At 59.0% G+C, this 57,671-nt stretch carries 42 protein-coding genes and 1 tRNA gene (2 of these 43 only partly in view); 17 read left to right on the top strand and 26 right to left on the bottom strand.

Annotated elements, in window-relative coordinates:
* On the top strand, positions 1-594 hold the 3' portion of the coding sequence (locus AC1D1L_RS21575) for a queuosine precursor transporter (RefSeq protein WP_477343464.1). It extends 87 nt beyond the left edge of the window; the window shows 594 of its 681 coding nt (coding positions 88-681); the start codon falls outside the window, past its left edge; the stop codon is at positions 592-594.
* A gap of 4 nt (positions 595-598) precedes the next feature.
* A complete protein-coding gene (locus tag AC1D1L_RS21570) occupies positions 599-1,273 on the top strand; it encodes a polyamine aminopropyltransferase (protein ID WP_477343463.1) in 675 nt (224 codons plus the stop codon).
* A gap of 11 nt (positions 1,274-1,284) precedes the next feature.
* Here the strand turns inward: AC1D1L_RS21570 and AC1D1L_RS21565 are convergent, their stop codons facing one another.
* The 4 genes from AC1D1L_RS21565 to AC1D1L_RS21550 all read right to left on the bottom strand — a co-directional run bounded on the left by AC1D1L_RS21565 (position 1,285) and on the right by AC1D1L_RS21550 (position 5,956).
* Positions 1,285-2,310, bottom strand: coding sequence for an esterase-like activity of phytase family protein (locus AC1D1L_RS21565; protein WP_477343462.1), 1,026 nt, complete (start codon positions 2,308-2,310; stop codon positions 1,285-1,287).
* A complete protein-coding gene (cobT, locus tag AC1D1L_RS21560) occupies positions 2,307-4,205 on the bottom strand; it encodes a cobaltochelatase subunit CobT (RefSeq protein WP_477263107.1) in 1,899 nt (632 codons plus the stop codon). Before cobT ends, AC1D1L_RS21565 begins: the two co-directional genes overlap by 4 nt.
* 11 nt (positions 4,206-4,216) lie before the next feature.
* The gene (gene cobS / locus AC1D1L_RS21555; RefSeq protein WP_112393311.1) at positions 4,217-5,203 is read right to left on the bottom strand and encodes a cobaltochelatase subunit CobS; all 987 of its coding nucleotides are present in this window, start codon (positions 5,201-5,203) and stop codon (positions 4,217-4,219) included.
* Positions 5,204-5,326: 123 nt separating this feature from the next.
* On the bottom strand, positions 5,327-5,956 hold the full coding sequence (locus tag AC1D1L_RS21550) for a J domain-containing protein (RefSeq protein ID WP_112562202.1): 630 nt from the start codon (positions 5,954-5,956) through the stop codon (positions 5,327-5,329).
* 168 nt (positions 5,957-6,124) lie between these two features.
* On the opposite strand from AC1D1L_RS21550, the gene AC1D1L_RS21545 reads away from it, so the two are divergent.
* Positions 6,125-6,427, top strand: a complete 303-nt coding sequence (locus tag AC1D1L_RS21545; RefSeq protein WP_112562201.1) for a BolA family protein — start codon at positions 6,125-6,127, stop codon at positions 6,425-6,427.
* A 3-nt stretch (positions 6,428-6,430) separates the two neighbouring features.
* Here AC1D1L_RS21545 and AC1D1L_RS21540 read toward each other — a convergent pair whose 3' ends face one another.
* Entirely contained in the window at positions 6,431-7,237 is an 807-nt protein-coding gene (locus AC1D1L_RS21540) for an alpha/beta hydrolase (RefSeq protein ID WP_477343460.1), read from the bottom strand.
* Between the two features lie 290 nt (positions 7,238-7,527).
* Here AC1D1L_RS21540 and AC1D1L_RS21535 point away from each other — a divergent pair, with 290 nt between their 5' ends.
* The 3 genes from AC1D1L_RS21535 to AC1D1L_RS21525 are packed head-to-tail and all read left to right on the top strand — an operon-like array spanning position 7,528 to position 12,363.
* The gene (locus AC1D1L_RS21535) at positions 7,528-9,477 is read left to right on the top strand and encodes a PrkA family serine protein kinase (protein WP_112562200.1); all 1,950 of its coding nucleotides are present in this window, start codon (positions 7,528-7,530) and stop codon (positions 9,475-9,477) included.
* 19 nt (positions 9,478-9,496) lie between these two features.
* Complete coding sequence (locus tag AC1D1L_RS21530; RefSeq protein ID WP_112562199.1) at positions 9,497-10,807, top strand: YeaH/YhbH family protein; 1,311 nt, start codon at positions 9,497-9,499, stop codon at positions 10,805-10,807.
* A gap of 11 nt (positions 10,808-10,818) precedes the next feature.
* Positions 10,819-12,363: a SpoVR family protein gene (locus AC1D1L_RS21525; protein ID WP_112562198.1), complete on the top strand. Its 1,545-nt coding sequence runs from the start codon at positions 10,819-10,821 to the stop codon at positions 12,361-12,363.
* Between the two features lie 15 nt (positions 12,364-12,378).
* Here AC1D1L_RS21525 and AC1D1L_RS21520 read toward each other — a convergent pair whose 3' ends face one another.
* From AC1D1L_RS21520 to AC1D1L_RS21510, 3 genes are read right to left on the bottom strand one after another with little or no spacing between them, the layout of a single operon-like run.
* The gene (locus tag AC1D1L_RS21520; protein ID WP_192258323.1) at positions 12,379-13,272 is read right to left on the bottom strand and encodes an HlyC/CorC family transporter; all 894 of its coding nucleotides are present in this window, start codon (positions 13,270-13,272) and stop codon (positions 12,379-12,381) included.
* Between the two features lies 1 nt (position 13,273).
* Entirely contained in the window at positions 13,274-14,404 is a 1,131-nt protein-coding gene (gene aroB / locus AC1D1L_RS21515) for a 3-dehydroquinate synthase (RefSeq protein WP_352585352.1), read from the bottom strand.
* A complete protein-coding gene (locus AC1D1L_RS21510) occupies positions 14,401-15,012 on the bottom strand; it encodes a shikimate kinase (protein ID WP_477343459.1) in 612 nt (203 codons plus the stop codon). The genes aroB and AC1D1L_RS21510 overlap by 4 nt, the downstream gene beginning before the upstream one ends.
* A 215-nt stretch (positions 15,013-15,227) precedes the next feature.
* On the opposite strand from AC1D1L_RS21510, the gene AC1D1L_RS21505 reads away from it, so the two are divergent.
* From AC1D1L_RS21505 to AC1D1L_RS21485, 5 genes are all read left to right on the top strand, one after another.
* Positions 15,228-15,380 carry a histidine kinase gene (locus AC1D1L_RS21505; protein ID WP_112562194.1) on the top strand — a complete coding sequence of 51 codons (153 nt, stop codon included), beginning with the start codon at positions 15,228-15,230 and terminating at the stop codon, positions 15,378-15,380.
* Between the two features lie 24 nt (positions 15,381-15,404).
* Positions 15,405-16,316 carry a site-specific tyrosine recombinase XerD gene (locus AC1D1L_RS21500; RefSeq protein ID WP_477343458.1) on the top strand — a complete coding sequence of 304 codons (912 nt, stop codon included), beginning with the start codon at positions 15,405-15,407 and terminating at the stop codon, positions 16,314-16,316.
* 98 nt (positions 16,317-16,414) lie between these two features.
* Positions 16,415-17,365: an acetyl-CoA carboxylase carboxyltransferase subunit alpha gene (locus AC1D1L_RS21495; RefSeq protein ID WP_192258328.1), complete on the top strand. Its 951-nt coding sequence runs from the start codon at positions 16,415-16,417 to the stop codon at positions 17,363-17,365.
* Positions 17,366-17,601: 236 nt separating this feature from the next.
* Positions 17,602-18,897: a L,D-transpeptidase family protein gene (locus AC1D1L_RS21490; protein ID WP_477343457.1), complete on the top strand. Its 1,296-nt coding sequence runs from the start codon at positions 17,602-17,604 to the stop codon at positions 18,895-18,897.
* A 9-nt stretch (positions 18,898-18,906) separates the two neighbouring features.
* Entirely contained in the window at positions 18,907-19,131 is a 225-nt protein-coding gene (locus AC1D1L_RS21485; protein WP_477343456.1) for a sulfurtransferase TusA family protein, read from the top strand.
* A gap of 13 nt (positions 19,132-19,144) precedes the next feature.
* Here AC1D1L_RS21485 and AC1D1L_RS21480 read toward each other — a convergent pair whose 3' ends face one another.
* Both AC1D1L_RS21480 and AC1D1L_RS21475 read right to left on the bottom strand, forming a co-directional pair.
* Positions 19,145-20,263 (bottom strand): CobW family GTP-binding protein, encoded by a 1,119-nt coding sequence (locus tag AC1D1L_RS21480; RefSeq protein WP_477343455.1) that lies wholly within the window; start codon positions 20,261-20,263, stop codon positions 19,145-19,147.
* A 4-nt stretch (positions 20,264-20,267) separates the two neighbouring features.
* Positions 20,268-21,449 carry a D-alanyl-D-alanine carboxypeptidase family protein gene (locus tag AC1D1L_RS21475; protein WP_352585339.1) on the bottom strand — a complete coding sequence of 394 codons (1,182 nt, stop codon included), beginning with the start codon at positions 21,447-21,449 and terminating at the stop codon, positions 20,268-20,270.
* A 217-nt stretch (positions 21,450-21,666) separates the two neighbouring features.
* Between AC1D1L_RS21475 and AC1D1L_RS21470 the strand changes: the two genes are divergently transcribed.
* Together AC1D1L_RS21470 and AC1D1L_RS21465 are read left to right on the top strand one after the other, a co-directional pair.
* A complete protein-coding gene (locus AC1D1L_RS21470) occupies positions 21,667-22,830 on the top strand; it encodes a M20 aminoacylase family protein (RefSeq protein WP_477343454.1) in 1,164 nt (387 codons plus the stop codon).
* Between the two features lie 106 nt (positions 22,831-22,936).
* A tRNA-Arg gene (locus tag AC1D1L_RS21465) sits at positions 22,937-23,013 on the top strand.
* Positions 23,014-23,254: 241 nt separating this feature from the next.
* Here the strand turns inward: AC1D1L_RS21465 and AC1D1L_RS21460 are convergent.
* The 4 genes from AC1D1L_RS21460 to AC1D1L_RS21445 all read right to left on the bottom strand — a co-directional run bounded on the left by AC1D1L_RS21460 (position 23,255) and on the right by AC1D1L_RS21445 (position 26,667).
* Entirely contained in the window at positions 23,255-24,946 is a 1,692-nt protein-coding gene (locus tag AC1D1L_RS21460) for a recombinase family protein (protein WP_477343453.1), read from the bottom strand.
* Entirely contained in the window at positions 24,943-25,437 is a 495-nt protein-coding gene (locus tag AC1D1L_RS21455) for a DUF2924 domain-containing protein (protein ID WP_477343452.1), read from the bottom strand. The genes AC1D1L_RS21460 and AC1D1L_RS21455 overlap by 4 nt, the downstream gene beginning before the upstream one ends.
* A gap of 4 nt (positions 25,438-25,441) precedes the next feature.
* Complete coding sequence (locus AC1D1L_RS21450; protein ID WP_477343451.1) at positions 25,442-25,810, bottom strand: DUF3489 domain-containing protein; 369 nt, start codon at positions 25,808-25,810, stop codon at positions 25,442-25,444.
* A 278-nt stretch (positions 25,811-26,088) separates the two neighbouring features.
* Entirely contained in the window at positions 26,089-26,667 is a 579-nt protein-coding gene (locus AC1D1L_RS21445) for a poly-gamma-glutamate hydrolase family protein (RefSeq protein ID WP_477343450.1), read from the bottom strand.
* A gap of 135 nt (positions 26,668-26,802) precedes the next feature.
* Here AC1D1L_RS21445 and AC1D1L_RS21440 point away from each other — a divergent pair, with 135 nt between their 5' ends.
* From AC1D1L_RS21440 to AC1D1L_RS21425, 4 genes are all read left to right on the top strand, one after another.
* Positions 26,803-30,537 carry an AAA family ATPase gene (locus tag AC1D1L_RS21440; RefSeq protein WP_477343448.1) on the top strand — a complete coding sequence of 1,245 codons (3,735 nt, stop codon included), beginning with the start codon at positions 26,803-26,805 and terminating at the stop codon, positions 30,535-30,537.
* 207 nt (positions 30,538-30,744) lie between these two features.
* Positions 30,745-34,767, top strand: coding sequence for an NACHT domain-containing protein (locus AC1D1L_RS21435; RefSeq protein ID WP_477343447.1), 4,023 nt, complete (start codon positions 30,745-30,747; stop codon positions 34,765-34,767).
* Positions 34,768-34,886: 119 nt separating this feature from the next.
* Entirely contained in the window at positions 34,887-38,675 is a 3,789-nt protein-coding gene (locus AC1D1L_RS21430) for a hypothetical protein (RefSeq protein ID WP_477343446.1), read from the top strand.
* A 12-nt stretch (positions 38,676-38,687) separates the two neighbouring features.
* Positions 38,688-39,875: a hypothetical protein gene (locus AC1D1L_RS21425; RefSeq protein ID WP_477343445.1), complete on the top strand. Its 1,188-nt coding sequence runs from the start codon at positions 38,688-38,690 to the stop codon at positions 39,873-39,875.
* A gap of 377 nt (positions 39,876-40,252) precedes the next feature.
* Here the strand turns inward: AC1D1L_RS21425 and AC1D1L_RS21420 are convergent, their stop codons facing one another.
* The 12 genes from AC1D1L_RS21420 to AC1D1L_RS21365 all read right to left on the bottom strand — a co-directional run.
* The gene (locus AC1D1L_RS21420) at positions 40,253-42,685 is read right to left on the bottom strand and encodes a hypothetical protein (RefSeq protein WP_477343444.1); all 2,433 of its coding nucleotides are present in this window, start codon (positions 42,683-42,685) and stop codon (positions 40,253-40,255) included.
* Positions 42,675-44,075 carry a hypothetical protein gene (locus AC1D1L_RS21415; protein ID WP_477343443.1) on the bottom strand — a complete coding sequence of 467 codons (1,401 nt, stop codon included), beginning with the start codon at positions 44,073-44,075 and terminating at the stop codon, positions 42,675-42,677. The genes AC1D1L_RS21420 and AC1D1L_RS21415 overlap by 11 nt, the downstream gene beginning before the upstream one ends.
* Positions 44,076-45,083: 1,008 nt before the next feature.
* Positions 45,084-46,394: a hypothetical protein gene (locus tag AC1D1L_RS21410; protein ID WP_477343442.1), complete on the bottom strand. Its 1,311-nt coding sequence runs from the start codon at positions 46,392-46,394 to the stop codon at positions 45,084-45,086.
* Positions 46,384-48,012 carry a CHAT domain-containing protein gene (locus tag AC1D1L_RS21405; protein ID WP_477343441.1) on the bottom strand — a complete coding sequence of 543 codons (1,629 nt, stop codon included), beginning with the start codon at positions 48,010-48,012 and terminating at the stop codon, positions 46,384-46,386. The genes AC1D1L_RS21410 and AC1D1L_RS21405 overlap by 11 nt, the downstream gene beginning before the upstream one ends.
* An 18-nt stretch (positions 48,013-48,030) precedes the next feature.
* Positions 48,031-50,751, bottom strand: a complete 2,721-nt coding sequence (locus AC1D1L_RS21400; protein WP_477343440.1) for a PAS domain-containing protein — start codon at positions 50,749-50,751, stop codon at positions 48,031-48,033.
* 145 nt (positions 50,752-50,896) lie between these two features.
* Positions 50,897-51,691: a M15 family metallopeptidase gene (locus AC1D1L_RS21395; RefSeq protein ID WP_477343439.1), complete on the bottom strand. Its 795-nt coding sequence runs from the start codon at positions 51,689-51,691 to the stop codon at positions 50,897-50,899.
* Positions 51,692-51,733: 42 nt separating this feature from the next.
* Positions 51,734-52,933, bottom strand: a complete 1,200-nt coding sequence (locus tag AC1D1L_RS21390) for an N-acetylmuramidase domain-containing protein (RefSeq protein ID WP_477343438.1) — start codon at positions 52,931-52,933, stop codon at positions 51,734-51,736.
* A gap of 15 nt (positions 52,934-52,948) precedes the next feature.
* Positions 52,949-53,737, bottom strand: coding sequence for a hypothetical protein (locus tag AC1D1L_RS21385; protein WP_477343437.1), 789 nt, complete (start codon positions 53,735-53,737; stop codon positions 52,949-52,951).
* Positions 53,738-53,799: 62 nt separating this feature from the next.
* Entirely contained in the window at positions 53,800-55,050 is a 1,251-nt protein-coding gene (locus AC1D1L_RS21380) for a PASTA domain-containing protein (RefSeq protein WP_477343436.1), read from the bottom strand.
* A 135-nt stretch (positions 55,051-55,185) separates the two neighbouring features.
* Positions 55,186-55,809 (bottom strand): glycoside hydrolase family 25 protein, encoded by a 624-nt coding sequence (locus AC1D1L_RS21375; RefSeq protein ID WP_477343435.1) that lies wholly within the window; start codon positions 55,807-55,809, stop codon positions 55,186-55,188.
* 707 nt (positions 55,810-56,516) lie between these two features.
* Positions 56,517-57,173 carry an acyl-homoserine-lactone synthase gene (locus tag AC1D1L_RS21370; RefSeq protein ID WP_477343433.1) on the bottom strand — a complete coding sequence of 219 codons (657 nt, stop codon included), beginning with the start codon at positions 57,171-57,173 and terminating at the stop codon, positions 56,517-56,519.
* 82 nt (positions 57,174-57,255) lie between these two features.
* Positions 57,256-57,671 carry the 3' portion of a LuxR family transcriptional regulator gene (locus tag AC1D1L_RS21365; protein WP_477343432.1) on the bottom strand. It continues 307 nt past the right edge of the window, so the window shows 416 of its 723 coding nt (coding positions 308-723); the start codon falls outside the window, past its right edge; its stop codon occupies positions 57,256-57,258.

Below are 57,671 nucleotides of genomic sequence, written 5' to 3'. Positions count from 1 at the left end.
CAGGGCCATGTCGGCGGCCTGTCGCTGGCCGACATCCTGACCTGGGGCGCCTTCACCTACCCCTTCTCCTTCCTGGTCACCGACCTTGCCAACCGCCGCTACGGCCCGACCCTGGCGCGTCGCATCGTTTTTGTCGGCTTCATGACCGCGGTGATCTGCTCGATCCTTGTCCCGCCCTTCCTGTTTCGCCACGGCCTGATCGAATTCGAGACCGCAGCCGACCGGCTGGTGCGCATTGCGACGGCTTCGGGTGCGGCGTTCCTTTGCGCGCAATTGCTCGACGTCACGGTGTTCAATCGGCTGCGCCGGCAGAGCTGGTGGCGCGCGCCGATCGTCGGCACGCTGGTCGGCTCGGTGTTTGACACGCTGGTGTTCTTCAGCGTCGCCTTTTCCGCCCTCTTCGCCTTCGCCGGCCCGAACGACAGCTTTGCGCTGGAGACGGCGCCGCTGATGGGCGTGCTGCCGGTCGAGACCATGCGCTGGGTCTCCTGGGCGCTCGGCGATCTCTCGGTGAAGCTGATCATCGCCGTGGTGGCGCTGATCCCCTACCGGCTGCTCGCCGCCCGCTGGAGCCAGCCGGCCTTGGCCGCTTGAGGCCATGATTCCCTGGGTCCAGCTCGATTCGGCCAAAACACCGGATGGCGGGCAGGAACTGCGGTTAAAGCAGCGCGGCAGCGAGTTCTCGATCATGCTCGGCACCAACGAGCTGATGAACAGCCGCCTCAGCGGTTCCGAGGAAGAGCTGGCAAAACTGTCCTGCGACAGGATTGCCGGACACAGCCGACCGAAAATCCTGATCGGCGGCCTCGGCATGGGCTTTACGCTGCGCGCAGCGCTTGCCGAACTTGGCGCAGACGCAGGCATCACCGTCGCCGAGCTTGTCCCGGAGGTCATTGCGTGGGCGCGCGGCCCGATGGCTGCGCTTTTTGCCGGCTGTCTCGACGATCCCCGTGTGAGCGTCCGCGAGGCCGATGTCGGACACATCATAAGATCCGACAAGGCGGCCTGGGACGCCGTCCTGCTCGACGTCGACAATGGTCCCGAAGGCATCGTCTACGAGGGCAATGACGCCCTTTACGGCGCCGCCGGCCTCGGCGCGGCGCGTGCCGCATTGAAGCCCGGCGGTGTGCTGGCGGTGTGGTCGCAAGGGCCGGACAGCGGCTTCACGCGCAGGCTCAAGCAAGCGGGTTTTGTCGTGGACGAGGTAAAGACGCGCGCCAATGGCAAGCGCGGGGCGCGCCACGTCATCTGGATCGCAACCAACCCGCGATAAGCCTGCTGCTCTCAATCCTTGTGCAGGATGAATTCCAGATAGAGGTTGCGCTGCAGGATCGAATGGTTGTCGTCCGAGATCAGCGACACCATCACCGCGCCGTCGTCGCGGGTCCAGACGTCGAGCCCTTCCATATTGTCGATCTGGTAGCCCATATCGGCTTCCATCAGCACCGGTCCGTCGGCGACAGCGCCCTTCTCGACGCTTTCGCCATAGATGCGTCTGAGCCGCATCTTTACCCCGCCGGCCATCGAAAAACTGCGCTCTAAGAGCAGCAGGTCGCCATCCGGCAGGAAGGCGCCGTCGGTGATGTCGAAATCGCCATTGCGCTTGACCGTGAAGACGCCCTTGTGCGGCCCTTCGATGATGGCGGCATAGATGTTGCCTGCCTTGTCGAGGCTCTTTTCCGAGACCACGACCAGCCCGCCCTCGTGCTGGCCGTAAGGATTGGCGTGGGTGACGGTCTCGAAGCCGCGGTTCTGCCTGAGTTCCCGGGCCGGAACCAGGAAGTTCAGCTGCTTGAACGGCGCCTTCATATTGTCGGGGTCGATCTTGAACTGGGCGACGCGCTGGTCGCGCTCGAAGCCGACGGTAGCGATGCCATCCTTGACCGCCAGGCCTTCGGCGTCGACCTGCCATTTCTTGTCGATCGGCCGGCCCGAGGCATCGACCATCTGCTGCATGCGGAAATTCTGGATGCCGGACGGCCGCTTGTCGGCGTCGTGGGCTATGGTGCCGAAAAACCAGAAGCCTGTATCGGCGACGCCGATGAAATCGCCGCCAGGTTTGAGGAAGCGAAACGCCGACAGCGCGCCGAAATCGCGCGTCGTCGAGGTCATCTCAAGACCGCCGACGAACTCCAGCGGACCGAACTGTTTGTCGGCGCTGCCTATATGGAAGGCGCTGATCGGGCGTGCCGAGACTTGGACCGGCTCGACCGCGCTTGGCCCGGCGGCGATGGCTGGCGCCAAAGCCACGCCAAACAAGGCAGTGGCGGCGAAAAACGTCTGCCTGAAGCCACCGCGCAAAGAGATCATCCGGCGCGCCGATAGCCGCCGCGGCGCGTGTCGCGCGCGTTTTCCTCGGCAAACAGCGAGGCCAGCTGCTCGGTCATGGCGCCGGCCAGTTCCTCGGCATCGACAATGGTGACGGCGCGCCGGTAATAGCGGGTGACGTCATGACCGATGCCGATTGCCAGAAGCTCCACCGGCGAGCGTGTCTCGATCAGCTCGATGACGGCGCGCAAATGGCGCTCGAGATAGTTGCCCGGGTTGACCGACAGCGTCGAATCGTCGACCGGCGCGCCGTCCGAGATCATCATCAGGATCTTGCGCTGTTCGGGCCGGGCGATCAGCCGGTTGTGCGCCCACAGCAGCGCCTCGCCGTCGATGTTTTCCTTGAGCAGGCCTTCGCGCATCATCAGGCCGAGATTGCGGCGCGCCCGCCGCCATGGATGATCGGCAGACTTGTAGATGATGTGGCGCAGATCGTTGAGCCGGCCGGGATTCGGCGGCTTGCCGTCCTTCAGCCACTTCTCGCGCGCCTGGCCGCCCTTCCACGCCCTTGTGGTGAAGCCGAGAATCTCCACCGAGACGCCGCAGCGCTCGAGCGTGCGCGCCAAAATGTCGGCGCAGGTGGCGGCCACCGTGATCGGCCGGCCGCGCATCGAGCCCGAATTGTCGAGCACCAGCGTCACCACCGTGTCGCGGAATTTGGTATCGCGCTCCTGCTTGAACGACAGCGGCTGCATCGGGTCGATGACGACACGCACCAGCCGGGCTGGGTCGAGATAGCCTTCCTCGAGGTCGAAATCCCAGGAGCGGTTCTGCTGCGCCATCAGGCGCCGTTGCAGCCGGTTGGCGAGCCGGCCGACGACGCCGGAGAGATTGGCCAGCTGCTTGTCGAGGAAGGCACGCAGCCGGTCGAGTTCTTCCTCCTCGCACAATTCCTCGGCGCCCACCGTCTCGTCGAAGGCGGTGGTAAAGACCTTGTAGTCGATTTCCTTCGGCAGATTGGTGAAGGGATTGTCGTTGCGGCGCGCTTCGCCCGGCGTTTCGGCGTCCGCGTCATCATCGTCGGACAAATCGTCGGCGGTGGCGTCTGATGCCTCCGTCTCGGAGGACTGTTCGTCGTCGGCCGACGCTTCAGCATCCTCGGACTGCGACTGCTCGGAGCCGGAATCGTCTTCGCCGCCCTCCTCGCTTTGCTCCTCGCCTTGCGGCTGGTTCTCGTCATTGTCCTCGGAGTCTTCGGTCTCCTGGTCGTCGCCGAGTTCCTCGGCCATCTCCATGGACGCAAGCATGTCGCGCACGACGCGGGCGAAGGCCTGCTGGTCGCCGAGCTTGGCTGACAGACCGTCGAGGTCGGCCTTGGCCTTCTCCTCGACCCAGGGGCGCCAGAGTTCGACCAGCCGCTCACCGCTCTTCGGGATCGGGCGGCCGGTCAGCTTCTCGCGCACCATGAGCGCAAGCGCCTCCTCGATCGGCGCGTCGGCCTTGTCCTTGACGTCGACAAGATTGGCCTTGGCGTATTTGTCCTCCAGCATCGAGCCGATATTGTCGGCGACGCCCTGCATGGCGCGGCTGCCGATCGCCTCGACACGCGCCTGCTCGACGGCGTCATAGATCGACCTCGCCAGCTTGCCTTCCGGCGCCAGCTTGGTGTGGATGCGCTGATCGTGGCAGGCCCGCTTCAACGCCATGGAATCGCCAAGCCCGCGGGTGATCGCGATATCCTCTTTCGAGGCTTTCTTCGGCAATTCAGGCAGGCGGGCACGACTGCCGGCAAGGGCGGGCCGGTCCTTGGCGAAGCCGACCTCAAGCTCCTTGTCGCCGGCAATGGCGCGCATGCAGACGGTGACAGCGCGCTTGAAGCTGTCGGCTTCAGAGCCCGTTTTCGACTTGTTGCGCGTGTTGTCGCCCGGACCCGCCATCGAGGCTCTGCTTAGCCCAGCACCACGTTGGCGGCGCTCTCGGGCAGATCCTCGCCGAAGGCGCGCTGGTAGAACTCGGCCACCACCGAACGCTCCAGCTCGTCGCACTTGTTGAGGAAGGTCAGCCGGAACGCCATGCCGATATTGCCGAAGATCTCGGCATTTTCGGCCCAGGTGATCACGGTCCGCGGGCTCATCACGGTCGACAGGTCGCCGTTGATGAAGGCCGAGCGCGTCATGTCAGCGACGCGTACCATCTTGTTGACGATGTCCTTGCCCTTGCCGTCGCGATAGTGCTTGGCCTTGGCCAGCACGATGTTCACCTCATTGTCGTGCGGCAGATAGTTCAGCGTGGTGACGATCGACCAGCGGTCCATCTGCGCCTGATTGATCTGCTGCGTGCCGTGATAGAGGCCGGTGGTGTCGCCAAGGCCAACCGTGTTGGCGGTCGAAAACAACCGGAAGGCCGGATGCGGACGGATGACGCGGCTCTGGTCGAGCAGCGTCAGGCGGCCCGACGATTCCAGCACGCGCTGGATGACGAACATCACGTCGGGACGGCCGGCATCATACTCGTCGAAGCACAGCGCGACATTGTGCTGGTAGGCCCAGGGCAAGATGCCGTCGCGGAATTCGGTGATCTGCAAGCCGTCCTTGACGACGATGGCGTCCTTGCCGACGAGGTCGATACGGCTGACATGGCTGTCGAGGTTGACGCGCACGCAAGGCCAATTGAGGCGGGCGGCGACCTGTTCGATATGGGTCGACTTGCCGGTGCCGTGATAGCCAGACACCATGACGCGGCGGTTGTAGGCAAAGCCGGCAAGGATCGCCAGTGTCGTCGCCTTGTCGAACAGATAGTCCGGATCGATGTCCGGCACATGCTCTGATGTTACCGAATAGGCCGGCACCACCATCTTGGACTCGAAGCCGAATTTTTCCTTCACCGACACCGTCGTGTCCGGCAAATTGGCGATGTCGCGATCGACCTTGTTCATCTCTATCCACGTCTCCACGGGCGAAAAGCCTGATTTCGCCGGCAATCGATTTTGTCCGGGGGCGGTCTTAGAGCCTTTTCCACCCTTATGAAAGTTGGAAAACGACACGAACCGTTGGGTCGCTCAGCACAAACCCGCCTGCTTGAGCACGCGATAGGCCTGCAGCACATCGCGGAACCGGTCTTCCGAACCTCTGTCGCCGCCATTCGCATCCGGATGGTGGCGCTTCACAAGTTCCTTATAGCGCGCCTTGATGTCCTTGCCAGTCGCCTTTGTATCAAGGCCAAGCGTTTCCAGCGCCTTGGCCTCAAGCGGCTTGGCCTTGCGTTCGCGCGCCTCGCGCGGGTCTTTCGGGCCTTTGAACAGGTCGAACGGGTCGCGCATGCGGTTGTAATAGCCGGCGCGGCCGGAGCGCATCTGCGCCATATCGGGGGAGGAGCGTGTCGAAGCGCCGGCGAGGCCCATCTTCCATGTCGGCCGGTGGCCGGTCATCGCCTCCTTCTGGAAGCGGGCGATCTCGGTATCCGGCACGCCGGAGAAGTAATTGAAACCCTTGTTGTATTCGCGCACGTGGTCGAAGCAGAACTGAAAATACTCGCCCTCCTTCATGCGACCGACCGGCGCGCGATGGGTGCCGGCCTCCTTGCAGCCGTCCCACTGGCAGATTGGCGAGCGCGACTTCAGCTCCGCGTCCTTTTCGGGACGGATCCGAATCTTCTCGAAATATTTGGGGTACGATTTCATCTCACCCATTTATGGGCTGTTCGCACGTGCGAAACAAGAATTGACATTTTCGCCATGATCGCCCTAACCGCTGAATCGCGGCATAAAGCAGGGCGAATGGTGATTTTTGAGGCGGCCCGGCGAGATCGATCCCGATTTCCCGATCACGCCTTGCAGATATGGTGAAGGGAAACGGCGATGTCCATACAGACGACCATGGAAGACAAGCTGAACAAGGCGTTTTCGCCGGAGCGGCTGGTTATCGTCAATGAAAGTCATCTCCATGCCGGCCACCATCACCACGGCTCCGACCATCACGGCGCCTATGACGGCACCGGCGAGACGCATTTCCGTGTCCGCATCGTCTCGCCCGTCTTTGCCGGCATGAGCCGCATCGACCGCCACCGCGCCGTCAACGAACTGCTGGCGGCGGAGCTGAAGGCCGGCGTCCATGCGCTGGCCATCGAACCGGCAGCCCCAGGCGAAAAGACCAGGTGGTAGACGTCAGGCGACCGTCGATTTCAAGAACGCCAGCGTTGCGGCCGTCAACGCATCGCCGTCCTCGCCAAAGTCATGGTTGATCGACATATGCGTGTATGCGCTACCGTCGAACAGCGTCACCGCCGTGCCGGTGGCGCGCAGGCGCTTGGCAAAGGCCGTCGATTGCTCTTCGCGGCCATCGGCGCGCGAATAGGCGATGAAGGTCGGCGGATGCTTGCGCCCGTCGACATAGCTCGCCGGCGACAGAGCCGCCCATTGTGCCGGGTCGGAGAAGACACGCGCATAGGCCCGAACCATGCCGCCATTCCTGGATAGCGCGGCAAGATCATAGGCCCTGGTGTCGTCGAGGATCAGCGCGGCGACGCCGGCCAGTCCGCCGCGCATGCCGGTCAGCGCGATCAGATGGCAGCCGGCCGAATGGCCCATGCCGACGATGCGGTCCGGATCGCCGCCATGCCGGGCGATGTTGGCGCGCACATAGGCGTAGGCCTTTTCCACATCGCCGGCCTCGGCTGCGACATCGGCTTCCGGCAGCATGCGATAGTCGATGGAGACGAAGCAGAAGCCGTTGGCGAGCAGGAAGGCCGGCTTGGCGCCGACCTGGCTGCGCTTGCCGAACCGCCAGGCGCCGCCATGGACGAAAAACACCACCGGCAGGTTCTTCGCGCCGGCCGGCGCGTAAATGTCGAGCTTGGCCGGTCCATAGTCGAACGTCTGCGGTTGCGGCTGGCGCTGCGGCTTAGCTGCCGTTCCACCGGCAGCCAGCATCGCTGCGATGGATGCCGCGATGAAGCTGCGTCGATCGATCATCGTCATCTCCGGCCAAGTTTAGGCGACAGCGCGCGGACGCTCGCCACGCACCTCATCTACGAACCAAAAATGACAACTTTCGGTGCGAAAACAAATCCTCTCCTTGACGCTCCGCCAGCAATCACCACGTATCTTATTAGGCGAGCATTTTCGGCCGAATCGGGCATCCCCGAAGGCCGATGTCGGAGTGCGGTGCACTGTCCCTTCAGGAGAAGGGAACCACACTGCTTTCCGGCAGTTGATGGAGCGATGAGCCGATTGGCTGCCGGTCGGCTCCGAGGCGAAGCATCATGCGCGAGAATCAATCAGACGTCTTCGACCTGTTTTCGGAGATTTATTCCAACGCGGCCCAGGAAGAGATCAGTCTCCAGCAATATCTGCTTGCCTGCCGCGAGGACAAATCCATGTATGCCTCGGCGCCAGAGCGTATGGTCGAGGCCATCGGCGAACCGAACCTGATCGACACCAGCAAGGACGAGCGGCTCGGGCGCATTTTCTCCAACCGCACCGTCAAGGTCTATCCCTCCTTTTCCGATTTCTACGGAATGGAGGATACGATCGAGCGCATCGCCGGATATTTCCGCTACGCCTCGCAGGGGCTCGAGGAGCGCAAGCAGATCCTCTATCTCCTCGGTCCGGTCGGCGGCGGCAAATCCTCGCTGGCTGAACGGCTGAAGAAGCTGATGGAGGAGCGCCCGATCTACACGCTGAAGGTCGGCAACAAGATCAGCCCCGTCTTCGAATCGCCGCTCGGCCTTTTCCATCCCGACCGCATGGGCGATCTGCTGGAGGATAAATACGGCATCGCCCGCCGCCGCCTGAACGGACTGATTTCGCCCTGGGCGGCCAAGCGCCTCGACGAACTGTCGGGCGACATCTCCAAATTCAGCGTCGTCAAGCTGATGCCGTCGCGGCTGCGGCAGGTCGCCATCGCCAAGACCGAGCCCGGCGACGAGAACAATCAGGACGTCTCGGCGCTGGTCGGCAAGGTCGACATCAGGCAGTTGGAGAATTTCAGCCAATCGGATCCTGACGCCTATTCATACAGCGGCGGCCTCAACCGGACCACGCAAGGGCTGCTCGAATTCGTCGAGATGTTCAAGGCGCCCATCAAGGTGCTGCACCCATTGCTGACGGCAACCCAGGAAGGCAGCTACAACGGCACCGAGAATTTCGGCGCCTTCCCCTATCAGGGCATCGTCGTTGCCCATTCCAACGAATCGGAATGGCAGCAGTTCAAGAACAACAAGAACAACGAGGCCTTCCTCGACCGCATCCTCGTGGTCAAGGTTCCCTATTGCCTGCGCATCACCGAGGAAAGGCAAATCTACGAGAAGCTGCTGCGCGAAAGCGAACTGGCAAGCAGCCCCTGCGCCCCGGAAGTGCTGGACATTCTCAGCCGCTTCACCGTCTCGACCCGTCTTGCCGAACACGAGAACTCGTCGCTGTACACCAAGATGCGCGCCTATGACGGCGAGAACCTCAAGGAGGTCGATCCGAAAGCCAAGTCGGTCCAGGAATATCGCGACGCCGCCGGCGTCGACGAGGGCATGACCGGGGTCAGCACGCGCTTCGCCTTCAAGATCCTGTCGCAGACGTTCAATTACGACACCAAGGAGGTGGCGGCCGACCCCGTGCACCTGATGTACATCCTCGAGGAGGCGATCAAGCGCGAGCAATTCCCGAAGCAAACGGAAGCCGCCTATCTCGAATTCATCAAGTCGGAACTCGCGGCCCGCTATGCCGAGTTCATCGGTCACGAGATCCAGAAAGCCTATCTGGAATCCTACAGCGAGTACGGTCAGAACCTCTTCGACCGCTATATCGCCTATGCCGATGCCTGGATCGAGGATCAGGACTACAAGGACCCCGACACCGGGCAGATTCTCAACCGTGAGGTCCTGGACAAGGAGTTGTCGCAGGTCGAGAAGCCGGCCGGCATCGCCAATCCCAAGGACTTCCGCAACGAAGTGGTCAAATTCACCTTGCGCGCCCGGGCGCGCAACCATGGCCGCAATCCGTCCTGGACGAGCTACGAAAAGCTTCGCGAGGTCATCGAGAAGCGCATGTTCGGCCAGGTCGAGGACCTGCTGCCGGTGATCAGCTTCGGCTCCAAGCAGGACAGCGTCACGGAGAAGCGGCACAACGAATTCGTGCAGCGGATGGTGGAACGCGGCTATACCCAGCGGCAGGTGCGCCGGTTGGTCGACTGGTACATGCGCGTGAACAAAGCGGGTTGAGCAAAGCCGGGACGGTTCCATGCCGATCTTCATCGACCGCCGCCTGAACCCGAAGGACAAAAGCCTTGGGAATCGCCAGCGCTTCCTCAGGCGCGCCCGCGAAGAGCTCAAGCGCAGCATCCGCGACAAGGTCCGCGCCGGCGGCATCGCCGAGCTCGATCGCGAGCACGCCGTGCCGATTCCGCGCAAGGGCACCGGTGAACCGACCTTCGGCGACGACAAGGACAGCGGCCGGCGCCAGCACATCCTGCCCGGCAACCGGACGTTCAGCCCTGGCGATCTTATCGACAAGCCTGGCGGCGGTGGAGGCTACGGCTCGGCTCCGGGGACCACGGAATCCGAGGACGACTTCCGCTTCGTGCTGTCGCGCGAGGAAGTGCTCGACCTCTTCTTCGAGGACCTCGAGCTGCCGGATCTGGTCAAGCTCAGCCTCAAGCAGATACTCAGCTTCAAGCCGAGGCGGGCGGGCTTCGCGGCAAGCGGCGCGCCGACCAACATCAATGTCGGGCGCACGATGCGCAACAGCCACGGGCGCCGCATCGCGCTCAGGCGTCCAAAGCAGGCCGACGTGGACGCCATCGCCCAGCAGATCGCCGAGCTGGAATCCAGGCCGCCGGGGGCAAAGACAGGCGAACGCATCGAGGCTCTGCGCGAAGAGCTCGATCGGCTGGAGCGCCGGCGCAGGCGGATCGCCTATGTCGATCCGGTCGACATTCGCTTCAATCGCTTCGACCCTCAGCCGCGGCCGAATGCCAGCGCCGTCATGTTCTGCCTGATGGACGTCTCCGGATCGATGGGCGAGCGCGAGAAGGATCTGGCCAAACGCTTCTTCGTGCTGCTGCATCTGTTCCTGACGCGGCGTTATGAGCGGACGGAACTCGTTTTCATTCGCCACACCCATGAAGCCCAGGAAGTGGACGAGCACACCTTCTTTCACCACACCCAGAGCGGCGGCACCGTCGTTTCCACGGCGCTCGAGGAGATGCATCGCATCATCGAAGAGCGCTATCCGGCGTCCGAATGGAACATCTACGCCGCCCAGGCCTCCGACGGCGACAATTTCGCCACCGACTCCGAGCGCTGCATAGAACTGCTCGACCGCAAGCTCATGCGGCTTTGCCAGTATTTCGCCTATGTGGAGATCATCGACGAACGGGAAAGCCACATTTTCGGCTCGACCGAGAACGGCACGTCGCTTTGGCGCGCCTACAACGCCGTCGACGGCAAATGGCCGAACTTCCAGATGAGGCGCATTGCCGCGCCGGCCGACATATACCCGGTCTTCCGCGAGCTGTTTGCCAGGCAGCCCGACCTGCGCAAGAGCGCTTGAGCGCTTCGGCAATGGTCAGCCAGGCGCGCAAGTCCGAACTGCTGTTTTCCGGGTCCGACTGGGATTTCAACAAACTGTCCCGGGTCTATGACGAGATCGAAGCGATCGGCCGCGAAGAGCTTCGCCTCGACATCTATCCGGTGCAGATGGAGATCATTTCCTCGCAGCAGATGCTCGACGCCTATTCGTCGATCGGCATGCCGCTGATGTACCGGCACTGGTCGTTCGGCAAACGTTTTCTCCACGACGAGCTTCTCTACCGCAAGGGCGCGCGGGGTTTGGCCTACGAGATCGTCATCAACTCCAACCCCTGCATCGTCTACCTCATGGAAGAAAACACCATGGCCCTACAGGCCTTGGTGACCGCGCATGCCGCGCTCGGGCACAACCATTTCTTCAAGAACAATCATCTCTTCCGGCAATGGACGGATGCCGGCGGCATCCTGAGCTATCTGGACTTCGCCAAGAGCTACATAGCCCGGTGCGAGGAACGGCATGGCATGGCCGCCGTGGAGGCGATCCTGGATTCCGCGCATGCGCTGATGGAGCAAGGTGTGTTCCGTTACCGCCGGCCGCCGAAACTGTCGTCGGAGCAACAGCGCGAGGGACTGCGCGAACGTCTCGAATACGAGGAGCGCTCCTTCAACGATCTGTGGCGGACACTGCCGCCCTCGCAGGGCAAGAGCAAGCCGGAAGCAGGGGACGAAATCCTTGCCGAGCGGAAGAAATCGCTCAATCTGCCGGAGGAAAACCTGCTCTATTTCCTCGAGAAGAACAGCCTCGTCCTCGAGCCCTGGCAGCGCGAGATCGTCAGGATCGTGCGTGTCGTCGCGCAATATTTCTACCCGCAGCGGCAAACCCAGGTGATGAACGAAGGCTGCGCCACCTTCGTGCATTACACGCTCATGAACACGCTGTTCGATCGCGGCCGCATCAACGAAGGCGCCATGCTGGAGATCCTGCGCAACCACTCCAACGTCATCTTCCAGCCGGCCTATGACGACCCGCGCTTTTCCGGCATCAATCCCTATGCGCTGGGTCTCGACATGATGCAGGACATCCAGCGCATCTCGACCGCGCCGACCGCCGAGGACCGCGACTGGTTTCCCGACATCGCCGGCCGCGGCGACTGGCGCGACACCTTGCTCGACGCCTGGGCAAACCACCGCGACGAATCCTTCATCCGCCAATATCTAAGCCCGACGCTGATCCGCAAATGGCGGCTCTTCGTGCTCGCCGACGGTGCCGACGAGCCACACTATGAGGTGGCCTCGATCCACAATGAGCGCGGCTATGCCAGGATACGGTCGGCGCTCGCGCAAAGCTACGATATCGGCGCCAGCCGTCCCGACATCCAGGTCGTCGACGTCGATCTGCTGGGCGACCGGCATCTGCGGCTGCAGCACAATGTCAAGAACGGCATCATGCTCGACGGCAAGAGCCGTGACGCGACGCTTCGCCATATCCGAAGCCTCTGGGGTTATGATGTCAGCTTGGCTGCGATCGATGCTGAAACCGGCGCGACGCTAAGCCAGCGCTCGACCAGGGAATTGTGATATCCACGGCCGAATTTAGCTAACTTCCCCCGCGGGCCGGATCCTGATCTTGGCGATCCGGTTCTTGTCGCGCTTCATCACCACGAAGCGCTTGCCGTGGAAGGTAAAAGCCTGCTTTTCCTCGGGGATCGACTGCGTCTCGTGGATGACCAGCCCGGCAATGGTGGTGGCTTCCTCATCCGGCAGGTTCCAGTCGAGCGCCCGGTTGAGATCCCTGATCGGCACCGTGCCGTCGACGACGACGGAGCCGTCGGCCTCCTGCTTCACACCCTGGATGTCGACATCGTGCTCGTCGGCGATCTCGCCGACGATCTCCTCGATGATGTCCTCCAGTGTCACCAGACCTTCGACCTCGCCATACTCGTCGACGACGATGGCAAAATGCGCCTTGGCGCGCAGGAAGGCGTTGAGCTGTTCCTGCAAGGTCGTGGTGTCGGGCACGAACCATGGCTTGGACGCGATCTTCATCACGTCGATCTTGGTAAAGTCGTTGCCGACCTCGTTCAGCGATCTCAGCAGGTCCTTGGCGTGCAGCACACCGACAATGTTGTCGAGCGAGCCCTTCCACAGCGGCATGCGGGTGTGCGGGCTCTGCAGGATCTCGCGCACCACCGCTTCCGGCGCATTGTCGGCATTGACCGAGCGCATATTGGTGCGGTGGACCATGATGTCGGAGACTTCGAGCTCGTCAAGGTCGAACAGGCCGCCGACACGGTCGCGGTCCTCGCGCACCATCTGGCCGTCACGGCGGAAGTCGTCGACCGCACCGCGCAACTCATCCTGGGTGGAGCGCTGCGGCTCAATGCGTGACAGCTCATAGCCGAACATGGCAAGCAGGCGCGTGCGCACGGCAATGAAAAACAGGATGAGGATTGCGAGGACGGCGACAACGATCCAGCCGGTGTCCATCTCAGCCGGCTTTCCCGTTCGCCGGATGGTTTTCCCTGAGGAACGACAGCACTTCGGACGCCGGCACATCCTTGGCAATAAAAGCCTGGCCGATGCCGCGCGTCAGGATGAAGGTCAGCGCGCCGCGCGACACTTTCTTGTCCTGGGTGATGAAGCCAAGCAGCGCCTCGGCGTCGGGCAGTTCGCCAGGGATGTCGGACATCCGCCAGGGCAGCCCGACGGCGCGCAGATGCGCCTCCACCCTTGCCGCGTCGTCCGGGCTTGCCAGGTTGAGCCGCGCGGAGAACCGGTGCGCCAGCGCCATGCCGATGGCGACGCCTTCGCCATGGACAAGACGAGCGCCGTCATACTGTGTGGCCCCCTCCAGCGCATGGCCGAATGTATGGCCGAGATTGAGCAGCGCGCGGTCGCCGGTTTCGAACTCGTCGCGGGCAACGACATCGGCCTTGGCGCGGCAGGCTTCGGCAATCGCCTCGGCCCGCTCCGCACCGCCGGCGAATACCTTTGTCCAGTTCTCTTCCAGCCAGGCGAAAAACGCTGGCCGGTCGATCAGCCCGTATTTGGCGAGCTCGGCATAGCCGGCGCGGAATTCGCGGATCGGCAGCGTGTCGAGCACCTCGGTGTCGGCCAGCACCAGCTTCGGCTGGTGGAAGACGCCAACCAGATTCTTGCCGCGCGGACTGTTGATGCCGGTCTTGCCGCCGACCGAGGAATCGACCTGCGCCAAGAGCGACGTCGGAATCTGCACGAAATTCATGCCGCGCCGCACGATCCCGGAGGCAAAGCCGGTGAGGTCGCCGATGACCCCGCCGCCGAGCGCGATGACGACATCGCCACGCTCCAGTCTGGCGGCCAGCACGCCGTCGACCACCTCTTCGAGATGGGCAAAGCTCTTGGTCTTTTCGCCGGCCGGCAGAGTGATGACAGCAGGTTGGATGCCGCCTGTTTCCAGACCGGCCTTCAGTGCGTCGAGATGTGTCGCCGCGACATTTTCGTCGGTGACCACCGCCGCCCTCGTGCCGGGCAGGCGGCGCGATATCTCGGCGCCGGCGCGCGCCAGAAGGCCGGGGCCGATCAGGATGTCATAGGCGCGCTCGCCAAGGCCAACCTCGACAGTGACCGGCTCGCTCATGGCCTCACCTCGTCCGGCGCCGTGGTGGCCGGAATGCCGAAATGCCCGCACAATGCGTCGACGACCTCGGTCGCAATGACCTCCTTGCGGTCGTCGCGTGTCGCCACGGTGACGTCGGAGGTCGCATAGACCGGATAGCGTTCGCCCATCAATCGCTCGAGCACGGCGCGCGGATCGGGGTTTTTGAGCAAAGGCCGGTTCTGCTTCTTGGAGACGCGCTCCATCAGCAAATCGAGCTCGGCCTTCAGCCACACCGAGACACCATGCGACGCGATCGCATCGCGCGTCTGCGCATTCATGAAGGCGCCGCCGCCGGTCGACAGCACCTGCGGGCCGTTTTCCAGGAGGCGCAGGATGACGCGCTGCTCGAGCGCCCGGAATTCGGTCTCGCCATAGCGCTCGAACAGCTCCGGCACGGTCATGCGCGACACGCTTTCGATCTCCTGGTCGCTGTCGGTGAACGGCAGCGACAGCAAGGCCGCCACCTTGCGGCCGATCGCTGTCTTGCCGGCGCCCATCAGGCCGACAAAGACAATCGAGCGGTTGCCCAGCCTGTCGAGCAGCGCGCCATGGCTCTCGCCAGGAGGATTTGCTGGTAACGCGTTCATGAGACCATGCTGTTTGTAAGCCGTCTTTGCCGGCGTATCGACATCAAAAGCCGGTTTGCGTCAAGCATCGCGCCCTGAGCAGGTCTCGGAAAGTGCAGTGGTTTTCCCGCATGTACCTGCGTTAGACAAAACCCTTCGTCCTTGAATTGGCCGGATTGGCGTCCCATAAGGGCACAGGGTTTGGAATCGCAGAACAAGAAGACGGGCGAAAATTGATGCCGACACTGTTCCGCTTTGTCGTGACACTGATGATTCTTGCCGGCATTGCCTATGGTATGATGGTGGCGCTGGCGATGTTCGTCGAGCCGAAAAAGGCGGAAATCACCGTGCGCATTCCGCCGGAAAAGCTGAACCCCAAGAAAAACTGACCCGAAGAAACTGACCGCAGGGACATGAACAGCGCGGCTCGCATCGAAGCCTTTCTCGAAATGATGAGCGCCGAACGCGGTGCCGCCGAAAATACGCTGTCCTCCTATCGTCGCGATCTCGAAGACGCCTCGCAGCAGATTGGCGGCGGGCTTGCCGGTGCTGCTGCGGCCGACATCCGCGCCTATCTCGACGACATCGCCGCGCGTGGCTTTGCGCCGACGTCGCAGGCGCGCAAACTGTCGGCGATCCGCCAATTCTTCAAGTTTCTCTACGCCGAGGGTCTGCGCGGCGACGACCCGACCGGCACGCTGGACAGTCCGAAAAAGGGCCGGCCGCTGCCCAAGACGATGAGCGAGGCCGATACCGGCCGGCTGCTCGACCGCGCGGCCATCGAAGCAGGTGATGGCGTCAATGGCGACCGGCTGGCGGCGCTGCGCCTCCACGCGCTGGTGGAGGTGCTCTATGCCACCGGCCTGCGCGTCTCCGAACTGGTCGGCCTGCCGGTGACCGTCGCCCAGCGCGACGACCGCTTCTTCATGGTGCGCGGCAAGGGCGACAAGGAGCGCATGGTGCCGCTGTCGGCCAAGGCGCGCACGGCGATGCGGGCATGGCTCACGGCCCGCAAAACGGTGCCGGCTTTCGCCGACAGCCCGTTCCTGTTTCCGGCCGCCGGTGACAGCGGCTATCTCTCCCGGCAGGTCTTTGCCCGCGACCTCAAGGGCCTTGCCGCGCGGGCCGGCATAGCGGCGGCGAAAATGTCGCCGCATGTGCTGCGCCATGCTTTTGCCAGCCATCTCTTGCAGAACGGCGCCGATCTCAGGGCGGTGCAGCAGTTGCTCGGCCATGCCGATATCTCGACCACGCAGATTTACACCCATGTGCTGGAAGAGCGGCTGGTGCGGCTGGTCAACGATCATCATCCGCTTGCCGACTAGGTCTCATATCGCTATGTGAGGGCACGTTCCACCGCGCGGCGCCCCGCTTTTCAGGGTTCCGTCAGTCTTTGCCTTCCGACGCATCGGTCCGCTCAAGAATGTACAATTACCTCGATTTCGAAAAGCCGGTGCAGGACCTTGAACTCAAGATCCTCGAGCTGAAGAAGCTTGCCGAGAATGGCGAGGCGGTCGATGTCGGCGACGAAATCAGCCGGCTTGAGAAGCGCGTGCGCGACGCGCTGCGCGATATCTACAAGGCGCTGACGCCGTGGCAGAAGGTGCAGGTGGCGCGTCACACCGACAGGCCGCATTGCGTCGACTACATCAAGGGCCTGTTCAGCGATTTCACGCCGCTCGCCGGCGACCGCAATTTCGGCGAGGACCAGGCGATCATCGGCGGCTTCGCCCGCTTCCGCGGCGAACCGGTGGCCGTCATCGGCCAGGAAAAAGGCTCGGACACGGCGAGCCGGCTCAAGCACAATTTCGGTTCGGTCCGCCCTGAAGGCTACCGCAAGGCGGTGCGGCTGATGGAGCTTGCCGACCGCTTCAAGATCCCGCTTCTGACGCTGGTCGACACCGCCGGCGCCTATCCCGGTGTCGGCGCCGAGGAACGCGGCCAGGCCGAAGCCATCGCCCGTTCGACCTCGGCCTGTCTTGGCCTCAAAGTGCCGTCGATCTCGGTCGTCATCGGCGAAGGCGGCTCTGGCGGCGCCATCGCCATCGCCACCGCCAACCGCGTCTACATGCTGGAACACGCCATCTATTCGGTGATCTCGCCGGAGGGTGCGGCCTCGATCCTGTGGCGCGACACCACGCGTTCGAAGGATGCGGCGACCAACATGAAGATCACCGCCCAGGATCTTCTGGAAATGAAGATCATCGACGCCATCATCCCCGAGCCGCTTGGCGGCGCCCAGCGCGCGCCCGAAACGGTGATCGCAGCCACCGGCGACCTCATCGCCAAGACGATGAAGGATTTTGCAGGCGCCAACACCGATTTTCGCGAGCAGCGCCGCGAAAAATACCTGGCGATGGGCCGCAGCCTCTGATTTCAGGCCGGCCGGGCGCCGCAATGTGGCGTCGGCGAGCAATTTCGCCACAAAATTGCCGCCGCATTCGGTTCAATGAAAAGTCCGTGACATCGAGCGAATTGCCGTGGGGGCAGCCGTCCGGAGCTTGCGGTAAGGAATTTTCAAGGTTAACGGGCTTAGTGTCCGTGAAGGTTTAGTGTGTTGGCCTGCGGCTGCGAAGCCCCACGCCCCGGGAAAAAGACATAGCCGTAACCATGTTTGCCAAGCTTGCCCGCACCGGAATCCTGATCGCCGCCCTTGGCGTCGCCGGCTGCAACGATTCCTCGATGAAGGATTTCGCGCCGGAGGCCAACAAGCCGCTGCCGGACAAGATCCTCGCCGACATGAAGGCCAAGGGCATGGTCCGCACCTCGTCGGTGATGGCCCGCATCTTCAAGGAAGAAGGCAAGCTCGAGATCTGGAAGGCCAAGACCACCGGCCGCTATGAGATGGTCGCCAGCTACGACATTTGCAAATGGTCGGGCAAGCTCGGACCGAAATACACCGAGGGCGACCGCCAGGCGCCGGAAGGTTTCTACACGGTTCGCCCGTCGCAAATGAACCCGCGCTCGAACTATCACCTGTCGTTCAACATAGGCTATCCCAACGCCTATGACCGTGCCAATGGCCGCACCGGCGCCAATCTGATGGTGCATGGCGCTTGCTCGTCGTCGGGCTGCTATTCGATGACCGACCCGCAGATCGAACAGATCTACGCTTTCGGCCGTGATGCCTTCCAGGGCGGCCAGACCGAGTTCCAGATCCAGGCCTTTCCGTTCCGCATGACCGCCGCCAACATGGCGCGCTATCGCAACGACCCGAACTACGAGTTCTGGAAGATGCTGAAGGTCGGCTACGACAACTTCGAGATCACCAAGGTGCCGCCGAAGGTCGACGTCTGCGAGAAGCGCTATGTCTTCAACCAGGTGGCGCCTGAGGGCACGACCTTCGATCCGACCGGCGCCTGCCCTCCGACCACGCAGCCGGATTCGCTGAAGAGCGCCTACAACGCCTATCAAAGCAGCTATGACGCGGCCTTCACCGGCGCGGTCAAGGCCAGCGTGCCGGCGCCCAAGCCGACCATTGCCGGCATCAAGGAAGCCAGCATCGTTTCCGACTGGTCGAAGCGGCGCGCCCGCGGCGAACGCGTGCCGATCGATCCGCCGTCGCTCAATTCCGACGGAACGGTGACCGAGACGGCGCGCATGGGCCGCATCGATTCGCCCGCCGGCCGCAAGATGGCCGCGCTCGACGCCGAGAAGGAAGCCAAGCGCAAGGCCGAGGAACAGCGGGTTGCTGCCATCGAGGCAGCGAAAGCCGCCAAGGCCCAGGCACTGGCTGAAAAGGAAGCGGCCAAGGCCCAGGCGTTGGCCGAAAAGGAAGCAGCCAAGCAGGCCGCCCAGCAGCCGGTCGCCACCGCCAGCGTCGAGGCAGCCCCGGCCGAGCCGCAGGCCGATGAAAGCCGGCTGTCAAAGATCAAGAACAAGCTGCTCGGCATGTTCGGCGGCTGAGGTTTCACCTTGGCCGCGATCTATGATCTCAAGGGGCTGAACTGCCCCTTGCCCGTTCTCAAGGCGAAAAAACGCCTGGCGGCGATGCAGCCGGGCAGCCGGCTGTGGCTGGAGACCACCGACCCGCTGGCGGTTATCGACATCCCCGCCTTTTGTGCCGACGCCGGCCACCAGCTGGTTGAAACCGCAGCGGTATCCGGCGGTCATCGTTTTCTGGTCGAGCGCGGCACGTAGCGCATTAACGGCTCTAGCCCCCGGCAATCGCCAGCGGATTGCTCTCCAGCGCCGCACGATCCGGCGTGTCGATCGACGGCCGGTTGGTGAAGGCGGCGAACAGTCGGCGCACATAGTCTTCCGGCATGTCGAGCGTGATCAGCACCAGCCTGGTGCCGCGCTGGCCGTCCGGCCAGGCCGGCAGCCGCGCCGGCGGATGCAGGATCTTCTGCACGCCGTGGATGACTAGCGGCCGCGACGGGTCTTCTGCAAGCTCGATGACGCCCTTCATGCGCAAGAGCTTATCGCCATGCGCGGAACGCAACAGGTCGAGGAACATCTCGATCGCCGAAAACGGCACCGGCCCGTTATGGACCAGCGAGTAGGAGCGCACACGGGAATCGTGGCGATGCTCGGCGTGATCATGATCGCCGTGCCCATGGTGATGGTGACCGCCATGATCATGGTGATGTTCATGCGCGGCTTGTTCGCCGAGCCAGCGCTGGACATCGGCGGATTTTGTCGCCGGATTGTAGAGGCCGCAATCGAACAGCGCCGCGACGCCGGTTTGGCTGTCACCGGCCTCCAGCACTTTGGCGCCCGGATTGAGCTGATGGAGCCGCACCCGCAAAGCCTCGACATCGGCGGGATCGCCGGCCAGATCGACCTTGGTCAGCACGATACGGTCGGCCACCGCCACCTGCTTGACCGCCTCGACATGGCCATCGAGCGTCGCATTGCCGTTGACCGCGTCGACAAGCGTGATGACGCCATCGAGCCGGAACGCCTGGACAAGCGCCGGATGCGCCATGATCGACTGCAGCACCGGCGCCGGATCGGCGAGCCCGGTGGTCTCGACGACGACACGGGCTAGCTTTGCGATGCGGCCAGTCTGCAGCCGGTCGACGAGGTCGGCCAGCGTGTCGACCAGTTCGCCACGCACCGTGCAGCACAGGCAGCCATCGGACAGCTGGATGATGCCGTCCGAGGCCTGCTCGACCAAGAGATGGTCGATCGCAACCTCGCCGAATTCGTTGATGATGACGGCGGTGTCGACGAGCGCCGGGTCTTTGAGCAGCCGGTTGAGCAACGTCGTCTTGCCGGCGCCGAGGAAGCCGGTGAGCACAGTGACGGGTATCGGAAAACTGGCCATCGGCCTAGTTCGCGGCCTTGACCGGCTGGTCGCCTTGCACTGCGCTTGCCGAACCCACCACGACCGGTTCCGAGCCCTTTGGCGCCGGGACGTCGGGCCGCCAATTCGGCAGCGGCACATCGGCGAATTCCTGGCCGCCCTGGTCGAGCATTGCCTTCGGCGCCGGCCCGGTGGCGCCGCCAAGGCCGACGGCAACCAGCGTCGGCACATGGTCGAGCTTCTCCCGATAGGGCGATTTCGGTGCGGCCGTGGCGTTTTTTGCGGCGACCGGCGGTGCTGCCTCGGACTGTTCTTCGGGGGCCTTCTTCTTGCAGATCTCGTCATGCATGTCGTTGGGCGACATGGTGTCGCCATAGGAAGGCATGGCCGCAACCGTGAGCCAGTTCGGGTCGGACATGGCAAAGCCCTGATCGAGCAGCCTGGCGGCGGTCTCGGCGCGGCTGATCGCCGATTTTTCGCCAAGCACGACGGCGACCAGCGTGCGGCCGTTGCGCGTCGCAGAGCCGATCATGTTGAAGCCCGAGGGACAGACGAACCCGGTTTTCATGCCGTCGGCGCCCGGGTAGCGGCCGATCAAGAGATTGTAGTTGGAGATCGCCTTCTTGCCGACGGCAAGGCCTTCGATCGAGAACCAGGGCGCGTATTGCGGGAATTCCTTGCGGATCGCCATCACCAGCAAGGCAAGGTCACGCGCCGTCGTATACTGGTCCGGCGAAAACAACCCGTTCGGGTTGACGAAATGCGTCCCGGTCATGCCGAGCCGCGCGGCTTCAGCGTTCATGCGGATGGCGAAGCCGGCCTGCGAGCCGCCTATATTCTCGCCGACGGCCATGGCGATGTCATTGGCCGATTTGACCAGCATCATCTTCAGCGCATTGTCGAGCCGCATCACCGAGCCCGGCTTGAAGCCCATCTTGCTTGGCGGTTCGCCGGCGGAATGCTTGGTCACCTTGATCGGCGAATCGAGCTGGACCTCGCCGGCGGCAATCGCCCGGAAGGTGACATAGGCGGTCATCAGCTTGCTCAGTGAAGCCGGATACCAGCGGCTGAAGGCGTCCTGATGCTGTAAAACCTTGCCGCTGTTCAGGTCGAACAGGACAATCGGATTGGCCGAAGCCGGCCCGGCCAGCATCGGCAGCGCCAAGGCGCCCGTTAGCAGTAATTTGAGGATATGGCTGTGCCGCATCATGGAATCCGAAATCGCCTCTTGCCGTAGTCGCCCCTGGCTCCGTAAGATTTCGTTACGCGATGGCCAGCATGATGAGATCCGGCCCTCAATTTCCGGATCACGTTGTTTGCGGTGCTATTTACCCTATGTGACGCCAAGATGGCAAAGTGCCTGTCAATCACAATTGCAAAGCAGCAGGCCATACCGTCTGCTCCAACAGCGAGATGGAACCAATATGCCGATTCTCAACCGCGCCGCCGAGATGCAGGATGAAGTTGCCGGCTGGCGACGTCATCTGCACCAGACGCCAGAACTGAATTTCGATGTCTTCAAGACCGCCGCCTTCGTCACCGAGAAGCTGAAGGAGTTCGGCTGCGACGACGTAGTGACGGGCCTCGGCAAGACCGGCGTCGTCGGCATCATCCATGGCCGCAAGGGCGATGGCGCGACCATAGGCCTGCGCGCCGACATGGACGCGCTGCCGATCAATGAGATCACCGGCAAGCCCTATGCCTCGACCGTTCCCGGCAAAATGCACGCCTGCGGCCATGACGGCCACACCGCAATGCTTTTGGGAGCCGCCAAATACCTGACCGAAACGCGCAATTTCGCCGGCTCGGTGGCGGTCATCTTCCAGCCGGCCGAAGAAGGCGGCGGCGGCGGCAACGAGATGGTCAAGGACGGCATGATGGAGCGTTTCGACATTTCCAGGGTGTTCGGCATGCACAACATGCCGGGCCTGCCGGTCGGCCAGTTCGCCATCCGGCCAGGCCCGATCATGGCGGCGACGGCCGAATTCACCATCACCGTCAAGGGCCGCGGCGGCCATGCGGCGATGCCGCACGGCACGATCGACCCGATCGTCATCACCAGCCAGCTTGTCGGCGCCCTGCAGACGGTTGCCTCGCGCAGCACCGATCCGGTCGAGGCGGTGGTGGTGTCGGTGACCAAATTCCACGCCGGCGACGCCTATAACGTCATTCCCGAGACCGCCGAAATCGCCGGCACGGTACGCACGCTGAAAAAGGAGATCGCCAAGAAGTCGGAGGAGCGCATCCGCGCCATTTGCGACGGCATCGCCACCGCCTTCGGGGCGACGATCACTGTCGACTATGACGCCAACTACCCCGTGACCTTCAACAATCCGGAAGAAACCGTCTTTGCCAGCGATGTCGCGGCGAGTGTCGCCGGCGACACCCAGGTCCACCGCGCCATCCAGCCGGTGATGGGGGGCGAGGATTTCTCCTACATGCTGGAAGCCCGGCCCGGCGCCTTCATCTTCATCGGCAATGGCGAGACCGCCGGCCTCCACCACCCGGCCTACGACTTCAACGACGAAGTCATCCCGCACGGCATGAGCTACTGGGTGAAACTGGCCGAAACAGCGCTCGCCGCCTGACCTATGCCGCCGAAAGGCCGGTCGATTGCCTTCGGCCGGCCTCTTGATTTGCCTTCGGCGAGCCTCTTGGCGAAACGGTCCGAAGCGGCTATGTGTCTGGCCGCGTGGTCCCGTAGCTCAGTAGGATAGAGCGGCAGATTCCTAATCTGTAGGTCACAGGTTCGATTCCTGTCGGGATCACCATTCAGTCACTGTAGATATAGCCCATATCGGCCGGCTCGAAATTCGGTCGACTTATCCGAGGGTTAGCCACAGCAGCCTCAGCACAGTAGGGCTGATCCGCGCAACCCGTCTCTGTTTCCGCCGAGCTTTCAAGGCCCGTCTTTGTGACCGGCCTTGCGTGCCCTATTGTTTTCGTAGTCGATGCAGAGAGATCGCCTATGTGCCCCGCTCTGGATGGAAAAGCAGAGCGGACCGTCAGTGACTAAAAGCCTAGAACGGACTGCTGCAGGTTCCAATCAACTGGCAGATCGGTGAGTCGAGCGAGTCGCCGAGCGGTTAGACTGACAGGTTGATTGCCCGCCAGAATGTCGTCCACGATCGCCGGAGACAGGAAGGCCAGCGGCAAGGCCTTGCTGAGGTCAGCACGATGGATGCCGGTAACTTTCGAGAGTTCAGAGATGCTACGAGCCGATCCATTCGTCAGTGCTGACAACATCGAGTGTGACCTTGCCAGCAGGTTGACGAGGCTCGGGTCAGGAGCCTTGTCGCGCTTTGGTTGATCCCCAATAATCAGGCGTGCTTCATTTCCACGCCTCTGAATCTGACATGCGACGGTGACCTTATGAGTCTCCACAGCGATGACAGGTTTCTGGCGGTCTTTTGTGTCAAAATCGGCGCCCACCGATAGTGAGATCGCCCTCGCCAAAGCAGCAGGATTAATTTCGAGCTCAATCGTCTGGGACGAAAGCGTTATCCTGACGACCGCACTTTTGACGATCGATCTACGCTTTGCCTTACGTCCTGGCGAGTCGCTCAAGAGCCCGTCCGCCTCGTTCAACCCGCTCGCGATCGCCTCCTTAGAGGCGTGTCGCTCGATCCATTCGGCCAACAGCGATTTGCCTTTGAGCAAAGCGATTAGCTGCTGGTCGACGAAAGCTTCCAATTCGTCAGCCGGAACTCGCCAGCCAGTATCGTCCTTGCGCCTTGCGACCTTCAGCCGGTTGGAGATGTAGTAGCGGTAGCGTTTGCCGTGATTGTTCGCATAGGCAGGACTCAGCCGATCGCCGGTCTCGTCAAAGACGAGGCCTGTAAGCAGATGCAGATCCGCGGCATTCGATCGCGATCGGCGTTTCGGCCCTTGCTCCTTCAACAGCGCCTGAACCGACGCAAACAATTCCGCGTCTACAATCGGCTGGTGAGCGCCTTCGTAGCATGCGTCCTTGTGACGGGCCTGACCGATGTAAACGGGGTTTGAAAGCAGGTGATAGAGCCTCCCGCGGCTCACCGGAGCTCTAAGGGGGTTGGCCTCGCCCACAGCTTGGCTTTGATTGAGCTCATCGGCCAGCGCTAGGACCGACTTCAATTCCAGATAGCGCTGGAATATCGACCGGACGATTGTCGCTGCCGCTCCATCGACCACCAACTTCTTAGCAACGGCACGGTAACCGAGCGGAATGGTGCCACCCATCCATATTCCTTTCTTCCTGGATGCAGCGATCTTGTCGCGGATACGCTCTGCGGTCACTTCCCGCTCGAACTGAGCGAACGAGAGGAGCACGTTGAGCGTCAGCCTGCCCATCGACGTCGTTGTGTTGAACTGCTGTGTAACAGAAACAAAGGACACGCTGTGGGCATCGAAGGTCTCAACGATCTTGGAAAAGTCCATCAGCGAGCGCGTAAGCCTGTCGATCTTGTACACGACCACCACATCGATTCGCCTGTCACGAATGTCTTGAAGCAGGCGTTTTAGCGCTGGCCTCTCCATCGTACCGCCTGAGATGCCGCCATCGTCGTAGAAGTCGGGGACGAGCTTCCAACCCAGACCGATCTGCGAGGCAATGAAGGCCACGCAAGCTTCACGCTGCGCATCAAGTGAGTTGAATTCCTGCTCAAGGCCCTCTTCGGTGGATTTACGCGTGTAGACCGCGCAGCGCAGTTTTTGCTGATAGCTCATAGTCCGAAGAACCTTGGACCGGACCAGTGGGCGCCGGTGATCTCGCGGGCGATGGCCGAGAGCGAGCGGTAGAGCTTCCCCTCGAATAGAAAGCCTTCTGCCAGGACGTCGACAACGTTGGCCTTGCCATTCCAATCGCGAATTAGCCGAGCACCCTTCGATAGGGATTGACGCGGCTTCAACGCCGAGCCGGCATACCTGGCAGCCCCATGCATCTCATTTGACGTCTCTGACGCCGAGCCTAACTCCATTCCCAATCCATTGACGCCGGCCTGTCGGATTGCCTGGGCTAGTTTCCTCTTTGTCTCGACCGAAAAGCCTCCAAGTCTCTTCGCCTGCAGATGCCAGGCTGCTGCTCTGACCAGGAGTTCGCGCCGCACGCCACTCGGCGGCGGGCATCCATACGTCTTGTTCCATCGAGTCGCGAGTTCGTCGCGAGAGAGGTCGCCGAGCTCGGCGACCTCCTGTTCGAGTTTTACATCGATGGCCATGGCTTCAATCAGCCTTGGCCTTGTTGTCGAGCCGATAGCGCCGGACACCGTCCTTGCCAACTTCGCTGATAAGTGGCAGGCTAAGCTTCTTCCTCACTGTTCCAGACAGAAACCCGCGCACCGAATGAGGCTGCCAGCCGGTCGCCTCCACCAAGGCCTCGATCGCAGCACCCTTGGCCAACCGAAGCTTCTTCAGGACCATCTCAGTCTTGGTTTCCGCAGGTTTGGAGTTCTTCGACTTGTTCGCAAGTTCCGCATCAGTGGCAGGCACCTTCTGAAGACGCCTCCGAGGCGTTACAACGGCTTGGAGCGAAAGGTTCTTAGGCTCCACAATTCCAGCGTTTTCGCCTTGGTCAGTATCAGTAGCGCGCATTGCTTTTCTCCATCAATACCGGCATCGGACCATCCGGTGCCTGTACTGACTTGAGCCCGCACTGGCCGGGCCTGGAGCCGAGGCGATTTCATTCCCCGGTCTAGACAGCAACGCTTGCCGTCCCAACGAAGTCCAGCGAAACTAGGAATTTCTTCTGTGACCGCTTTGCGTCTACCGGTCGTAGAAGCAATTTTTTCCCTCGCCGGAAGCTGACATTGCGAAAGCCGGCGGCAGTGGAGTCCACTTCGAAACGAGCAACGAGATCGGGGACTTGATCCCTACAGCGCGGAGCGAGCCGCGTGCACGAATCCGCTGTAGGCGCCGCCATCATCTTTCAACGCTTGTCGAAGTCCGGCGTTGATCTCGAGCTGCACGCCTGCACAGGTAATTCCACGATTGCAGATATTTTGTTGCTCCATGCCGCCGTACTGGCCTTCCGTCACAACATTGCTGTCGAAACCCGCAGCGCGCAAAGATTTATGAACACGGCCCCGCAATTCAACATCTCGTCCTCCGACTTGCAAGGATGGTGCATCTCCCGCGAGCCCATGAACGCTGAGCACCTTTTCGCAAGGCCCGATCAGTGTCAGTGCCCGCGGCTCGTTGAACCGGTGTGAGGTGATGTGCAGGACCCTATTGCCGGTCTTTTTGATCCCTTTGAATGCGTAGAAATTGTGATCCGGACCTGCAATGGAGTCTGCAAGCTCTGCCGTGAGGAATTCGATTCCGCCGCCATGCGGAGCCACAATAGCGATCACGCTTCCGGCGACGGGTCGGACGGTGACGCGGTAGTCGATACCTTCTTCTTCATTCTGACAGAGTTCTTCGTAGCTGGCGTACTTGTCCTCATGCGCCATTGCTCTCTCCTGAAGTAGCTTACCTTTTCGCCGAGGGGATAGTAACGTTGGGGGGCAGCACTGTTCATAGTACTCCCCATATAGCGCCTAGGCTCCGAAAAGGGTAAGTCTGAATCCCTAGGGGAGCGAGCAACAATGACTACCCATCTATCGGCACGACTTACTTGGCACGATTCAGGTTGGAACGGCCGCATCTGTCAGGCCCCGGCGCTCAATGCTGGATGTATGGAGCATGAGCACGTCCGCGAGGGGCGCGACCTCACCTTCGAGGGGCCGAACCCAGGCTGCGCGCTCGCGCAGCTAAAAGCGGACACCGGATATCTCCCACCGTGTTCGCGCGATACGAACGCCTTTGGAGGCGAGACGTACATGCTCGGCCATAGAGATCCGGTCCCGGGACGCGGGCTGCCCTCAGTAGATGAGGAACTTCCGCCGTTTTCACTCTGCCCGACGCCGTATCGCTGGATGCTGGAAAGCAGCTTTCGCGACATCTCCGAGGACGAGAACCTGATGATCCGCGGACCGTCTTCGACGCCTGGCACATGGGTTAGGGAGGATGACCGCCAGCGCGCGTTGCTCGAACGGTTCTGGGGCAAGCTGAAACGCAAAGTTTCCCTAGTGTTTTTCTACTGCAATCGGGGCAACGCGGTGGACGACGAGGCGAACAGGTTGATCGTCGGCGTCTCTCGCATTGGCGATGTAGCCGAGCCCGTCTACTTCGGGCGTAGTCCCAAGCTGCCCGGCCGCTTCCCCGTGTGGTCACGCCGGATCAGTCATCTCTGGCCGAAGCAGGGGGTGCGTATCCCATACCAGGAGTACATCGCGGCAGGTCTCAACGTGGAGGCGATCACCTGCCGGCCTCCGCGCGACCTGTCGTTGCCGTTTTCCTACGTGGCCGAGCACCTAAGCGACGGGCAAGCTGTCTCAGCCCTTCTCGCGATAATTTCGGTGGTGGAACGCCTCCGTGCGGACCAAGCCGCCGGTTGCGGCGTGAGCGGCGACTGGGCCGGTACGCTTGAATGGCTGAATGGCGCGCTGGATGAGGTTTGGGCAGGGCGCGGCGGCTATCCCGGACTTGGCGCCCTGTTGCGTCACCTGGGCTATGAGCGTGGTGTGGCATATCATGCGACTGTGCTGCGCCGGATTGAGCGCGACGGAAGTGATCCGTGGGAGCATCTTAGGAGTATTTTGGAGGGCCGCGCCGTCCCAGAGCCGGAGCACGCCGAAGGTCTGGCGCGGGCCGCCGCCGAATGGCAGAAACAGAAGCTGTCTCGCCAACTCCTCGACCTGCTCATCCGGTTCGAACTCACCTCGGACCAGTTCTCCGGTATAGCCAACGCTGCCGCGCGAAAGGAGCGCGGGATCGAGGCGAGCAACGAAGCCATCATAGAAAATCCTTACCGCCTATACGAGCAGGATTGCGGGACTGATGTCAGCACCCCGATTGGGCTCGAGGTAATCGACCAAGGCATGCTGCCGGAAGGCGAAGCCGCGCGATTCCGGGCCGAGTCTCCCATTGCGCGCAACGACCGCCGCCGAGTCCGCGCAGTGATGCGGGCGGTGCTCCGAGACGCCGCCGACGGGGGCGACTCTATCCTTCCTTTCGAAAGCCTCATCACGCGCACTGCCGCATATTTCCCTGAGACCCGACGTTGCGCACCCGACCCGGCGGTCGCCTGGGGTTTAGAGGACCGCAAATTTCACGAACAAATTATCTGGTTCAAGGCCATTGAGGCGCCGCAAACTTGGCGCCGCGACGAGATGACGCCAGACTCCGAGACCGCCCTCTCCGACGAACTCGCCGAATTGGAGGAAGATCTTGGTGCGGCCAAGCCTGATCCAGACGTCGTCCCCGAAGTGCGCATCGCCGCGCTGAAGAGCGTACGGCGATGCGAGCTAGAGATCGCCGACTTGGTCAAGAAACAGGTTGGGCTCCTTTCCGATCTCCCGAAGGAGGAACCCAGTTGGAAAACAATCTTGACGAGACCAGCCGAAAAGGGCGGTTTCGGTGAGCCCGCAACGGAACGCGAGGGAGAAGCTCTCGACGAGAAAGTCGCCGCGCTCGAGACCCTCTACCGCAACCGGCTAAGCGTTCTCACTGGCGGCGCTGGCACCGGTAAGACGTCGGTCCTACGGGCATTTCTGCGCACGCTACGCGAGATCGAGGGACCACGGGCCACGTTGTTGGCCGCCCCGACCGGCAAGGCCCGAGTCCGCCTGCAGACCGCGTCCGAGCGCCCGGCATCGACGATCCACCAGGTGCTGTCGGACACCGGGATGCTGGGGAACAACTGGCGCATACTCGAAAAGCCGGCGAAAGGACAATTGTCATATACGACTGTTGTCATCGACGAGAGTTCGATGCCTTCCGTCGAACTGCTTGCGGCGCTGTTCCGCGCTATCAAAATAGGCGCTGTCATGCGCCTCATTTTTGTCGGCGACCCCTTTCAACTGCCCCCAATCGGCCCTGGACGTCCGTTCCTCGACATCATTCGCTGGCTGCGACGAGAACGCCCGGGAAGCATAGCCGAGCTGAGGACGTGCATGCGGGTCCACCAGGTTGACGGTATGGAGGTTGTTAGCTCAGGCCTCCAGCTGGCGGATGGCTACCGGGACGAAAGCGGACCTGGAGATGACGAGATCATTGCACGCGCTGCGCGCTGCGGGACGCTCGGTGACCTGACGCTTGTCACATGGAACGACCACGAAGACCTAATGGCGAAGCTCGACCGAGCTCTTGCAATGCTCGGCATTGCTCCCGGCGATGGCGCCGGCTTCGATCGATCGCTCGGGATCGCGGAAAAGGATTGGAAGAGTGCGGAGGCATGGCAGATCCTCACCCCGACTCGCATCCATGCGTTCGGGGCCGCGGAGATCAACCGGGTCGTCCAAGACCGCTACCGTAGCGGTGAGATAGCCAATGCGACTGACGCGCGCACTGTATGGCCCCGTCCGATGGGGGAGCAGGGCATCGTAATCCACGATAAGGTGATGCAGGTCGTAAACAGGCCGAAATGGCTTCCGAAAGGCACGAAGGGCCTAGGTTTCGTCGCCAACGGCGAGATCGGAATCGTGACCCAAACATGGAAGAAGCAGGAGATCGATCGAACTGACAAGGCATACGTCGTATTCTCGACGCAGCCGAAAGCCGAGTACCGCTACCTAAAGCCGGAGGTAGAGGAATGTCTTGAGCTCGCATACGCTCTTACCGTTCACAAATCGCAGGGCAGCGACTTCGGGGCCACCGTTCTTGTCCTCCCCCGCAAGGCTGCCACCCTCTCACGCGAGTTGCTATACACTGCGCTCACACGCTTTCGCGAGCAGATGATCGTACTTGTTGAGACGGACACTGCAATCCTCGATCGTTTGCGTAACCCTGCGTATTCGGAAACGGCTCGGCGCAGCACATACATGTTCGATCTCTTGATCGGCGAAACTGCGAGTGACCTGACGTTGCCCGATCGCTATAGGCCAGAAGGGTTGATTCACCGGGCCCAGGACGGCACGCCCATGCGATCAAAGAGTGAGGTGATTGTCTACGAGGTCTTGAAGGGCATGGGTTTGGAGCCGCTTTATGAGCAGCGCCTGTACTCTCCCGCAAGCGCGACTGATTACTGCCTGCCTGATTTCACAATCCAATCCGGTGGGCGCACCTGGTATTGGGAACACCTGGGCATGCTGGACCGGCGCAAATACCGTGAAGACTGGGAACGGAAGCAGGCCTGGTACGCACGGCACGGCTATGCAGATCGCGTTTTGACCTCTCGCGACCATCCCGGCGCGCCGGGAGGAGTTCTTTACGCCGACGAGATTCGCGCTCTCGCAGGTGAGAAGATTCTCGATGGAATGGCTCATAGAGCCGCTGAGTAGAGGCGCTACAAGCATGCGCCCCCTGTGCCCACGAAATGATGAAGCGTTAACGTTTCCGAACCTGTTGGGTCTATTGCCGTCAAAGTCCGATCGGATGTCAGATCGTGACCGTTCGGAGCCGCACCCTCCGGTCATCAACGCTGTTGCTTGACAAGCGATACAGCAAACACCGAGCTTCATGCTTTCCTTTACAATCATTGCCTGAGAATGACCCGGACCGTTCGCCAAACCAACGTCCCCTATGACAAGCGTGAAGAAGCGCGCCCTCGCCCTTTCTCGGATTTCGAAAGCGCGCCGAACCTTGTACTTCTGGGTGATCCTGGGGCAGGCAAATCCCATCTATTCGAGGACGCGGCCGGGGTCGAAGGCGCAAAGCTGATTACGGCTCGGGCATTTCTCGTAACGCCGCCTGCCATACTAACCGGCAAGGTGCTTTTTATTGACGGTCTCGATGAAAGGCGCGCGGGGCGCGGCGACCTGGACACAGTCGGCGCGGTGGTCGAGAAGTTGTTCGCAGTGACCCCGGCCAAGGTTCGGATTTCATGCCGGGCCGCAGATTGGCTGGGGGAAAGCGATCTGGCCGCTTTTCGCCCCTATTTTGAACAAGCGGGTACCCCGCCAGTCCTTATGCTCCAGAACCTTTCGTCTGGTGAACAGCGCGGAGTGCTCACGGCGGAAGGCGTGCAACCGGGCGATGCGGATGCGTTTCTTGCTGAAGCCGAGGCGCGCGGGCTCAATGACTTTCTTGAGAATCCGCAAAACCTCATCATGCTGTGGCGTGCAGTGCAAACGGGCTCATGGCCTAAGACACGCCGCGAGCTCTTCGAGCTATCAACGGGGCTCATGCTTCGGGAGTTCGACAAGGATCGCGCACGCAAAGGCGCCGGCGTTTATTCCGCTGCGGAGTTGCGCAATGCCGCCGGCGGAATCTGCGCAGCGCGCCTGATCGCTGACGTCGAGGCAATCGGCTTGACTGAGCAGGAAGGAACTCTGGACATACCAGGCTATCGGTCCCTGACCTTTCTCGATCCAGTAAAGGCTCGAGCGGCATTGGGTCGAAGGATCTTCGTCGCAGGGCCAGAGCCCGAAACAGTGGACTATGCACACCGCACCACGGCTGAATATCTGGCTGCTGCCTTTCTGGCCGAGCATGTGCGCAACGGACTGCCTTTCGGCCGGGTGATGGCACTGATGGGTGTCGACGGCCATCCCGCACCGGAATTGCGTGGCCTTCATGCGTGGCTTGCGGTGCATCTTCCAGAACATACCGACGCACTAATCGATACAGACCCTTATGGTGTCCTTACCTACGGCGATGCGGCTTCACTCTCGCCTTCGTCCTGCGCCGAACTTGTGCGTGCCGTTGGCCGGCTTTCCAAATCCAATCCGTGGTTTCGGTCGGGGAGATGGGAGGTGCCTTCCATCGGCGCTCTGGCGCGCCACGACATGATCGGAGAGTTTCGCGCCGTTTTGAGCGACCCTGATGCCGGTTTTGGAATCCGCTCGGTGGTGGTCGATGCCCTTCAGCTGGGAACACCTCTCCAGGAGATGGTGCCCGACCTCGCTGCAATCCTTGTGCGGAAGGCGTCGCCCTATGTGGAGCGGGTACATGCTTTGCTTGCGCTGCTGCGACTTAGCGAGGAAGGACAAAACGCGATCGTGGCCGTCTTCCGGGAAGGGCTTGGAAACTCGGCGAATGATCTGCGGCTTCGTGCTGAAATCATTCAGCGCCTCTATGGACAGCCCTTCGGCCACGATGACGTTACCCGACTCGTGAACGACACGCTGGTAGCAATAGACACGCTTGCTACAGGTTCGTTGTGGGGTCTCGCCGACAACGCACCGCTCGCCGATCTGCCGTCCATACTCGATGGCGTCAACGCGCCTCAAGATAATGACACCGGCTACGACCGTAGAGCCTATGAGGTGAGCTCTTTTTTTGCGCGCATCCTCGTGCGCATTTGGCGCGGGCCTGCTGTTTTTGACGCGACACGGGACTTGAGTTGGCTACACAAGCGCCTCCTGTTCAAAGGAATGGAGCGTGAGAGTCGCGCGCGGGATCTTCGGGCTGCGATGGCTGAAACGCCCGACCGGGTCCGCGCTATAGCAAAGCGTTTTTTGAGCACATTTGTCGCGGACGATGACCGCTGGACAAGCTATTCGCAATTTCTGCAAGCCATGTTGAACCAGCTCTCTGTCGAAGAGCTGCTCGATATGGTGATCAATCAAATCGCAACGGAAGATGACGGCAGCGAAAGACAGCACTTTTTCTATGAATTGGCTTTCGCTCTCTCATATCAGGCGGAGCAACCAATCGGCGCGATAGCGTTCGAAATTCTCTACACCATAGCTGACGCCAAGGCATGGCTACAGCCGGTACGCGCCGGCTGCACCGCCTCGCGGTTATATGACAGATATTTCGAGGGACGCAGGGGCCGCAGGCCTGAAGGAAACGACAGCAGCGACCGTGAACGGCAGCGCCGTGAGTTCGCGCAAGATGCCGAGAACATCCGCAGCGGGGCACATCTGGGCTGGTTGTCGCATGTTGGGAAAATCTATTGCGCTTTGTACGATGATGTGGACCAAAACCTGGAGCCCCGCGACAGGATCGCGGCGTGGCTCGGCGAAGAGCACACCGAAACCGCACTCGCTGGCCTGCGCGCTGCGCTGTCCCGGAATGATTTGCCCAAATATGCTGACATCATGGCGCTGACCGCGAAGCACCAGAACTATGAATGGTGGCATGCGCTGGTCGCGGGGCTGAACGAACGCTGGGCTATCGGGGAAGGATTTGGGGACCTCTCCGATGATTTTCTGAAGGGCATGTTGGCTTTCGATCTCACGAACCCGGTGGCCAATGAACGGAACAACACAGTCACCTGGCTTTCTCATCCATGGAAGGAGGCGCTGCTCGAACGACGTCCCGAACTGGCGCGCGACGCTTTTCTTGCCGTCGCGCGGCTGCGACTGTCATCCGGGGACCAGGGCATCGACGGCTTGAGCGAGCTTTTGACCGGCGCAGCTTTTGAACACTATCGAAAAGACACTACGCTTGAACTGCTAGGTGATTTCCCGAACGCAAACCCCTTTCGCCTTGGTGAAATGCTGGATGCCGTAGGAAACCTGCCTGAGGCGCATACGGAGCTTTTGGCGCTTGCGGAGAATGTTATTTCGGGTGCCGTCGCCGTCGATGACCAGCAACGCGGCATGTGGCTAGTGACAGCCTATCTCATCTCCCCTGCCCGGTTTGAGCAAAAGGTCGAGGCTTCAGCACAGGTACGCCCGGGGCTCGTCTTCGAGCTGCGTGACCGGAGTGGTTTCCGGCATCGCGGGCAGCCCGCGGAAACGGCACTCTCGATGCCGCAACTGGAATTCATGGCGCGGTTGGCGGGAACGCTCTTCCCGGAAGCGCCACTCCCCTCCAGCGGATGGAGCGGTGATACAAACCCTTGGGACGCCGCTGAATATTGTCGCACGCTCTTTAACATGATTTCGGCGCTGCCGAGCGAGGCCGCGACGAACGCGCTGGAAAGGCTGGCGGAGAACAAGGACTTGGCCTCGTACAGCCCGCATATTCTCCACGCTCTTGCAAACCAACGCCAGCGTCGGCGTGATGTTGAATATGATCGCCCGAACTGGCCGCGAACTGTGGCCGCGCTGTCAAACGGTGCGCCTGGAACGGTCGCCGATCTACACGCGCTGCTGGTTGCTCAACTCTTCGATTTGAAAAAGCGTATCGAGCGAGAGAATACCGATATCTACAAGCAGTTCTGGAATCTCGACCCATACGCCAAGCCGACCAACGCGCGCCCCGAAGAGGCCTGCCGGGACGATCTCCTCACATTGATGCGGCCTGCGCTTCAGGCGCTTAGCATTACGGCCGAGCCCGAAGGGCACATGGCCAGGGACAAGCGGGCGGATATCGCCGTGTCGATTGCAACTCACAAGATTCTTTGCGAGCTAAAGCGCGATAGCAATGCTGGGCTATGGACCGCACCAACGGAGCAGTTGGACCGTTTTTACACGCCAGACCCGGGGGCAAAAGGCTTTGGCATTTATTGCGTCTTCTGGTTTGGCGACAAAAGGACGGGAACAATCCCTGCCCCGCCGAGAGGACTGAGCCGCCCAACTTCGGCGGATGAATTGGAACGGATGCTGAAGAAGCTACTTCCCGAGAATGCGAAAAATCGCATTGCGATCATTGTCATCGATGCGTCGGGGCAAATTTGATCGGTGGACGTCAGGCTGGCCACGTGGTCCGATCTTGTCGCCACAGTTTATTGTGAAGACATGTATTGATTTGAACGGATCATTTGACCCCCCATCGGGCTTTCCCTTAGTTTCAACTGATGTTTGAAATCACGCGCGATGATATTGCCGCATTAAACGACGAAGACTTGCGAACGCTGATCGGCCTTTTGTGCGAGGCCGCTTTGCGGCGCGCAAACCTGCCTGTCTCTGCCGCAACTTGGGGCGGCGATCAAACCGCCAAAGATGGCGGCCTTGATGTGCGGGTCGCACTGCCTGCAGGAACCAAAATCGAGGGCTTCATTCCTAGGGCAGCAACCGGCTTTCAGGTGAAGAAACCCGACATGCCGCCATCGGAGATCCCGAAGGAAATGAAGCCGAAGGGCGTCATTCGCCCAGTGATCGAGGACTTGGCTGCTGTGGGCGGTGCCTACGTCATCGTGAGCTCAAGTGGCTCCACTGCTGATTCCGCATTGAGGAATCGCCGCGCCGCGATGGCGGATGCGGTGAATGGTTGTCGAGATGCAGCAAAGCTGCATCTCGACTTCTACGACCGCAACCGCGTTGCAAGCTGGGTACGTGACCATTCGGGGTTAATCCCTTGGGTTCGTTTCCGAATTGGAAGACCCGTTCTCGGGTGGAAGTCTTATGGTGGCTGGTCGAGCGTGCCGGCTGGCGCGGATAGAAGTTATCTTCTCGATGACAAGACGCGTATCAAGACAGGCAGCAAAGAGGATGGCGACGGCTTGTCGGCCGTTAACGGCATCAACCGCATTCGGGACGCGCTCCGAAACCCAGGTCAGGTTGTTCGCCTGGTCGGCCTTTCAGGTGTTGGCAAGACACGGCTGGTCGAAGCCTTGTTTGACAATACTGTGGGCGCGAATGCGCTGGACCCTTCCCTTACCTACTATACCGACATTGCAGATGCGCCTGATCCACAACCGAAGGCCCTTGCCTCCGACCTGATCGCGGCCCGCACGCGCGCGATTTTGGTGATCGATAATTGCCCTCCGGAAACGCACAGGCACCTATCGGAGGTAGTACGCGCCGCGGGCTCAACGGTCAGCGCCATCACCGTTGAATACGACATCCGCGAGGACCAGCCAGAAGGCACAGACGTTTTCTCGCTGGAAACATCGTCGGTGCCTTTGATTGCAAAATTGGTGGCGGGACGCTTCCCGGATTTATCACAGCTCGATAGCCGCAGGATTGCCGAGTTTTCCGGTGGCAACGCGCGGATAGCGCTTGCGCTTGCGAGTACAGTAAAGAAAACGGAGACTGTCTCTGGCCTCACTCACTCCGAACTGTTCAAGCGTCTCTTCCAGCAACGCCACGAGCATGATGCAGGGCTGTTGCAAATCGCGGAAGCCTGTTCGCTGGTTTACTCATTTCAGGGGGAAGACCTGACGGGCGAAAATGCGGAACTGCCCGTGCTCGGCGGATTGATCGGCAAGACCGCACAGCAGGTATTCACTGCGGCGGCCGAACTAAAGCGGCGCGATCTTTTGCAAAAGCGTGGGGAATGGCGCGCGATCTTGCCGCACGCCATCGCAAACCGGCTAGCGGAGCTGGCTCTTCAGAATATCCCCTATTCCGTTATCGAACCCGCGATCGTGAATGGGTCATCGGAACGCCTGTTGCGCTCTTTCTCGCGCCGCCTTGGCTATCTCGACAGCAGCAAGGAGGCGCAGACGATTGCGAAAGGCTGGCTTGCACCGGGCGGCCTTCTTTCCGATGTGTCGAATCTAAATCCGCTTGGCCACGCGATGCTTGAAAACGTCGCGCCGGTACAGCCTCGAGCAACACTTTCCGCGCTTGAGAATAGCTTCGCCAATGCAGACGAGGATACGCTGCTAGCCGGCGCACCTCTTATCCGGCTGTTGCATGCGCTCGCCTATGACGCTGAATTGTTCAAACGTTCTGTGACACTGTTGTGCAAGTTCGCAGGCATGCATGGTGAGGTGGTTGACAGCGACGCCGAGAAGGCAATCGCGCCCCTCTTCTACGTCGCTTTTTCCGCGACCCACGCACCGTTGTCGATGCGCCTCGACGTAGCGACAGAACTTCTAAAATCAGACAAACCGGTTGAATGCCATCTCGGCGTCAGGGCGCTGGAAGCCATGATGACGACCGAGCACTTCAGGCCCTATTCCAGTTTTGAATTCGGCGCGCGCTCGCGCGACTATGGCTACCATCCGAAGAGCAAAGCCGAGTATGATCAGTGGTTTGGCAATGTTCTTAGCACAGCAGAATTTTTCGCTCTGCACGACAGCAAAGTCAGAGTGCGTGTACAGAAAAGCATCGCCCGTAAATTTTGGGGCCTGTGGGCGAATGCGGGCCAGTTCGACGCGCTGGAGCGCATTTCCAGGGCAATCGCCAAGGACGGTTTCTGGCGCGAGGGTTGGATCGCAACGCGGCAGTCACGGCGATATAGCGCGAAAATGCTGGATGCCGGGGCAGTGCAACGCCTTGCCAAACTGGGGGAATTTCTAAGACCGAAGGACTTGATCGATAGCGTGCGGGGAATCGTCCTCGGAGAAAGAGGCGGCAGCCTTGATGACTTCGAGGATGATGACGAAATGGACATTGCCGAGCGGCTGAAGCGCGTCGCCGAGGCTGTTGTGGAATTTGGAAAAGCAGTCGCTGCCGACGAAAAGGTGCTCGCCACACTCCTTCCGGAACTCATTGGCGGCCATGGGCGGCTTTTCGAATTTGGGCAGGGACTTGCCCTGGGCGCAGACCAACCGCGCATCATGTGGAAGCGATTGGCCGCTAAAGTGGCTTCAGCCGAACAGCCAAATGTGCAACTGCTGCGTGGTTTCCTAAATGCGCTCCAAACAAAGGCCCCCACGGCAACACAGGCATTCCTTGACGAAGCCGTAGAAGATGCCGTGCTCGGCAAATGGCTAGTCGATCTTCAGGCGAGCGTGACGATCGACGAGGCAGGTGTTGGTCGCCTCCATCGCGCCTTAGAGCTTGGCAAGGCCACCATCCATGACTTCTTCGTTCTGGTTGGCGGGCGCGTCTGTGATCCAATTCCGGGGCCTGCATTTCGTGACCTGGTAGTTGCGATTTGCGCCAAACGCGACGGCAGTCCCATCGCCCTGCAAATCCTTTTGATGCGGCTCCATTCGGACGGTAGCGCAGGGCGAAAGCCACTGCCCGAAACGCTTGAGGCTGGTCGCATTCTTCTTAGCCGGCATACGTTCGAGCCAGACTCCAGGCGTATTGATCGCAGTGACCACACACTAGGCGTTGTTGCGAGGACCTGCCTGAACGGACCGGAGGGCGCACCCGTTGCGCGCAAGGCGTGGCGCGACCTAAAAACGGCGATTCAGAAACACGATGTCTATGCTTGGGACCACGACGATTTCTTGCAGGCCCTATTCAAGACCCAACCTGCAACAATGCTGGATGAGCTTGCTGCGGGTAGCGACCAGGATCGCGCGAACAATATCGATATCGTCCAGGATGTGATGCACGGCCATCCAAACCCCGTCAGTGTGGTTTCAGATGACGTCATCTTGGAATGGTGCGCGGCCGACCCGGAACTGCGCTATCCCTTTGCCGCTGCCGTCGCCCAGTTGTCCACCCGCTCCGATGACAAGGCAGATCTGGAATGGCGGCCAATCATCAAAGCACTTCTGGAGCGCGCGCCTGACCCGATCGCGGTATTCCAAGCGATAAACCTCTGGCCAAGAAGCTTTGAAGGGTCGTTTGCGACAGAATGCGAAATTCGACTCCGCTTGCTCGACCGGCTTGAGACCGGGCCCAACCCGGGCCTAATCGCGGCAGTTAAGGAAACGCGCGCCAAGCTTGCCGCGACGATAGCCAAAGAACGACGCGACGAGTTGGAGGAAGACCGGGCGGAAAGCGGTCGCTTCGAATGACATGACCAACCCATGCTGCTAATTCGGCCGAACTTCGTTGCTCTGGATTCCTCGCATCTTGGCAAGGTCGCGGAAGACAAAACGAGCAAGGATAGCGCGCGTCGCCAGCGTGCTGCGGCTTTCGAAAAAGGCTTCGAAGAAAGCGGTGGTGTGCTGCTGCTTTGTTGGCATCACTTCGAAGAGCTGTTCTCGCATCGAGGCGAGGATGTGGTGGCGCAGCGCGTCGCCTATCTTCAATCACTGCCAATGGTCGCTACCATCGCCTCGTACCGAAAAGACGACTTGATTGGTTCAATCCTTGACCTGCAAGCATTTGAAGTTGCGGCGGCGTTCGAGAATAAGGCAGCGGATGCCGTGGCGGTGCGCAACACAGTTGCCAAGAGCATGTTTCGGCTCGCCAGCGGCGCCGATCTCGTTCGGCCCTTCCTGGAAAACTGGTCGGCACTCCGCGCTGGTTTCATCGAGGGGGAACAACGAAGCCAGGAGGTGATTGCAATATCCAAATCCGTTTTCGCAGACAATTCCGATGCCAAGATCGTTGACCTCCTCAAAGAGCGGCTTCGCGCATCGGATGATATGCAACGGCAGTTTCAACATATGCATGGCCGCCTTGCGGCGGATATCCAGAAGCGTGGCGACGAGCGTATCCCCGACCCGGAACGGTCCTCACGGGAGTTTCTGGAAGTAGTCAGGCGCCAAATGGGGACGATCCGCGCTGACAACCCAGCGTTGCGAATATTGGAAGCTCTCAGCATCGACCTATCCGAGATTGGTCCCGACACAACGGTTGCCGATGTCGGCGACATGGCCGCGTTTCGAAAAAAATTGACGGTGCTGAACGAAAGACTGCGCGTCTCGCTTCCTGAGGTCATCGCTAGGGTGAAGGAGGATCGCCTGCCGTCCGGCATCATTTCGAACGCCATCAGGAGATTCCACCCGGATACACGGAAATGGGACGGGAGCGAATTGAACGACCGGCACCTTGCCTGTCTCTCAGCCTATGCCGACGTCACTTATGTCGACAAGCGAACCCATGAAGCGTTCAGACTAGCCCGGCAGAAATCACAGACCTTTGTATCCCTCGTACGCCATGTCGAGAAGGCCGGAGAATACCGTGACATTGCGGCGCAACTCGCGGCTCGTTTTGGAAGCCAGCCTGACGATACAGCACCCGGATCAGAAAATGCCAAAGGCACCTAAACCGACCCAGAAAGTCGCAGAACATCATTTATGGAGCGCCGAAAGCGCTAGGCAAAAGTCGCATGAGATGCAGATCGGAATTCAGCCTAATCTAGTCTATCCATAGAGACTTGATGCGCAACCCGGTCGGCAGCTGGGACTTAACGGTCCGGCAGGTTTGGCAACTAACCGCAGAACCAGCCGTTCCCGAAGTTCCAAGCGAATTTCAAGACCGGCCGGCGTCACAATGGGCGCCGGACGAGTCCCCCGCCCCAGTACAACTTTTCTATATGGATTAGCTCTGTAGGCGTTCTGGAGATGGGGCCGCCTTCAACGCCGACCCACATTTGAGGGGCGATGAACGTCACGCTGGGTTTGAATGACAGTCGCATCCACCGCTAATCTCGGCCCAGTTCGCCGAGCGTTTTTCTGATTCTCGCTCCCTGCTCCGCATCCATGTCCAAGTTCGCTTCCATCTGCCTGATGGTCGCCAATAGTTCCTCCTGGCCGAGCTCAGGAAACACTTTGGTCGCGGCGAAGAGGCTCGGCACTTGTCTTTCAAGTACGTCGCGCAGCGACTTGTGAGCCTTCGCGATGCGGACCTCCGATAGGATGGCCGCCAATACCCAGCGCGAGATAATCGTGAGCGTCGTGATCTGGATTGGAAGAGTGTCGGCCTCAACCGTGAACTTCAACCGGCGGATCAGACTTCGCGCAAAATCTGGTCCCCAAATCGCCGCGATCGATTGCGCCGCAACGAACAGAAAGCTGTCACGAAAATCCTCACCCGGACCACCGGTGAAAGGGATTAGAACCGCTTCCTCGCCATCTTCGGTCCTGTATCGCTTGGTGCTGCCGTGGAGCATCAGGTAAAGCATGAACAGCGATCGGGTGACGAAATTGAGATCGAGCGCCGCGTCCGAGTCCTTCGCCCGCCCCAGGAAGTCCTTAAACTTGCTGATCCCGCGCCAGAGCGCTGCCTGATTGCGCTCAAACTCGCTGTCGGAAACAATCTCTGGTCCCATATCTGCAGCGGCTACGGGGCGAGGTAGGGCGGCCACGTCATCTGACTGCCCGACATCGTCCTGATCCTCCCCAAGGTCGTGCCCTTTTGCAGTGGCGACGTCATCGGCATCGATCCTATCGATCGTCTCGACATTAACCATCCCGCGCAGGACGATCTGCAGAAGCGCTTGAAGAGCCGGATTGTCGCCATGAGCAAGCCCGGCTGACTTCATGCTCGCGCGGAGATTGAGCGCCTTCCTGAACTCATCAGGTGTAGCGAAATCCCGTCCTGCGATACCGCGAGTTGCGCTTCGCCCGCCTGCAGCGCGGATTCTCTCCAGTGCCGGCCCGCTCTTGGCATCGTCTTCCAGCAGAAGGTGGATGTCTTTTGCTAGGCCGATCAGGTCGGCGTCGCCGCTGAGGACTGCATCAAGCTTCTTCCTGATGGCGTCGGAGACTGGAAATGGCGCGAAACGCATCAGCTCTTCGGGACTGGCGATGATCATTGGTCGACTGATCCTGCCGTCAACCAGGCAGACTCGCGCGATATTCGAGTCGAGCTCCACATCACCAGTGTCGGCGATCCACAGTCCGTCTGCGCGTTTAGCCAGCGGGAAATGCGGCTCGCCCACCTTTATCGACGCCACAGCATCCGGGACATTTGAATTCGGCGACCAGACCAATCGTCGCGCGCGCCGCTCAACGGACCCCGCCATAAAAGTCGCCGTGTCGGAAGCGGCTTCGGATTTGTCTGGGGGCACTGCAATGTCGACAACTGCAATCTTGGATTTGTAGGAGAGGTTCAAGTGCTTCTTCGCAGATCCACGCGGGAGCTTCCGGAACAGGAGGCATTCGTGATTTACGCCTGCTTTGCCAGGCACCCCCAAAGCAGCGACAGTGCAGTTCGCGCTGCCGATGAAGAGGAAATCGTGATCGCTGCCATGAAAGAGGAACATCTTGGCGTGAAGGAAGCGATCGTCGCTTTCACCGCTCGCCCCAATGGGGTGAAACTTCAACGCCAGTTTGCCGATGGCGCCAACCGGAAATGTAGATGATCGAGAAGGGCTGCGGGCGTTCTGCGACAGAAAGATGCGCAGGTCCGGCTCGCCGACCGCAGCATTCAGTCGCTTCAGGGCGGAAAGTTGGTTATCCCAATAAGGGGAGATAATCGTCAACCGCTCAACAGGCTCATCGACCAGCTTGAGCATCCTGTCAGCGAGGCCGCTTGTGTTCGACGGATCGGATAGCAACAGGTCGATCTGAGACCCGTCCGACAGGTTGAATGGGGTGTCTCCCTCCAGCCCATCATCGTCGATCCAAGGGGACTGGCTGCGTAGCAGCTCAAGCTTGTACGCGGCCTTGTTGTCATCGGCGGGACCGATCAACGTCGACACCCATCGATGTGCCCTGACGAAGAGCGTACGATGAATTTCGCTATCCTGGTCCTCATCTCGCGCCTGCCACGACAGGGTCGAGACGAGTTCCAGATTGCCTGCCCAGCCCGCCGAAGTGACATTCGCGGATCCCACGATCAGTCTGGCTTTCGCCTTTCCATACCGCAGGGCTAATTTTGGATGGAAGCACGATGTCGTTGTAACCGGGACCACCAGATATTTCCGGCCAGCGTTCGCGAAGGCGTCCGGGATTGCCTCCAGCGACTGCTCCAGCATCGAAGCATCGGCGAGCAACAGATTATTCTGACAGCCGAGTCCACGCAGCCTAAGTTGCAGGCTAGCATCATAAAAGGCAGGATCGACGCTGAAAGTCGACAAGATCGAGCTGTGAAATCCTCCCTCCTTGAAGTCATCGAAGAGGCTATGCGGCATTAAGAAATTCCGCGCCGGCAGCGGTAATGGTCCCTGTACTCTCGTCCACCAGATGAGCATCGCGCGCGAACGTAAGCAAATTCGCTATTCTGGGCTGAGTATAGGTATATTCGCCAAACTCGCCGTCCACCAGGCATCCATCGTCGAGCGTGAACCTGTAGGTGAAGCGCCCTCCAGTCGCCAGCTTCTGGCCGGCAATCATCAGATGGTTCGATACAACGAACTTCTTGATCAGTTTGGCGATCGTGAGCCTGGCATTTGCTGCCGAGTTGAGGTCGAGAAATCTGAAGACTCCTTCGGCCGACCGTCCTTCCACGGTTTCTCGGAGCAGCTCATCACGAACTTGCGTAGCTTCTCTCCAGCGAAGCCAAAGCGACAGGATAAGTTTGGTGCTGCCCGTGACGGCCGATGCCTCGGGCCTCTTTTTGGTCGATGCTGCTGCAAGCAACTCTGCTCCCAGATCATGTTCTCCACCGAGGCCACTCAAGGCTAAGCTCGCAGCGAGGTCCTCTGTAGAAGCTTTCTCATCGCTGACCGCGGTCGATGCGAGGCTGGATGCTAGTGCTTCAACTGAGGTCGGCTCGGCGACCTGGTTAGACAGCCCGACGATGTCGTTGAGCCATACCTCGAGTGCGATATGACAAAACTCGTTCAGAAAATAGGCGCGCCATCTCGTCAGGTTTTGGCCGCCTTGGGACGGGGCGCCAAGGCTTCCAGACTGTACATAGAGTTCCCGGCGCAGATCAAATTCGCCCTTTGAATCGGAGACCACCGCCAATACATTGCGAAGCGAAATTCGCCTCGCCTCGGCGGTCGGATCATCGGCTCGACCGCCTTGTAAAAACTCTTTCAGCAATCGCGCTTCTCGACTTGAAGGGTCAAGATAGGACGGATGGAGTGCCTCGGAAATCGTCTCGCAGTCCGACCGCGAAATTCGACCTGACTTGACAGCTTTCAAGAGGAGTGCGCAGGCCTCCGGATGCTCTTCCTGAACGGCAACGGCGAGCGCTTTTCCAGCGGTGCTCGTCACGCCATAAACGCGGGCAGAGGCGCTGTCGATCAACCCCATTTCCAGCATGCTTGCGGTGTAGAATTGGCCGAAGTTGCCGTACTTCGCCTTCAGATACTGACCGTCTTCACCGGGCCTGTTTGTTGGTTTGATAAGATCGAAAGTCTTCTTTGACGTATCAGCAGCTTCGTATCGCCACCACTCCGAGCCCGCCATGCCTAGGGCATTTGCGGCGTCTCCGATCTGACACGCCAGCGCTATCGCCGCTTCGCAGCGCCGGATGAATTCTACCCATTTATCCTCTTTGGTCGTGTGATGGATTTGCTCAAATTGCCACACGACCCAACAATAGAATGAGTAGTATCGAAGCCGATTGGTCACGTTTGTTAGGCCTGGCACAAGCGAGGTGTACAGCCTCACGGATGCAGCCTGAAAGCCGAGCGGATCCCGGCCCGCTGAGAAGCTCCCCGGCTTCGTCCAGTCTGTTATATTTGTCATATCCCCCATCACATCGGCCTGCGGCGTCGAACGTCAGCGAGTGGCAGCTATACCACCGTCGCCGTCAGGAAGCTGCCGGACCGGAAAGGCGTCATTAATACGTTTGTCGGACCAACCAAAAAAGCCAATCCAAGCATCGAAGTCGCAGAATTCACTTATGGGACAGCGCGCGTGGCTCGAAGCTTAAGCTCTATCGCGCGCAGCCTTTTTCGGTTGGTTCGCCGGGAAGATCCAGGCGCCTTAGTGCTGACTGACGAGCAGTCAAAATGCGTTGATCAAATCGCGTAGGGTGCAGACTGGAAATTCAGGCCAGTGTCTATTTTCCAACATTTGAGGTTCAGTGTAAAGATTCGAGCGTCTGCCTTGGGGTCAGAAACTGACGTGGCTCGCGACTGAATCAGTGTTTCGTTTCAATCATCGCTGAACATCCATGTTGCCCAAAAGCTGCCGCTAAGAACTGATACGCGTCCGTTCAAATGGAGTTCATCGCAAGTCAAAATCGGTACCGTCATCATAGCGGTAATCGTGCCCCTGATAAGATTGCCGGAACTTGCACAATGCCCCTGAGAGGGAAGCCGAACACTGTTACATCTTCACCCAATCTGACGCCCGTCCTTATTTGTGCAACCGCCACACCGATGCCGTTCTCTTTTTACGACAGCCAAATCATTGATTGGATCTAACACCACTACCTTTCCAGGTGATCGAACCGCACCAACGGATGTATCAACGTGACCGTTCGTTATGCACCTGATCACTTACTACAAAAAAAGCCAGTCTCTGAGTATGCGATCACTGCCGTTTAGCAATTTGATGGAGCCGGCGCACTCACCAAGAAGACCCAATTCAGTGCTTCAGGACTGCTGCAACGCCCGGGCTTTTTCAACACTATCAGTGGAGCGCTGACGATAGCAACAATTGTGATGCTCGTTGGATATTGGTGACATCCTCATCCGCCTGCACAATCGCCCGTGTCACCGATTGCGCTCGCTTGGCCAAGAATTCGTTTTCCTTTTTCTCCTTTATCAATTGAATGGCCGCAGGCTGTCTTCCTTCCGAAACCGATATACGTGCAGCTTGTAATGAGCGACTTGCCCCGCCACCCTTGGTTGCCAACTCCTGCAAGCGCGCCTCAAGTGTACCCGGTTGGGACGCCAGCTTTGATGTCTTACCACCGGCTTGAATGGCTACCCACTGGTCGAACGCTGACCGATAGGCGGTGATAAGCCCAACTCGATCCGACTCAGTAACGTCCGGAGAGGACGCCACTTCAACAAGCAATTTTGAAAGCAAGAGATTCGCCGCATCTCGATCTCCTTTTAATAAACTTTCCCTCGTGGAAATCCAAGTTCTATGAAATGGCAGTATCGAAACCTGACCAAAATTTTCGTCAACTATAGTGTCTCGCTTCTCCAATGCCAACACCATATAGTCAATATCGTCAATTGTGGTTTCCGTTCCGTCGTCTCGCTTAACATAAAGCTGTCCGTCACGCATTATCAAAGATCTGGTGTTTAACATCTCCTTGGAGACGCCTGCGAAGATTCGATATCCACTTCTGTCCAAAATATTTCCCGTCAAGGTGCCAAATTTCGTATCGACTCCATCGGCTCCAAGAAGCGCGGCCAATCGACCGGTTAGGTCGGCGCCTGTTTCGATCGCAACGGCTCCGACCGGGCCCGCGATAGCGCTCGCTGCGTCGGCAACGAGATTAAGCAATCCTTTCGCAAAGCCGGTGTTTGCGAAGCGACAAAGAGCGGCATACATCACCACCCCGTCCGCCTTGACTGGAATATTACGAGCCGCGTATATATTACTGAAAGTGATGTTTTGAGCCGCCGTTTTGTCCTCGGATTTTTCCAACCCACTGGTTATCATTTCGCTTCCTATTACAAATGGGACGCTTCGCAGAGAATCTCCATAAGTATATTTTAAGAAACAGCTACACATAGGGACAAAATCAACACCATAGCGCCCGGCTTCAGCCAATCGCATCTCTACTATACGAACGCTAAAGTAACTGCGTTCGGCTACAAACGGTTCGCCCTCAAGCAGACCAGATTTCTGATCGCCGGCGGCATCTTCGGTCAAGCGACCGGAAAACGTCCGCGTGTTCGCCACGGCTGTAGCCTCACCAATCGACCCAAGCACGTTAGCTAACCAATTCGTTTTCATGGTTTGTTGAGCCTTTCTATTCGTCATTTACGATTGCGATTGCCGAAGCCCATATCGGATCTCCGCGATTTCTGTTCATCGCCTCGTAACACGCAGAACGAAACGCCTCGCTGACCCGATTACCGTCCAGAAGATAGCTGCGATAGAAGCTTTGCACGTAGGTCACTGCGGTTGCCTCGCTAACTTTCCAGCGAAAACCCATAACGTTGTTCACGCCTGCCTTTGTCATTTCTATCGCGCTGCGGATCGATCCGCTTTGGCATGACGAAAGAAAGACTAGCTCAGGGATTTGACTAGAGTTGGCTAACCAGGATGCAATGGCTCTGACGGACAATGCACTACCCGTAAAAGGATCAGGCCCCGGGACTATGATGTATGTACCACGCGAATCCCCCACCGAATGCCCATAAAAGTGAACGACATCGAAAGACCCACTCTCAAGCTGCTTCCGTAGCTCTCTYTCAAAACTAGCCGCCGAACTGCCGGGCCCCAAAATCGTTAGCGCTGAACCGCTACAATCGGCGCTGCCTTTTGCCTGCAGCTCCAGCGTTAGCCGACGCATAAAACTTTCCACGTCGCTGGTTAGCGCCAAAGTGTCGAGTTGCTCTGCAGTCTTCTGGCCAGTGATTTCGTCGGAGATCTCAACCACCCCTTGCGTCGCTCCAATCACAAGAAGGATGCGGCCACCCTTCTTTTCACCTACGGGAGACCTACTCTGAAGCTTACGAGCCATAGGAATTGACGTACAGAAGAAATTCTCAGGCGTCAGATCCTCATTTGCAACTTCAAACGGCAATAGGAACAATTCCTCCAGGTTTTCATCGTCAGCATCGAGATGAAAACGAAATTCAAGCGACCCTTTATCTGTTTTCATTTGATTAATTAGTGTCGTACCAAATACGTCTTCCAAAATGAAGCCATAAAGCTCCCGGCCATAGCCTTGCAACAGCGTCTGCCAACCCGGATTCGGATTACCATCTATGAATGAGAGAAACTCTTTGGAAAGGCGTATCAGCGTCTCAGGTTGCCAAGACAGACGATAGAACCTATCGATCTCAAAGGTGTAGTTGCGATCCCGTATTAGGTAGTGCGCTGACCTCAATTTAACAGTAACAACCACTTGCCGAGACTGCATAGATCTGTGCCGACCAAGGACGTCGATAAGTGCGTCAGTAAACTTCACTCTGGCGCGCTGAATATCCTCAAGATTTTCAGGAACGGGGGGGGACCAGATAATTACATCCCATCGCTGTAGTACTTCGTAAATAACCTTCTCGAGATTGCCGTGGCTAATCACTAAAATTGCGACCTTCGCAATCTTGCCGTCCGTCTCTTTGCATCGAAGGAACCTAAGGAATTCGGCGGCAGGCGCTCCGTCGGTGGGTTCAGGATCGGTAGGTTGCGCTCGTACTGAGCCATCTAGGATAATGCATTGCGGAATCTGCCCTTCATCGAGCGCAGCTCTCTCAGCCTTGATCGAAGATTTACGATAGATGTCCAACCTAGGAACGCCGAAGCTCAATGGAGACATACAGAGGTCTCTGACCAATTCGTCGAGCGCATCATCATCAGTCACTAGATGGACTGCATGGTTGATGTTATCCACCCCCTCATCGAACGAGCTTAAGGACACAACCGCACTCATTGATTAACTCCGGCACCGTTAACCTTCCAGTTTAGAGGGGAAGTTCATTGTGAACCCGGCCCAGAACCACGCAGATCCCGCGGTCAGGCGAAAGCGTCGTATGCTTCCGCCATGTGCTTGGACTATCCTCTCTATGGTCGCTAAGCCTAGACTGCTCTCGTCCCGCGCAGCGATCTGGCTGGCCTCAAATGGGTCGCGCGAAATATTCACCTCTTGTGTACTCTCAGTCAGAGCCAGACCATCGATCCGAAGCATGAGCTCGATCCCATGCCCTTTGTGGAATACCTCTACAACGACCCGCGTCGGCTTGTCGTCAAACACCGGCCGAGCTCGGAGCAGATGACCGAGCGCTGATCTAATGGCGAAGCGCACTCTTCCTACATCGCCTTTCATGACGACTTTGTCAGAGAGAGACAGGGTTATGTTAGCTCGATCTCGCGAGGGTAACGCAGCGACAATTTTCTTGATCGCCTCTGTGAGATCGAAGCTTTGCTCTTCGCGCCGCGGCTCTTTTGTCGCTGAAAGCGCCTCGGCTAAACGTTCAAAAGTTATGTCAACCTTCCCTATCTCTTCCAATGCCCTTTCGACAATCTGTGTGGTCACAACTCCGCTCTCTACATTCGACGCGCCGGCCGCAACCGTCTGCAGAAAGTGTGAGGCAAGCATTAACGAGCCGCGGGTCTGTTGCGCGACGTCGTTGACAACCTCTTGAAGGTAACGATACTCCACATTCCAATTCAGGTTCTCCAGATCGACAAAGAACCATACCGAGATAGGAAAATTATCTGCTAGGTCATAGCGATTTGCCAGTACTGGGTGCACTTTTCCATCCGGCCCTTTCAGACTGATCCTTCGACATGTGTCGGGCAATCGACCCGAAAGAACTTCTACCGAAGTGACATCCGCTGCGTAATCCTCTAATTTTTTCGACGGTTCTTTGGCGACCCCAAGCAATCGTTCAGTGGCGACCTTATTTCGCTCAATTATATCTCCATCTGAGTCTGTTATTACGATGCCATCTGGCGATTTGTTAACCAGGAGGGAATTCAACTGCGCCCGATAAAGACGGTCAAGTTCTCTCTCAGCGACCGGGACTATTCGATCAAGTGTCTCTAAATCTGGACCATGAAATGCGTTCGGCTCCGTATCCTCGATGTCCAAGATCCAATACCATGAATTGTGCAACGCAATCGGATAAGTGATCGCCGACCTGAAAGCAGTTTTTCCACGAAAGTAGCCATAGGCAGGTTCTCCACATTCGGTCTCATCTATCTTCAAGCGAACGCGTTGTTCTACGCCCCTCCCTTTGTTAGCCTCGAAGGTTGCACCTAACATTCCTAAATTAATTGGCTGAACGCGTCGTTCGTGTTCCTTAAGCTGCTCTGAGCACGCGGCCTGAGCGACAAGCTTAAACTGCTCGCGTCGTTCATCGACAAGATAGATCCCAACGTAGTCCCATTGCAGACTCGATTGAATCTGGCCAACTAGCCGCGTGGTCGCATCGTCCAAGTTTGCGGCTGCGCGTATTTCTCGCTGGACGACCCTCCGCGTCACTTCAACCTCGTCGTTGTACGCGCTTTCAAACTGGAGGAGGAACTGTGGGAGACGAAGCTCTTCAAGGATCACTCTAGAATCTGCGCTGTAAGTCTCCGCTTCGTTAGATGCGAGGGACAAGGAACATGAAAGCCGGTGGGGACCTCGTATTGGCAGGACAACGAACGAGCGGATTCCAGTAGCGAGGTGCCTACGGAACACAGGATCATTTTTGAGTTCAGGAAAGGCTTCCGCATATCTATCGATGTCGGGCGACCAAGTGTCAGTAGTATTAAGCCAATCAGAGGTGGCACTGGAAATGGGCACCCAACGAGATGGCCAAAGCGACGGGTTGGGCGGCACGATGAGAATGGGTCGAAAATGGAGATGTGAGTCCGAATATATACCGAATGTCGCCAAGTCGAACGGCACGTAGCGCTTCACGACGTCCAAAACGCGTCTGATGCGATCACGCCAAGGCTCGTCGGATAGCACGGCAGATTGGATCTCTTCGCGCCCTCGCTCCATACGAAGAGATTCCATCACTGCGACGACACCAAGAATGGTATCGTCCGGTCCCATATCTGGCGAGATCGCCACCAACACAGGATCGTTAGGAGAAGCTGCAACTGTAATTCGCAAACTGCTACTTTTCCTCTGCGACAAAGCAGCCTCAATCGCGTTGCCAACAGACTCACCACTCTCTAACTGAAAGAGCTCAGAGAAAGTTTTGCCGAGTAGATCATCAGGGGCAGAGACAAACTCAGCACCGGTATGGTTGTTGTAAGTGATCGTGCCGCGGTCGGTCAGGCGGAAGACCCCATAGGGAACAACGTCGAACCTGGCTGTCTCCGCGTTGCGGAAAGGCTGACCGTCATTGAGCAACGCAATAAGCTCGGCTCCGTCCATTGCCTCAGCAATGAGGCTCACAGACACAGGAATCCGTTCAGGACCGCGTTTTGAGTACCCCTGCAGTCTCTCGCCAACAGTCAGCGGTCCTCCCGCTGAGCGTTTAAGATTCAGCAACTTGGTCAAGTTGCCGCCAGTGTAGTTAGGTAGGAGGTCGCGAAAGGCGGAGCCTACAACTAGAATCTTGCCTGTGGTATCGATTGTGCAACAAGGAACCGAAGATGATAGCAGGAAGCTCGCAACGTTGGATTGCGTATGTAAGGTTGGTGCATCGGACTGGGTAGCCACTTTAATCACCAAACCTTCCTAGCGTTAGGCGACTATGTCCACTGACGCAATCGAAGTACCATTGTCTCATTGTCGTTAATTTAGTGCAAGGGTTCTTTCATATCTTGTTTTCAAATATTTAGCTGAAATGTCGAAGTGGTAATTTTAAAACAACTCATACGATGCCAGTTAGCTTGTGCTTCCCTTTCGCTGCGAGTTGAGCGGCCATTTCAGGACGGTACTCCCAATGCCAGGGTTCGCCGCTTACCGTACGAATAAACCCGAACTTTGGGCCGTTCTGACTCAACCAGTCATAAACAGGATTGCCTTGGAAGCCCCCGACGTTTAGGTCGAAGGCCTGACCATGCTGGTGATTAGAAAATCCAGGTCGCGCAGCCGTCGCAAATCCTGGTTGGTGATTTTTGAAACCTTCGTACAGATACGCTTGCTCGGCATAGGTTCGGAATCCACTCCGCAACGCCACTGTGACCTTGGATTGTTCGGCGGCTGCAACGAGCCTGAGATATGCCGGCAATGTCTCGAGCGTAATCTGTTCCACCTCGAGCGTGCTGTCGACGATATTCACCAGTTTCTTCTGCCCGACGAAGTTTCCCTTTTCCCAAGCCGCCGTAGCGCCCCTTGGATCATTGTCAGTGGGGTCGACTTCGCCGAGAATTTCATTGACGAACCGGCCCCTCAGATTGCGCGACGATGTCCACCCGATTGTCGTGGGAGGGTTGGCGTCGGTCGCAGCTTGAACATATACAACTCCATTGGGGCCGATGCGGGTTCCAAGCACCCGGATTTTAGTATCGACCGGTATCCGCTTGAAATCTCCGGCGTTTCCGCCGGCTAATGCGGCCTCAGAGGCAGACAAAGTGACGAAGCTGAGCAAGTCGTCGTCCCTCCGAATGCGGGCATCTGGGTTTTCCACCACAAACGTCTTGTCAAGATAGCTGCTGGTGGTCATTGCTTCCTCCAATTGCGCATAGGTCGCACTGCACCCGCAATGTCACAGAACTGGTACTGCGGCCCCAACGGCGGCTTGAGCGTCCTTGGACAATGCGGCCATGGTCAGATCATCCAGCTGGTCAGAGGCTGCCAAACCGATCTTGGTCCTGTATTGATTGAGCGCAGACTGAGTACGTTTGCCCCAAATTCCATCAATGGTGCTGGGATCATAGCCAAGATACATCAGGTAAACCTGAGCCGCTCGGACGCGCAGGTCTGGCAAAGCACCCGAAATTAGTTTTGCGTACCAGCTGCGCAGGTGCTCGTCGTAGTTGTTTTTCCAATATGCGGGACCGTTGTAGCCGGTGGCAAAGGACTTCCAGTCATGTGCGGCGAGGGCACCGGCGAGATCGGAGGCGAGTATCTCCCTAACGCCGGCCAGGAGTTGTTCATCCTCTGAATAAAACATCTGCTTGACCATTACTTGTGGTGTGGCGAATCCGAGGCGCTTGAAGTTAGCGCCTAAGGTTTGAGCAATACCCCAGCTGGCGCTTTGCAAGGCCGCAGACTCGTCCAAGGCGGCCGCTTGCTTCAATCGAGCATATTGATGCGCACCGCTGGCGCCGTAGTTTCCGGCATTAGGCGAGCTGATGTCCGGATGGGCCACGTCGAATTTGCCTTGTGTCAACCGATGGAAAATGTGCTGCTCGTAAAGAATTTGGGGCGAGCCATTGGCCCAAAAGCCGCAATAGGGTGGATCGGTTTCGGTAAACAGAACAGCCCAGATTTCGGATGCCTTTACAGCGAGCTTCTGGCAGGCATTTTCCAATCCGGCTTGGGTAAGTGGGATCGCTGCACCGGTCGGAACGATGGGATTGGCCGCCGGCGCCGGCCCCGCCGCTACCGACCCTGGGGCACGAGCGGTGACCGGGCCGCGGGCAGCAGGATTCAGCGCCACAGGCGCGGACGGCAAACCAACCAGTGCAGCTTTCAGGCTTGCCGTAGCTGCCGCAAGAGCGGGCGCCAAGTTTGCGAGGGGTGACGATTTGCCGGAATCTATCACCGCCTGAACGGCAGCCGCAGCATCGCGTACCTTTTTCGCGGCATGCTTCCAATCGTCATCCACTCGCTCCTCGTAGATCGCAAACAGTGCATCGTATTGAACTATTAGTGCGTCCCTGTCGGGTGGCACTGGCGTTTGGTTGATGCGCTCCTGCAATGCTGCAAGGGCGCGGCTCATCGTGTCGGCCAGTTCGCTCATGTGACCTCCGAGGTATCAAATTCCGCTTCGTCGCAACGCTACGAGGCTCTGTCGCGCGGCGCTCACGTTAGCCTTCAATTGGGCACTAGCATCGACAAGTTCCGCTAATGTGATGGGATTGCTGGGGCGATCGAAGGCGATGATCAATTGCGAGAAGGTTGAGTCTAGCTTGTCGATCAAAACCACGTAATTCGCGACGGCGACGCGATATTCTTGCAGTCTCTCGTAAGGTGCTCGTGTGCGACGCAGATCCAAAGTCAGATATTCGTACATTGCCGGCGCGCCATCCCTAAGCGCGGCGAGAAGATCGTGCACGGCCCTCGCTCCGCCTACCGCCATGTGCCGCGCCTCCGCGACGTTGGCCGCAGCGGTAATGCGATCAAGAACGGGGAGCAAAGCCTTGGCGACGACCGCGACCTCCGGGGCACCGGCTATAGCCGAAATATTGGCCGCCAACGTTTCAGCCTGAGCGTGAACGGCGTCAATTCCGGAGCCGTCAACCAGACTCTGCAGCACATTTGCATAGTCTTGAAGTACAGTTAGGCCATTGCGATAATTTAGAGCGGCAGGCGTTTCACTGATTGTTGAAACATAGTAAGCGTTATTCAGCTCGAAGACTGGATCTTTTGCGTGAAGCCGCGAATATCGAGCCTTTTCAGCGACATTTATTTCATCAACGAGCATATCCGCGGCAGACTTTACGGTATTCACTGCTGATACGAAGGCCTTGGTCTCCTGAAGAGGCGGAGTCGCGCAGGCCGCTAGGGAGAGAACAAGAACAAGAGATGACGCAGCATAACGCATGCAAAACATTCCTAGAAACCCAACGGTGACCCGCATCAGCGAGCATAATAACCCCAACCAATTCACTTCGAACCCTCGGGTACTTTTTGTATTTCCAGTTCTAAAATCTCCTGTGAGGAACCTGGGGGAACAGCGCTGTCGGTAGCCTTAAATGTGAATTGGGTCTTCGCTAAAGGCCCTGTTGGCGTGCCACTGATCTTTCCCGCATCAGGGTCCAATAGGATGCCATCCGGCAAATTGGGAGAAACCGACCATTTAACTGGCGGCGTTAATCCGGATTCTAGAGTTATGGTCGGATAGGGAGTACCGACGGCCCCTTGCGGCAGGATTATTTTTAGTGCTGATACGCGCTGCTCAGTTGGGTGATTGTCAGCATCTGGAGCGGAGCCAAAGTAAAAACCAACGATCGTTCCCAATACGCCAATTAGAATTGTAAGAATTTGTTTTCCTCTGTCGAATCTTTTGTCCGCATCTGCCGTTTCATTTAACATAATAGTTGAGATGGCGATGATCATCGCAATTCCGACAGTCGCAACTGCTATTAGGAACGTGATCAACCCCCTTGCGAACTCTTTGTGCGAAAGCTTTGTCAGAAGGTTTTCAGACCATATTCCCCAAACAAGTAAACCGACTACAATTAGAATAAGTAATGAAAACAATACTGCAGGTAAATACTGAGTAAAATTTGGTTCAGGTCCAGAAGATATTTCAAGCGTGATCACCGACCCCGATGGCGCCGTTGCCCCAGCAGGCGGATTTGTTGCCAAGATACCGCCGGTCGGAACCAAATCGGTGTGTTGATTTTTGACGGCGCCGATTTGGAGACCGACACCTTTCAGAGCTAATTCTGCGGCGGGTTGCGTCAAGCCGGACACGTCCGGCACGACGACCTGCGCTGCCGCTCCGCCCGACAGCTCTAGATCTACGGTCGAACCCGTAGCAACTTGCGTGCCCGCACCAGGATTCATCTTGCTGATCCGGCCGGACGGTACCGTTGCATTGGGCGCGGCCGTCACTGYGCCAACAACCARCCCCSCGCTCGTCAACCGCGCTTCCGCATCTACCTGGGTCAAGCCGGACACGTCCGGCACGACGACCTGCGCTGCCGGTCCGCCCGACACTTCCAGATCCACGCTCGAACCCGTTGCAACTGACGAGCCCGCAACGGGGTTCATCTTGCTGATCCGGCCGGACGGTATCGTTGCATTGGGCGCGGTCGTCACTGCGCCAACAACCAACCCCCCGCTCGTCAACCGCGCTTCCGCATCTGCTTGGGTCAAGCCGGACACGTCCGGCACCTGCACGTCAGCCATATTGCTCAAATTCCTCAAAGGTAAGGTTGGAATTGGAATCAACCTTTCGACGGCGACTAGCTTCCCTGGTAACTGGGTCACTCGTGCCCAAGCCTTACGGTTGCAGCCCAATAAGTCCGTTGCAAACTGGAGCCGTTAAGAAGATTCTGCCTCCCAGAATTCCCGCAGTTTTGTTTCATCTCCATTGAACATGTCGCGGTCGGAACGACCGATTCCACGAACGGTGTGGGGTTCAGGGCCAAACGCGCCATCAGTATACTGCCACATTGTCCAAGTCGGCCAATTTGGAGGAACTACTGGGGTCGGTCCGTATTGAGCCAGCCAGAACCAACATTGCCCTAAAACAGGGTCAGAATTGGTGCCAAGTAGCTGTTTAATGTAATGGCCGGAATACAGACCGGGGAAGTGGCCAGTCTTTTCACGGACGTGAGTGACAAAGGCTCTGGCCTCTTCAAGGCTCATGCTGGGGCCAGTTGGGTTTGGTTCGAGATCGAGGACCAAAAGTCCTGTGTTTCCAACTACGCCGAGAAAATTTTCTGCTTGCCTGACTCCATCGCTCCCCGTACCGAAATGGTACGCGCCCCATAGTAAATTGGCAGCCGCCGCCCGCCCGCGATTCCTAGCATAGGTCGGATCGACGCCAGTCTGTCCCTGAGTCGCCTTTTGTATAACTCCAACGATCCCGTCAGTTTGAGCGGTGGCCAAATTGACGTTGCCATTGTGATGCGAAATGTCGATTACGCCGTTGAAATTAGGCATTCTCCCGCTCCCAATTGGCCTAAACTACTCGTCCGGTTGAATATCGATAACGTTTTAAGGCTCGCCGTCGATAACAACCCAAGCGTTGTCGATAGGTTGTCCGTTATGATGGGGAAAGGCGGTCCCCGCGAATGTTTGAAGGTCAGAGATAGCCGCAATAACTCGATCGCGGCTGTCAACGAAGGGTATGTCAGTATTACCGCTCGCTAGGGCGCGAGTCAGATTGATGCAACCGATACTCGCCAGAAACCCGTGGCCAGGATGGACGAGTATTTCCGAACGGTTTCCCGTCTGGCGCAACTCCAGTCCAGGCTTGGGTGTTTGGTCAGAATCGTTGCTAATCAAGTAGCCCAAAGTGACATAGTGTGGGCCGGACTGAGTGGCCAAGGGATATGTCCCTGCCTCAACCCTTCGGCCATTTCCTGCCACCTTATTGTCGCCTGGGCCCTTGGTTTCGACCGTAGTGCCTTTGAGCGTCTCTTGGGAAACCCCGTTGTGATAGATTTGGTAAGTGCCAATAGTGCGTCTTCTGCCCTGCCTTTGCTGAACATTCTGTCGGACTATATGTAATTCCCATCCATTTCCTACAATTGGCATATGCTCCTCCCTCCCTTTGATACTCGCTACCATTGGTTCCTTTCCGCAGGTCAATTCCCGGCGTGGGTTTGCCAATAGTGGGATTCGAACTGTCGGTTCGCGGTGGAGCTCTAGGCAACCTTGTTGAGTTTGTGAGCGGTTTCGATGAACGGCAATTGCAACCCTCGACGAACCAGCAGGGAATGGTCGATACCAAGGATTCTGCGGACACTGGCGAGAGCCGCCTCATCCACCTCGATGTACGCGACAATGTACCATTCGCCGTTTTCTTCCCGCGCCATGCCCATCGGCTCGGCCCGCCATTTGAGCGCTCCGTGGTGCGGCATGAAATAGGTTTCCTGGATGCCGCCTACTGCGCTGAGGCCCTCGTCGAGCGCATATTCCATCACCGCGCAGCACAGCTGCGTCAGCGTGCCGCGCAACCCGGTCGAGCGTTTGTCGGTGACCACGTACGTGCGTGTCCATTCGGCCCAGTCGGGGCGCCTCGGAACGCCCGATTTTTCGCACATATGAGGAAAGACTTCCGAGACCATATGCGGTTCGCTGGTTGGGATCAGCCGCGCAGAGGTGACCACGCGGCCTTCTTCGATGCCAAGCAGGTATGTGGCCGCGTCCGTGTCGAATTGGTCTAGCTCGCGGCCATCAGGGCTGGCCGGCCGCCAATGTTTTTGATGGACGAAAAAGTCGTGGCGCCGACGCAAGAATTCGTCGAATTCGCTTTCATAGAGATGCTTGTTCAGCGCATTGACGACATGGGCTTCTATCATAGCGCAATCCCCCATCGTTCCCAGTGGGATAGTCGCAGTCGCGCTAATATACGTCACCTGTCCGATCGGACAGTTGACGCGCTCAGGGATGAATCAAGCGCCTGCGCACTGCTTCAACAACAGCCTGCGTGGTTGTCGCGACGCCAAAAGCTTCCCGAGCTCGCGTAGAATGCCATTTGACGGTGCGCTCAGTCAGGCCAAGAATCTGAGACGTTTCCGACGAGGTCTTGCCGGCCGCGGCCCACAAAAGGACCTCTTTCTCCCGATCGGTCAGGGGACCTTCATCCCCCTCATCGTCATTTGACAAAGCCTGAATCGACATGCCCGCGTATACCGCCATGGTAACCAGTTGCACCTGTTGGCGGGGCGACAGACTGCATCGCTTCGCGGAAGACGCGAAGGACAGCACGGATTGCCAATGGTGGACGCTTAACATCGGCACGGCGAAACCGCTGCAGATGCCAAACTCCGTTGCTTCGCCGGCAACTCGTCGCGAGC

The organism is Mesorhizobium sp. P2_D6, assembly GCF_056404315.1.
The sequence above is the reverse complement of the archived record's forward strand: the minus strand, read 5'-3'. Positions and strand labels throughout refer to the sequence as shown.

Excerpts from the sequence above, each read along its gene's own strand:
- AC1D1L_RS21370 (WP_477343433.1), bottom strand. The coding sequence starts at position 57,173 with ATGATAGAAGCCCATGTCGTCAATGCGCTGAACAAGCATCTCTATGAA.
- AC1D1L_RS21385 (WP_477343437.1), bottom strand. The coding sequence starts at position 53,737 with ATGCGTTATGCTGCGTCATCTCTTGTTCTTGTTCTCTCCCTAGCGGCC.
- AC1D1L_RS21430 (WP_477343446.1), top strand. The coding sequence starts at position 34,887 with ATGTTTGAAATCACGCGCGATGATATTGCCGCATTAAACGACGAAGAC.
- AC1D1L_RS21535 (WP_112562200.1), top strand. The coding sequence starts at position 7,528 with ATGCGCGAGAATCAATCAGACGTCTTCGACCTGTTTTCGGAGATTTAT.
- AC1D1L_RS21450 (WP_477343451.1), bottom strand. The coding sequence starts at position 25,810 with ATGCGCGCTACTGATACTGACCAAGGCGAAAACGCTGGAATTGTGGAG.
- AC1D1L_RS21550 (WP_112562202.1), bottom strand. The coding sequence starts at position 5,956 with ATGGGTGAGATGAAATCGTACCCCAAATATTTCGAGAAGATTCGGATC.
- cobT (WP_477263107.1), bottom strand. The coding sequence starts at position 4,205 with ATGGCGGGTCCGGGCGACAACACGCGCAACAAGTCGAAAACGGGCTCT.
- AC1D1L_RS21500 (WP_477343458.1), top strand. The coding sequence starts at position 15,405 with ATGAACAGCGCGGCTCGCATCGAAGCCTTTCTCGAAATGATGAGCGCC.
- AC1D1L_RS21545 (WP_112562201.1), top strand. The coding sequence starts at position 6,125 with ATGTCCATACAGACGACCATGGAAGACAAGCTGAACAAGGCGTTTTCG.
- AC1D1L_RS21420 (WP_477343444.1), bottom strand. The coding sequence starts at position 42,685 with ATGCCGCATAGCCTCTTCGATGACTTCAAGGAGGGAGGATTTCACAGC.
- AC1D1L_RS21425 (WP_477343445.1), top strand. The coding sequence starts at position 38,688 with ATGCTGCTAATTCGGCCGAACTTCGTTGCTCTGGATTCCTCGCATCTT.
- AC1D1L_RS21480 (WP_477343455.1), bottom strand. The coding sequence starts at position 20,263 with ATGGCCAGTTTTCCGATACCCGTCACTGTGCTCACCGGCTTCCTCGGC.
- AC1D1L_RS21475 (WP_352585339.1), bottom strand. The coding sequence starts at position 21,449 with ATGCGGCACAGCCATATCCTCAAATTACTGCTAACGGGCGCCTTGGCG.
- AC1D1L_RS21565 (WP_477343462.1), bottom strand. The coding sequence starts at position 2,310 with ATGATCTCTTTGCGCGGTGGCTTCAGGCAGACGTTTTTCGCCGCCACT.
- AC1D1L_RS21495 (WP_192258328.1), top strand. The coding sequence starts at position 16,415 with ATGTACAATTACCTCGATTTCGAAAAGCCGGTGCAGGACCTTGAACTC.
- AC1D1L_RS21540 (WP_477343460.1), bottom strand. The coding sequence starts at position 7,237 with ATGATCGATCGACGCAGCTTCATCGCGGCATCCATCGCAGCGATGCTG.
- AC1D1L_RS21520 (WP_192258323.1), bottom strand. The coding sequence starts at position 13,272 with ATGGACACCGGCTGGATCGTTGTCGCCGTCCTCGCAATCCTCATCCTG.
- AC1D1L_RS21440 (WP_477343448.1), top strand. The coding sequence starts at position 26,803 with ATGACTACCCATCTATCGGCACGACTTACTTGGCACGATTCAGGTTGG.
- AC1D1L_RS21525 (WP_112562198.1), top strand. The coding sequence starts at position 10,819 with ATGGTCAGCCAGGCGCGCAAGTCCGAACTGCTGTTTTCCGGGTCCGAC.
- AC1D1L_RS21375 (WP_477343435.1), bottom strand. The coding sequence starts at position 55,809 with ATGCCTAATTTCAACGGCGTAATCGACATTTCGCATCACAATGGCAAC.
- AC1D1L_RS21455 (WP_477343452.1), bottom strand. The coding sequence starts at position 25,437 with ATGGCCATCGATGTAAAACTCGAACAGGAGGTCGCCGAGCTCGGCGAC.
- AC1D1L_RS21570 (WP_477343463.1), top strand. The coding sequence starts at position 599 with ATGATTCCCTGGGTCCAGCTCGATTCGGCCAAAACACCGGATGGCGGG.
- AC1D1L_RS21510 (WP_477343459.1), bottom strand. The coding sequence starts at position 15,012 with ATGAACGCGTTACCAGCAAATCCTCCTGGCGAGAGCCATGGCGCGCTG.
- AC1D1L_RS21505 (WP_112562194.1), top strand. The coding sequence starts at position 15,228 with ATGCCGACACTGTTCCGCTTTGTCGTGACACTGATGATTCTTGCCGGC.
- AC1D1L_RS21530 (WP_112562199.1), top strand. The coding sequence starts at position 9,497 with ATGCCGATCTTCATCGACCGCCGCCTGAACCCGAAGGACAAAAGCCTT.
- AC1D1L_RS21445 (WP_477343450.1), bottom strand. The coding sequence starts at position 26,667 with ATGGCGCATGAGGACAAGTACGCCAGCTACGAAGAACTCTGTCAGAAT.
- AC1D1L_RS21490 (WP_477343457.1), top strand. The coding sequence starts at position 17,602 with ATGTTTGCCAAGCTTGCCCGCACCGGAATCCTGATCGCCGCCCTTGGC.
- AC1D1L_RS21395 (WP_477343439.1), bottom strand. The coding sequence starts at position 51,691 with ATGACCACCAGCAGCTATCTTGACAAGACGTTTGTGGTGGAAAACCCA.
- AC1D1L_RS21410 (WP_477343442.1), bottom strand. The coding sequence starts at position 46,394 with ATGACGAATAGAAAGGCTCAACAAACCATGAAAACGAATTGGTTAGCT.
- cobS (WP_112393311.1), bottom strand. The coding sequence starts at position 5,203 with ATGAACAAGGTCGATCGCGACATCGCCAATTTGCCGGACACGACGGTG.
- AC1D1L_RS21390 (WP_477343438.1), bottom strand. The coding sequence starts at position 52,933 with ATGAGCGAACTGGCCGACACGATGAGCCGCGCCCTTGCAGCATTGCAG.
- AC1D1L_RS21470 (WP_477343454.1), top strand. The coding sequence starts at position 21,667 with ATGCCGATTCTCAACCGCGCCGCCGAGATGCAGGATGAAGTTGCCGGC.
- aroB (WP_352585352.1), bottom strand. The coding sequence starts at position 14,404 with ATGAGCGAGCCGGTCACTGTCGAGGTTGGCCTTGGCGAGCGCGCCTAT.
- AC1D1L_RS21435 (WP_477343447.1), top strand. The coding sequence starts at position 30,745 with ATGACCCGGACCGTTCGCCAAACCAACGTCCCCTATGACAAGCGTGAA.
- AC1D1L_RS21460 (WP_477343453.1), bottom strand. The coding sequence starts at position 24,946 with ATGAGCTATCAGCAAAAACTGCGCTGCGCGGTCTACACGCGTAAATCC.